Origin of the sequence: Bowmanella denitrificans (assembly GCF_039522935.1) — a bacterium.
In the GTDB taxonomy this organism is placed as follows: domain Bacteria; phylum Pseudomonadota; class Gammaproteobacteria; order Enterobacterales; family Alteromonadaceae; genus Bowmanella; species Bowmanella denitrificans.
Map to the genome: position 1 here is coordinate 173,015 of NZ_BAAAEI010000015.1, position 57,671 is coordinate 230,685.

At 50.7% G+C, this 57,671-nt stretch carries 50 protein-coding genes (2 of these 50 running past the window's edge); 24 read left to right on the forward strand and 26 right to left on the reverse strand.

All coding sequences use genetic code 11. The annotated features are described in order from the left end of the window. On the reverse strand, positions 1–1,122 hold the 5' portion of the coding sequence (gene pdxR, locus ABD028_RS14345; RefSeq protein WP_343845798.1) for a MocR-like pyridoxine biosynthesis transcription factor PdxR. 318 nt of this gene lie to the left of the window's left edge; only the first 1,122 of its 1,440 coding nucleotides appear in the window; the start codon lies at positions 1,120–1,122; the stop codon falls past the left edge of the window. Positions 1,123–1,210: 88 nt separating this feature from the next. Between pdxR and ABD028_RS14350 the strand changes: the two genes are divergently transcribed. The 5 genes from ABD028_RS14350 to ABD028_RS14370 all read left to right on the forward strand — a co-directional run bounded on the left by ABD028_RS14350 (position 1,211) and on the right by ABD028_RS14370 (position 5,242). Next, positions 1,211–1,858, forward strand: coding sequence for a pyridoxamine 5'-phosphate oxidase family protein (locus tag ABD028_RS14350; RefSeq protein WP_343845800.1), 648 nt, complete (start codon positions 1,211–1,213; stop codon positions 1,856–1,858). Between the two features lie 61 nt (positions 1,859–1,919). Next, positions 1,920–2,204: an antibiotic biosynthesis monooxygenase family protein gene (locus ABD028_RS14355; protein ID WP_343845801.1), complete on the forward strand. Its 285-nt coding sequence runs from the start codon at positions 1,920–1,922 to the stop codon at positions 2,202–2,204. Positions 2,205–2,502: 298 nt separating this feature from the next. Further along, a complete protein-coding gene (locus tag ABD028_RS14360; protein WP_343845803.1) occupies positions 2,503–4,089 on the forward strand; it encodes a S8 family serine peptidase in 1,587 nt (528 codons plus the stop codon). A gap of 104 nt (positions 4,090–4,193) precedes the next feature. Further along, positions 4,194–4,745, forward strand: coding sequence for a helix-turn-helix domain-containing protein (locus tag ABD028_RS14365; RefSeq protein WP_343845804.1), 552 nt, complete (start codon positions 4,194–4,196; stop codon positions 4,743–4,745). Then, entirely contained in the window at positions 4,742–5,242 is a 501-nt protein-coding gene (locus ABD028_RS14370; protein WP_343845805.1) for a GNAT family N-acetyltransferase, read from the forward strand. Before ABD028_RS14365 ends, ABD028_RS14370 begins: the two co-directional genes overlap by 4 nt. Before the next feature lie 50 nt (positions 5,243–5,292). Here ABD028_RS14370 and ABD028_RS14375 read toward each other — a convergent pair whose 3' ends face one another. From ABD028_RS14375 to ABD028_RS14385, 3 genes are read right to left on the reverse strand one after another with little or no spacing between them, the layout of a single operon-like run. Further along, on the reverse strand, positions 5,293–6,048 hold the full coding sequence (locus ABD028_RS14375) for a hypothetical protein (RefSeq protein WP_343845806.1): 756 nt from the start codon (positions 6,046–6,048) through the stop codon (positions 5,293–5,295). Between the two features lie 54 nt (positions 6,049–6,102). Further along, positions 6,103–7,038 (reverse strand): hypothetical protein, encoded by a 936-nt coding sequence (locus ABD028_RS14380; protein ID WP_343845807.1) that lies wholly within the window; start codon positions 7,036–7,038, stop codon positions 6,103–6,105. Beyond that, entirely contained in the window at positions 7,031–7,600 is a 570-nt protein-coding gene (locus ABD028_RS14385; protein ID WP_343845809.1) for a DUF6932 family protein, read from the reverse strand. The genes ABD028_RS14380 and ABD028_RS14385 overlap by 8 nt, the downstream gene beginning before the upstream one ends. A gap of 1,069 nt (positions 7,601–8,669) precedes the next feature. Between ABD028_RS14385 and ABD028_RS14390 the strand changes: the two genes are divergently transcribed. Genes ABD028_RS14390 through cydB form a run of 3 tightly spaced genes read left to right on the forward strand, consistent with a single transcriptional unit; the run spans position 8,670 to position 11,657 of the window. Next, positions 8,670–9,233 (forward strand): GbsR/MarR family transcriptional regulator, encoded by a 564-nt coding sequence (locus tag ABD028_RS14390; protein WP_102797129.1) that lies wholly within the window; start codon positions 8,670–8,672, stop codon positions 9,231–9,233. 58 nt (positions 9,234–9,291) lie between these two features. Further along, positions 9,292–10,659: a cytochrome ubiquinol oxidase subunit I gene (locus ABD028_RS14395; protein WP_343845811.1), complete on the forward strand. Its 1,368-nt coding sequence runs from the start codon at positions 9,292–9,294 to the stop codon at positions 10,657–10,659. Continuing rightward, positions 10,659–11,657, forward strand: coding sequence for a cytochrome d ubiquinol oxidase subunit II (cydB, locus tag ABD028_RS14400; protein ID WP_343845813.1), 999 nt, complete (start codon positions 10,659–10,661; stop codon positions 11,655–11,657). Before ABD028_RS14395 ends, cydB begins: the two co-directional genes overlap by 1 nt. 234 nt (positions 11,658–11,891) lie before the next feature. Here cydB and ABD028_RS14405 read toward each other — a convergent pair whose 3' ends face one another. Continuing rightward, entirely contained in the window at positions 11,892–12,374 is a 483-nt protein-coding gene (locus tag ABD028_RS14405; protein ID WP_343845815.1) for a DoxX family protein, read from the reverse strand. 105 nt (positions 12,375–12,479) lie between these two features. Here ABD028_RS14405 and ABD028_RS14410 point away from each other — a divergent pair, with 105 nt between their 5' ends. From ABD028_RS14410 to ABD028_RS14420, 3 genes are all read left to right on the forward strand, one after another. Further along, positions 12,480–13,412, forward strand: coding sequence for a LysR family transcriptional regulator (locus tag ABD028_RS14410; protein WP_343845817.1), 933 nt, complete (start codon positions 12,480–12,482; stop codon positions 13,410–13,412). Next, the gene (locus ABD028_RS14415; RefSeq protein ID WP_343845819.1) at positions 13,413–14,339 is read left to right on the forward strand and encodes an AraC family transcriptional regulator; all 927 of its coding nucleotides are present in this window, start codon (positions 13,413–13,415) and stop codon (positions 14,337–14,339) included. A 135-nt stretch (positions 14,340–14,474) separates the two neighbouring features. After that, positions 14,475–15,314 carry an NAD-dependent epimerase/dehydratase family protein gene (locus tag ABD028_RS14420; RefSeq protein WP_343845821.1) on the forward strand — a complete coding sequence of 280 codons (840 nt, stop codon included), beginning with the start codon at positions 14,475–14,477 and terminating at the stop codon, positions 15,312–15,314. Positions 15,315–15,688: 374 nt separating this feature from the next. Here ABD028_RS14420 and ABD028_RS14425 read toward each other — a convergent pair whose 3' ends face one another. The 6 genes from ABD028_RS14425 to ABD028_RS14450 all read right to left on the reverse strand — a co-directional run bounded on the left by ABD028_RS14425 (position 15,689) and on the right by ABD028_RS14450 (position 23,640). Then, entirely contained in the window at positions 15,689–16,540 is an 852-nt protein-coding gene (locus ABD028_RS14425; RefSeq protein ID WP_343845823.1) for a DUF4198 domain-containing protein, read from the reverse strand. 14 nt (positions 16,541–16,554) lie between these two features. Then, complete coding sequence (locus tag ABD028_RS14430; protein WP_343845824.1) at positions 16,555–17,046, reverse strand: DUF2271 domain-containing protein; 492 nt, start codon at positions 17,044–17,046, stop codon at positions 16,555–16,557. Positions 17,047–17,048: 2 nt separating this feature from the next. Beyond that, a complete protein-coding gene (locus tag ABD028_RS14435) occupies positions 17,049–17,666 on the reverse strand; it encodes a PepSY-associated TM helix domain-containing protein (protein WP_343845826.1) in 618 nt (205 codons plus the stop codon). A 108-nt stretch (positions 17,667–17,774) separates the two neighbouring features. Next, positions 17,775–19,055, reverse strand: a complete 1,281-nt coding sequence (locus ABD028_RS14440; protein ID WP_343845827.1) for an MFS transporter — start codon at positions 19,053–19,055, stop codon at positions 17,775–17,777. Positions 19,056–19,184: 129 nt separating this feature from the next. After that, complete coding sequence (locus ABD028_RS14445; protein ID WP_343845828.1) at positions 19,185–21,509, reverse strand: TonB-dependent receptor domain-containing protein; 2,325 nt, start codon at positions 21,507–21,509, stop codon at positions 19,185–19,187. Between the two features lie 253 nt (positions 21,510–21,762). Further along, positions 21,763–23,640 carry a putative bifunctional diguanylate cyclase/phosphodiesterase gene (locus ABD028_RS14450; protein ID WP_343845831.1) on the reverse strand — a complete coding sequence of 626 codons (1,878 nt, stop codon included), beginning with the start codon at positions 23,638–23,640 and terminating at the stop codon, positions 21,763–21,765. Between the two features lie 447 nt (positions 23,641–24,087). Between ABD028_RS14450 and ABD028_RS14455 the strand changes: the two genes are divergently transcribed. The 3 genes from ABD028_RS14455 to ABD028_RS14465 all read left to right on the forward strand — a co-directional run bounded on the left by ABD028_RS14455 (position 24,088) and on the right by ABD028_RS14465 (position 26,599). Further along, complete coding sequence (locus ABD028_RS14455) at positions 24,088–25,101, forward strand: LacI family DNA-binding transcriptional regulator (RefSeq protein ID WP_343845833.1); 1,014 nt, start codon at positions 24,088–24,090, stop codon at positions 25,099–25,101. A gap of 98 nt (positions 25,102–25,199) precedes the next feature. After that, the gene (locus tag ABD028_RS14460) at positions 25,200–25,559 is read left to right on the forward strand and encodes an SH3 domain-containing protein (RefSeq protein ID WP_343845835.1); all 360 of its coding nucleotides are present in this window, start codon (positions 25,200–25,202) and stop codon (positions 25,557–25,559) included. A gap of 143 nt (positions 25,560–25,702) precedes the next feature. Continuing rightward, positions 25,703–26,599: a hypothetical protein gene (locus tag ABD028_RS14465; RefSeq protein ID WP_343845837.1), complete on the forward strand. Its 897-nt coding sequence runs from the start codon at positions 25,703–25,705 to the stop codon at positions 26,597–26,599. 39 nt (positions 26,600–26,638) lie between these two features. Here ABD028_RS14465 and ABD028_RS14470 read toward each other — a convergent pair whose 3' ends face one another. Further along, positions 26,639–27,424, reverse strand: a complete 786-nt coding sequence (locus tag ABD028_RS14470; protein ID WP_102797145.1) for a hypothetical protein — start codon at positions 27,422–27,424, stop codon at positions 26,639–26,641. 180 nt (positions 27,425–27,604) lie between these two features. Next, the gene (locus ABD028_RS14475; protein WP_343845839.1) at positions 27,605–29,473 is read right to left on the reverse strand and encodes an FTR1 family protein; all 1,869 of its coding nucleotides are present in this window, start codon (positions 29,471–29,473) and stop codon (positions 27,605–27,607) included. 202 nt (positions 29,474–29,675) lie between these two features. Between ABD028_RS14475 and ABD028_RS14480 the strand changes: the two genes are divergently transcribed. Next, a complete protein-coding gene (locus ABD028_RS14480) occupies positions 29,676–30,854 on the forward strand; it encodes a DUF5009 domain-containing protein (RefSeq protein ID WP_343845840.1) in 1,179 nt (392 codons plus the stop codon). Positions 30,855–30,929: 75 nt separating this feature from the next. On the opposite strand, the gene ABD028_RS14485 is transcribed toward ABD028_RS14480, so the two are convergent. The 6 genes from ABD028_RS14485 to ABD028_RS14510 form a co-directional block, all read right to left on the reverse strand. Continuing rightward, complete coding sequence (locus ABD028_RS14485; protein ID WP_343845842.1) at positions 30,930–32,228, reverse strand: sensor histidine kinase; 1,299 nt, start codon at positions 32,226–32,228, stop codon at positions 30,930–30,932. Continuing rightward, positions 32,228–33,556, reverse strand: a complete 1,329-nt coding sequence (locus tag ABD028_RS14490; protein WP_343845844.1) for a sigma-54-dependent transcriptional regulator — start codon at positions 33,554–33,556, stop codon at positions 32,228–32,230. Before ABD028_RS14490 ends, ABD028_RS14485 begins: the two co-directional genes overlap by 1 nt. A 103-nt stretch (positions 33,557–33,659) precedes the next feature. Then, positions 33,660–34,865 carry an ABC transporter permease gene (locus ABD028_RS14495; protein WP_343845845.1) on the reverse strand — a complete coding sequence of 402 codons (1,206 nt, stop codon included), beginning with the start codon at positions 34,863–34,865 and terminating at the stop codon, positions 33,660–33,662. A 10-nt stretch (positions 34,866–34,875) separates the two neighbouring features. Continuing rightward, positions 34,876–36,189, reverse strand: coding sequence for an ABC transporter permease (locus ABD028_RS14500; RefSeq protein WP_343845846.1), 1,314 nt, complete (start codon positions 36,187–36,189; stop codon positions 34,876–34,878). Between the two features lies 1 nt (position 36,190). Continuing rightward, positions 36,191–36,904, reverse strand: coding sequence for an ABC transporter ATP-binding protein (locus ABD028_RS14505; protein ID WP_343845848.1), 714 nt, complete (start codon positions 36,902–36,904; stop codon positions 36,191–36,193). Between the two features lie 33 nt (positions 36,905–36,937). Further along, positions 36,938–38,191 (reverse strand): efflux RND transporter periplasmic adaptor subunit, encoded by a 1,254-nt coding sequence (locus ABD028_RS14510; protein ID WP_343845850.1) that lies wholly within the window; start codon positions 38,189–38,191, stop codon positions 36,938–36,940. A 360-nt stretch (positions 38,192–38,551) separates the two neighbouring features. Between ABD028_RS14510 and ABD028_RS14515 the strand changes: the two genes are divergently transcribed. Both ABD028_RS14515 and ABD028_RS14520 read left to right on the forward strand, forming a co-directional pair. Beyond that, the gene (locus ABD028_RS14515; RefSeq protein ID WP_343845852.1) at positions 38,552–38,917 is read left to right on the forward strand and encodes a DUF3718 domain-containing protein; all 366 of its coding nucleotides are present in this window, start codon (positions 38,552–38,554) and stop codon (positions 38,915–38,917) included. Between the two features lie 482 nt (positions 38,918–39,399). After that, on the forward strand, positions 39,400–40,533 hold the full coding sequence (locus ABD028_RS14520; RefSeq protein ID WP_343845853.1) for a putative manganese transporter: 1,134 nt from the start codon (positions 39,400–39,402) through the stop codon (positions 40,531–40,533). A gap of 32 nt (positions 40,534–40,565) precedes the next feature. Here the strand turns inward: ABD028_RS14520 and ABD028_RS14525 are convergent, their stop codons facing one another. Genes ABD028_RS14525 through ABD028_RS14535 form a run of 3 tightly spaced genes read right to left on the reverse strand, consistent with a single transcriptional unit; the run spans position 40,566 to position 42,753 of the window. Then, complete coding sequence (locus tag ABD028_RS14525; protein ID WP_343845855.1) at positions 40,566–40,973, reverse strand: DUF2753 family protein; 408 nt, start codon at positions 40,971–40,973, stop codon at positions 40,566–40,568. A gap of 14 nt (positions 40,974–40,987) precedes the next feature. Next, entirely contained in the window at positions 40,988–42,367 is a 1,380-nt protein-coding gene (locus ABD028_RS14530) for a class II fumarate hydratase (protein WP_343845856.1), read from the reverse strand. 26 nt (positions 42,368–42,393) lie between these two features. After that, on the reverse strand, positions 42,394–42,753 hold the full coding sequence (locus tag ABD028_RS14535) for a hypothetical protein (RefSeq protein ID WP_343845857.1): 360 nt from the start codon (positions 42,751–42,753) through the stop codon (positions 42,394–42,396). Between the two features lie 416 nt (positions 42,754–43,169). Here ABD028_RS14535 and ABD028_RS14540 point away from each other — a divergent pair, with 416 nt between their 5' ends. From ABD028_RS14540 to ABD028_RS14555, 4 genes are all read left to right on the forward strand, one after another. Beyond that, positions 43,170–44,000 carry a MipA/OmpV family protein gene (locus ABD028_RS14540; protein WP_172449380.1) on the forward strand — a complete coding sequence of 277 codons (831 nt, stop codon included), beginning with the start codon at positions 43,170–43,172 and terminating at the stop codon, positions 43,998–44,000. Next, positions 43,990–44,370, forward strand: coding sequence for a DUF3019 domain-containing protein (locus ABD028_RS14545; protein WP_172449381.1), 381 nt, complete (start codon positions 43,990–43,992; stop codon positions 44,368–44,370). Before ABD028_RS14540 ends, ABD028_RS14545 begins: the two co-directional genes overlap by 11 nt. A gap of 11 nt (positions 44,371–44,381) precedes the next feature. Further along, positions 44,382–45,080: a response regulator gene (locus ABD028_RS14550; protein WP_102797162.1), complete on the forward strand. Its 699-nt coding sequence runs from the start codon at positions 44,382–44,384 to the stop codon at positions 45,078–45,080. A gap of 161 nt (positions 45,081–45,241) precedes the next feature. Then, on the forward strand, positions 45,242–46,522 hold the full coding sequence (locus tag ABD028_RS14555) for a sensor histidine kinase (RefSeq protein WP_343845859.1): 1,281 nt from the start codon (positions 45,242–45,244) through the stop codon (positions 46,520–46,522). Between the two features lie 16 nt (positions 46,523–46,538). Here the strand turns inward: ABD028_RS14555 and ABD028_RS14560 are convergent, their stop codons facing one another. Then, positions 46,539–47,387 (reverse strand): peptidylprolyl isomerase, encoded by an 849-nt coding sequence (locus ABD028_RS14560; RefSeq protein WP_343845861.1) that lies wholly within the window; start codon positions 47,385–47,387, stop codon positions 46,539–46,541. An 80-nt stretch (positions 47,388–47,467) separates the two neighbouring features. Between ABD028_RS14560 and ABD028_RS14565 the strand changes: the two genes are divergently transcribed. Continuing rightward, positions 47,468–49,501 carry a TonB-dependent receptor gene (locus tag ABD028_RS14565; protein WP_343845862.1) on the forward strand — a complete coding sequence of 678 codons (2,034 nt, stop codon included), beginning with the start codon at positions 47,468–47,470 and terminating at the stop codon, positions 49,499–49,501. Here the strand turns inward: ABD028_RS14565 and ABD028_RS14570 are convergent. Together ABD028_RS14570 and ABD028_RS14575 are read right to left on the reverse strand one after the other, a co-directional pair. Further along, positions 49,468–50,469, reverse strand: coding sequence for a GGDEF domain-containing protein (locus ABD028_RS14570; protein WP_343845864.1), 1,002 nt, complete (start codon positions 50,467–50,469; stop codon positions 49,468–49,470). The two genes, ABD028_RS14565 and ABD028_RS14570, sit on opposite strands and share 34 nt — an antisense overlap. A gap of 64 nt (positions 50,470–50,533) precedes the next feature. Beyond that, the gene (locus tag ABD028_RS14575; RefSeq protein WP_102797166.1) at positions 50,534–51,706 is read right to left on the reverse strand and encodes a mechanosensitive ion channel protein MscS; all 1,173 of its coding nucleotides are present in this window, start codon (positions 51,704–51,706) and stop codon (positions 50,534–50,536) included. 91 nt (positions 51,707–51,797) lie between these two features. Between ABD028_RS14575 and ABD028_RS14580 the strand changes: the two genes are divergently transcribed. Beyond that, positions 51,798–52,697, forward strand: a complete 900-nt coding sequence (locus tag ABD028_RS14580; RefSeq protein ID WP_343845866.1) for an HAD family hydrolase — start codon at positions 51,798–51,800, stop codon at positions 52,695–52,697. On the opposite strand, the gene ABD028_RS14585 is transcribed toward ABD028_RS14580, so the two are convergent. Next, positions 52,694–55,009 (reverse strand): TonB-dependent receptor, encoded by a 2,316-nt coding sequence (locus ABD028_RS14585; protein ID WP_343845868.1) that lies wholly within the window; start codon positions 55,007–55,009, stop codon positions 52,694–52,696. The genes ABD028_RS14580 and ABD028_RS14585 overlap by 4 nt on opposite strands. A gap of 351 nt (positions 55,010–55,360) precedes the next feature. On the opposite strand from ABD028_RS14585, the gene ABD028_RS14590 reads away from it, so the two are divergent. Continuing rightward, on the forward strand, positions 55,361–57,671 hold the 5' portion of the coding sequence (locus tag ABD028_RS14590) for a response regulator (protein WP_343845870.1). 4,286 nt of this gene lie beyond the right edge of the window; only the first 2,311 of its 6,597 coding nucleotides appear in the window; it begins with the start codon at positions 55,361–55,363; its stop codon lies beyond the right edge, outside the window.

Consider the following 57,671-nt stretch of genomic DNA (forward strand, 5'->3'; position numbering starts at 1 on the left):
CCGCTGATTCAGATAAAAACGGCGCATTCGGCGTAAATGACTAGCAAACTCTCCGCCGAGCATAAAGTCAGCCAAAGCAGGTTGCATACCTAGTGCTGAAGAGGACCCCAGGAAGTACTGACTGTCTTTTAGCCTTTGCACTTGTGCAGGTGGTGCCAGAATAAAGCCCAATCGCAATCCCCGAAACAATACCTTGGAAAAACTACCGACAAAGAAAGTACTTTGCGACCCGTCCAGTTGCATCAGCGGTACATGAGCGCGCCCCTGGTAAATAAATTCACTGTCATAGTCATCCTCTATCAACCATAGTGGTTTGTTCCGCTTTGCCATCACTTGCTGCTGAGTCAGCCAATCCTGGCGCCTGGAAGGGCTCATCACCGTACCAAGTGGATATTGGCGATTTGGTGTGATCACCGCCATACCAAAGCATCCATCAGGCACTATGGCACCCTGTTCATCCAGCGCAATCGCTCTGGCGGGCTTGCCGAGCAAGGCGAACAGAGAAGCCATCTGCACATAACAGGGATTTTCCAGCCATATCGGGGTGTCATCTTTCAGTAAGGCCTGAACCAATATGGTCAGTGCATCACGATTACCCGCTGTGATTAACACCTGCTCAGCGCTGCAATCCAGCCCCCGCAGGTCGCGCAAATAGTCCGCCACCTGCTGTTTAAATGCAGGCCAGCCGCTGGGGTGCTGCCCCATCATTAAACCAGGATCAGGATTTAGCCAACTGCGGCGTAAACAAGCCGCCCATTGACGCGAAGGAAAATGCCTGACATCAGCCACCGAGTCAAACGCCAAAGTCAGTGGTGATAGGTTATCTGTTGGTCTGCTTGTTTCCCCACACAAATCTATCGTGGGCAGGTTATCCGAAACATAGATCCCACGCTTGGGCAGACTAAGCAAAAAGCCTTCGGCAATCAGGTTGTCATAGGCTTTTAGCGCGCTGGTGCGAGAGATCTCAAGTACCTGAGCCAACTCTCGGCTGGAAGGTAAACGTTCACCGGGGCGTAATCGCTGCGACTGAATAAGCTGGCGTAAGGCTGCTTGCAGCTGTTGGTAGAGCGCTGTCCTGGCCTGACTATTCAGACTGATAGATAAGACCGCTGTTGACTTCATCTGGTATCTATATTTTTTCAAAAACTGGATATTTTCATAATAACCAGAAGAGCTAGCATAAGGCGAAGTTATCCAACCGGAGCCCCATATGCAAGCCCCGAGCCGACGCACACAGGTCAAGCGCGGTCGCAAACGCGCCAGCTATGACCCATTGCTGGTAAAGCGAATCATCGATGAAAACCTGCTTTGTCATATTGCCCAGGTGGTAGAAGGCCAACCTCTTGTGACACCAACCTGTCATTGGCGCGACGGTGACAAGCTATACTGGCATGGTCATGTAAAAGCCAGAAATGTGTTTGCCAATGCCGGGCACCAGGTGTGCATTAATATTTGCCAGCTTAATGGTCTGGTGTTAGCCAGAAGCGCCTTTCATCACTCGGTAAACTATCAGTCGGTCACTCTGTTTGGAGAAGCACAATTACTGACCGACGAAAATGAGCGCTTGTACCAGTTGCAACGCTTTGTGGAACGGATCTCGCCTGGACGCTGGCAACAGTTAAGACCCATCAATCAGCAAGAACTGATGTTAACAGCCATTGCCTGGCTACCAATTAATGAAGCGTCGGTGAAATTACGTGATGCGCCCCCCGTTGATGATGAAGAGGATTACGACTGGCCAGTTTGGTCGGGGGTGATGCCAATTGTGCGTCACTGGGATGAATTGCAGCAAGACCCTCGCCAGCAAAGCCAACAACAATATCCGTTGCCGCAACCTCCTGCGCACAACGCCATATAAACGATACGTTACGCCGTGATTTACAAGCACTGAATGAAAATTAAGATTCAAAGGAAATAACATGTACGCTGTAATTTTTCGTGCCACGATGAACAAGGTTGACGCAGAATATGCAAATTTTGCCAGCCAGCTGCGCCAACTGGCGTTTGACAAGTATGGCTGTCTGGACTTTATTGCCGTTTGTGAAGGCAATCAGGAAGTGGCGATTTCTTACTGGCCCAACGAGCAGGCAATTCGCGCCTGGAAGGCTGACCCGATGCATATGCAAGCCCAACAAAAAGGCCGCGAACACTGGTACAGCGATTACCAGGTACAGGTAGTAAAAGTAACACGTCAGTATCCGTAACCGGGTTACTGACCACTCTGAGCCCGGATAAGCTGTAGCCATTTTCGGCCCACCACAGTAACAACATGTAACATCTTATTTACATTTTGATTCATTTTCCGTCAGCAACAAATCTTTGCTGACTTTCTCTCTGCCATGGCTTTTCTATACTGGGGGTGACCCGGCCCAAACGGTCAGGTTACCGCACTAAATCCCAGGAATGATTGACAAGGAACTGTCGACGCATCCACTGTTCCTTGCCCGCTTAATCCGTTGTTTTCCCAGGAATTCTTGATTTATTATCAAACAAGGAAAGACAATGTTCTCATCTAAATACAGCAAACTCAGCATAGGCCTGTTACTTGGCCTGTCCACACTTTATGCCCAGGCAGACAACAAAGGTCCACAACCCGCTAATCAGGTCAGCCCGCCTAAGCTTTCCGATCTGGTTAAGAAAGGTCGCTATATTGTGCGCTTTCAGGAAAGTGCCCCGTCAGTAGGGATTGGCAGTAAGGCCCGCGGCCCTGCCGTGATTGCCGGTGGCAAATTCAATACAGACAATGCCAGAGCTATGCTGGAAGGTATCGGTGCCGAAGTACTGGTCAGTTTGCCTGAGCACAAAATGATGGCCGTTAATTTGGATCTGCTGGGGCTTAAACGCCTGAGCGACAACCCCCAGGTGGCCAGCGTTGAAGAAGACCCGCGCCGTTATCTGATGGCGCAAACCACGCCCTATGGGATTCCCATGGTGCAGGCCAATCAACTAAGTCAGTTGGATACCTCAGCCAGAAAAGTCTGTGTTATCGACACAGGCTATAACCTCGGCCACCCTGACCTGCCAGACCAGAACGACGGCGTAACCGGGCAGGCCAATAACAGCCAGGTAGGTAACTGGTATAACGACGGTAATGGCCATGGCACCCATGTGGCCGGCACTGTCGCCGCCATTGACAATAGCCAGGGTGTTATCGGCGTCTATCCCGGAGTGAATTTGCACATTGTTAAAATTTTTAATGACAGCGGTAACTGGACCAATGCGTCAGACCTGATTGCCGGTATTCAGCAGTGCCAGAATGCCGGGGCCAATGTGGTTAATATGAGCCTGGGTGGCAGTGGCTCATCTTCATCTGAACAAACCGCCATGCAGAATTTTGTGAATAACGGCATTATGCTGGTGGCGGCAGCCGGCAACTCAGGTAACGGCAGCTTATCTTATCCGGCGTCCTATGATGCGGTGATATCGGTCGCTGCTGTCGATTCCAGTGAGAATCGTGCCTCCTACTCCCAATACAACAATCAGGTTGAACTGGCTGCGCCGGGTTCCTCTGTTTATTCAACCTACCCCACCAATACTTACGCAACCCTAAGCGGCACATCAATGGCATCCCCGCATACCGCCGGTGCGGCGGCGCTGGTATGGAGTTTCCATCCAACCTGCAGCAATGAAGAAATCCGTAACGCGCTGCAGGATACCGCCAAGGACAAAGGCAGTGCAGGCCGGGATAACTATTATGGCTATGGCCTGGTGCAAGCCAAAGATGCGGTGGACTACCTCAATACCTACGGCTGTGAGGGCGACGATGATGACGGTGGTGGTGATGTTGACCCGGTTAATGGCTCGGTAAACGTGGCCAACACCAGCACCGGTAACTGGGTGCGTTATACCTGGGATATTCCATCAGGTGTCACACAAATGCAGGTCAGCATTAGTGGTGGCAGCGGCGACGCCGATTTGTATATGCGTCACGGCTCATCTCCCACCCTGTACACCTTTGACTGCCGCCCTTATTTGTACGGCAATAACGAAACTTGTACTTTCCCAGCTCCGGCCAGCGGCACCTGGCATATTGGGGTGCGGGCCTATAGCAGCTTTAACAATGTAGTATTGAACTACCAGTACTACTGATTTATTGCTGGCGGCCGGTAACAACCGGCCGCATCTTTATGTTGACCTAAGGCCTTAGCGCAGATAAATTTCACTTATGATATTATTTTTCATATTTGAAAAACATGTTTGACAACCAACTGGCCGCGCGTTTGGTCCAACTACGAAAAGACCACCAACTGTCTTTGCAGCAGCTAGCCCAGCAAAGCGGCATCAGCACCGCTACGCTATCCAGAATAGAAAACGCCGCCACCAGCCCCACAGCCAGTCAGCTTAACAGTCTGTGCAACGCCTTTGGTATTACTTTGTCGCAATTGATGTATGCCGCCGAAGCCGGCGCAATTCGCTTACTACGCAGCGACAAGATGATGCACTGGACCGATCCCGATTCCGGTTACCAGCGTCGCTTGCTGTGTCCGCCGACACCGGGTTTTGTAATGGAGTTATTGGAGATCAGCCTGCCGCCCGGTGCCGACATCCAATATGACAAACCTCCAATAGCCGGGCTTGAACAACATATCGTGCTGCACCAGGGCAATCTGCACTTAACCATTGAACAGCAGACGTACCAGTTAAGTCGCGGCGATAGTCTTGGATTTAAACTCTATGGCAGTACCCGCTTTGTTAATCCGGGTGATAAAGATTGCATCTATATACTGGCGGTAGCGAAACCATGAGAAACATCATTCAGGCCGATTTTAACCATCCACAGGTGCTTGAGCTGCTTAGGCTGCATCTGCAAGGCATGCAGCAGAACTCTCCGGCGGGCCATGTATTTGCCCTGGATTTATCCGGCCTGCAACAGCCGGATATCAGCTTGTACTGCCTGTGGAATGGCGAGCAAGCCTGCGGCATTGGCGCATTAAAAGCACTGGATCAGCAAAGTGGCGAAATAAAGTCTATGCGTACCCACCCCAACTGGCTGAAGCAGGGAGTGGCCAGGCAATTACTGGAACATATTATCTATGAGGCCCGCCAGCGAGGCTATCAGCGGTTAATGCTGGAAACCGGCTCAGGCGAAGCGTTTGAGCCCGCGATCCGGCTCTATCAGCGTTATGGTTTTGTTAGCGGCCCGGCGTTTGCGGACTATGTCAAAAGCCCGTTTAATCAGTTTTTTCAGCTGGATCTGTTCAAGCTGGCTCCGGATTTGATTCATTCCACCACTACACTTTAAACAGAGTAAAGCCTAAGCACAGCAAGTTCACGCTCTCTTTTAACGGCTTGTTAGCATGATAGTGTGGTACGAGCTTTTCTAACTAGCTCTGAATGCATGTTATAGAGTTCTGTCGCCATATCATTAAGCTCGCATAACGTTTTATCCACTTCTGGTGGGTAATTAAAGTCTCCTACATAAGGATCTGGTACGCAACGATATCGCGAGCCTCCAATATCATAGGAATTGTTAGCCAGTTTCCATAAAAAAGATTTTGACTTGTCAAGGAAAGCCTTACGCAAAATTTCGAGTTCTTCATCATGAAACTCACGGTCAGTAGCATTCCAAGTTTGACAAAACCGATCTAGAACACGAGTGTCATCATCATGATACGTTCCCCCAAGATCAACATCTCTCAGGAAGCGGACCGTGCGAGAATCAGGACTTAAATCATTTTTAAATTTTGAAAAAAGCTCTCTATCAACTTGAATCAATCTATCTTTAGCTTCTTTAGAAGATAATCCATCCATGTAGATGAAGTAGCGATTGGCAATATTATGAGCCAACGATAAGAAGATAAGCCCAAATCCAACCCAATAGTCAGCAAAACCAATTTCTAACTCTGCAAAAGCAATAGGTACGCCTGCATTCAAGTTAACTGTTTCAACTAGCCAGTTGTACAGCAATTGCTCCAACGCTACCGGCGTAATCAATAACGTTGCGCCAGTTCCAGCAACGAGCCAAGTTAACTTGTTTGTGAAATCAGGGAAAAGCCACTTCTTACCGTATTTGATAACAAACTGTTTTACTTCGCTTACATTGACCACCTCTACTCCCTGGCTAGAAATGCTAGCGTCCTAATTGACGCGTTTGTTATGTACTTACTCTCCAAAACGTAGAAACTCCAATAATCGAATGATTTCTCTTGGAGGGCGATTTAGAGGGGCTACCGTTTTTATTATTACTCTAATTAAACAGTGCTTACCTATAACGGTAGCAGTAGCTTTTACAAATTGATCAACGGCCTCTTTTGTTGCTGACCCGTAATAAAGCTGCCCGTTCTTGTCTTGTAGCTCAAATTTTCTATGTTCAGGCAAGAATCCTACAAGTATTCCCTCAATATCACTTGTATTCTCTTCGATAGAAGTGGCCTCCGTTCGAATCTTTGCGCGATGTATTGCAGGGCCATCAAGAATAAAATCTAGATCTTTCTCGACAACTCTTATGGTTGCTTTACTTGAATCTAGATTCGAGAAGAAGTCTTTGAGTGCTATCAAAGTTCTTGGCTCTAACTCTTCTAGAAGAGCCTCAAACACAGCTTCGTCTTGCGCCGCTGTGTCTCTAAGTAAAAACGATGCTTTATCTATTATTTGCGACAGCTGTGATGATTCAAGCTGCATTTGATCACTCATTTCATCGAGAACAAAGCCAAACGAGCCTCGCGCAAGCCCCGTAACCATCAATTCTGAATTAGCTTTGAAAGGGACTTTTCCTCTTTCACCTAAAGCACCAATTTCACTGCTAGCAAAAACTTTTGCTATTAAATTTTGAAACTGCTCAAGAGCCAAACCTGCAAATTCAACTGCTATACCTTTTGATCCTAAAACTGGCTGCCCACCAAAGAAGAGTGCAACACTAGCGCTATTATCAGCGATAGTATCGCTTTTCAGCGATTCAACTTTCCGAGATAGCTCTTTAAGCCGATGCTCCAGTTGCATTTCACCGACTATATCTCCGGATTGTTGCGCACTACTTAAAAGATCCTTCACTGTGGTGATTTCAGAAGACAGGCTATCTATATTAAGCTTTTTAGGCATTGCCAATCCCCCTGTCTAACATCTCCAAAGCTTCTTCGTCTGCACACACAATAGGAACTTCAACCATTCCTTTCCAAAGATACGATTCCCTTTGATGAGAAAACAAACCGAACCAATATCTTGTATTACTTACGACATGTATTGGATGAGTATTTAAATCTACAAAGTACGCATCACACTTAAAATGTTCCTTAGATTCGTTTGGTAGAAATAGTTCTTTGTTGTCATTAACTATACCTTTCCATATCTCTAAGTCCAATGTCGGTCTCATCGCAAAAGTGACTAAATCAACATCCGCTGGAGGCCGCCCGAGATTCAATTCTACATTTTCTACAAAGCTGCCATCCAACCATTGAAAACCATGAGTAATACCAATCGCTCTCAATTTCTGACGATACTCTAATAACCCCCTAAGTATAGTTATTCTTTCGGGTGACTGGGCGTATCGGCTTACAAATTCTGTGATTGTTGATCGATAAGGAGCCATACCAGCTGGGTTTGTTGGGCCTTGTTCTGGGATAAATGGAGGTAAAACTCCAGATTGATTCAATTCAGGTATCACTCTTTAATCTTCCTCTGATCTTTAAAGGTGCGCAGGCACATAACTATATTAATAGACGGCGAAGCGCCGTGTTTAAACACGGCGCTTCGCCGTACTTTTACATAGTCATTTTTTAACATGCTTATAACCCTTTGCCTAGCAAGAGTTTTTTGGCTGCCCCAAGATGGTGCCGGGCAATGGCGGACGTGTTCCGCGCCATTGCTGTTATGCGGCTCAGCATCTGGAACTTTATCAACACACCTCTTTAAGTCGTTATCACAAGGTGCCATATGCGCCAAAATCCTCGCACTTACGATAGTCAAAAGTTGGTTTGTCGTTGGTGGACCAATTGCTAGTTAAATAAATCTATGATGCCCTTAAGCGGCCCAAGCCGCTTTGGCCCCGCTTAAAAATTCCCGGTCGGTTCAGGGCGCTGCTAAAAGGCGGGTAATTTGCCTGGAGCAAATTGAGTGGAAGACGCGTCGGGAACGTCGTTTTCACGACCGCCTTTTAGTAGTGCCCTGGACTGACGTTGTTGGGAATCCAGCGGGCGTGTTTCTTTTGGTTACTTTTCTTTGCACGAGCAAAGAAAAGTGACTGGCGCTCCATGGATGGAGTGTCATATCCAGCAGGGAAAGCCAAGTCAGAAACTCGCTTAACCCAGCCATTCACAAAGTGGCACTAGTTTCGAAATTCTCACACTTGCGATAGTCAAAAATTGATTTGTCGTTGCTGAACCAGTTACTTGTTAAATAGACCTATGCCCCCCTAAGCGGCCCAAGCCGCTTTGCCCCCGCATTTCACAAATAATTATTTCTCCACCACGAAGATCAGAAGAACACGAAGAGTAGAAAATCGGATTTGCCCTTCGTGCACTTCGTGTTCTTCGTGATGAAACAGTTTTTTTACCTGTAGTGGTGTCAGGAAACAGATTGAACAGCGTTAGCTGGAAATCCCCTTACGCCTTGACATCCGTTACGCATGTTCAAAGCCTTACCATCGAGAGATCACAAAAAAATCATCTAAAAACCTTGCGCCAGATCAACAAACATTTATAATTTTCAGAAATTACTGAAACTTCAAAAACAACATGAATCTTACCCCAAACCTAACCAGTTTTGTGATGCACTTCGGTGAAATGGGCAGCCGCTGGGGCTTTAACCGCACAGTGGGGCAGATGTATGCCCTGTTGGTGATCAGCGCCGAACCGCTGACGGCCAATGAGCTGGCCGAAACCCTGAATATTTCCCGCGGCAATGTCAGCATGGGCCTGAAGGAACTGCAGTCCTGGCAGTTAGTGCAGGTGTCCCATCTGCCGGGGGATCGCAAGGACTATTTCCGCGCCATCGGCAGTATCTGGGATATGGCCAAACGGGTCATTGAAGAGCGCCGTAAACGCGAAATCGACCCGACGTTGTCACTGCTCAGGGACATGCTGCTGGACAAGCCGGCCAGTGCCCAGGAAAAACATGCCCAGCAGCGCCTGCAAGAAATCCATGACTTGTTGGAGTCGGTTACCAATTGGACCAATGAGTTACAACGCCTTAGTCCGGATAACCTCAGCACCCTGCTTAAACTCAGCTCCGGGGTAGGTAAGGTACTGGATATGAAAGACAAGTTTATTGGTAAAGAGGAGCGTAAGAAAAACCGCTAGCCTCTTTACTGTTAAGGCCCCCGGGCCGGTTGCTTCAATCACCAATGGGAGTTTTCTGATGGAAGATGTACTGATGCTTTCCCGGCTGCAATTTGCCGCCAATATCAGTTTCCATATTCTGTTTCCCACCATCACCATCGCGCTGTGCTGGTTGCTGTGTTTTTTCAAAATTCGCTTTGACCTGACTCGGGATCCAGTGTGGATGCGCGCCTACCGCTTCTGGGTCAAGGTGTTTGCCCTGAGTTTTGCGCTGGGCGTGGTGTCCGGGATTACCATGTCATTCCAGTTTGGCACTAACTGGCCGGGCTTTATGGAAAAGGTCGGCAATATTGCCGGGCCGTTGCTGGGATATGAGGTATTAACCGCGTTTTTCCTGGAAGCCACCTTCCTCGGTGTGATGCTGTTTGGTCAGGGTCGGGTGCCTAACTGGGTGCATACGCTGGCCACCTGCATGGTGGCGGTGGGCACATCGATTTCCGCTTTCTGGATCCTGGCGCTGAATTCCTGGATGCAAACCCCGCAAGGCTTTGAGATGCGTGACGGCGTGGCCCATGTGCTGGACTGGTGGGCGGTGATCTTTAATCCGTCATTCCCCTACCGCCTGGCGCATATGCTGCTGGCATCCAGCCTGACCGCCAGTTTCTTAATGGCTGGCTTATCGGCCTACCGGATTTATCGCGGCGACGCCAAACGGGCACCACGGCTGGCTCTGAAAACCGCCATGACCTTTGCCGCCATTTTAATGCCACTGCAAATTCTGGTGGGCGATCTGCATGGTCTGAATACCTTTAAGCATCAGCCGCAAAAAGTCGCCGCCATGGAAGGAATATGGGAAACAGAACAAGGTGCGCCCCTGCTGGTGTTTGCCATTCCTGATGAGAAGCAGCGTACCAACCATCTGGCCATCGGTATCCCCAATATGGCAAGTCTGATCCTGACCCATAAAGTGGACGGTGAAATTCGCGGTCTGAACGAGTTTATTGGCGAGCATCCGCCGGTCAAACCGGTGTTCTACGGCTTTCGGATTATGGTCGGCATTGGCATGCTGATGTTGCTGGTGGCCTGGATAGGCAGCTATCAGCTATGGCGTCACAATAAGCTGTCGCCCTGGTTGCTGAAAACCACCATGGCTATGACCTTTTCCGGCTGGGTAGCCACCCTGGCGGGCTGGTATGTAACCGAAATTGGCCGCCAGCCTTATTTAGTCAGCGGTGTGCTGCGTACCGCCGAGGCGGTAACAGATATTGCCCCGGGCAATGTGCTGCTGACCTTTATCCTGTATATCAGCCTGTATGCCTTCTTGCTGGTCGCCTATATCCGTACTTTGCTGCTAATGGCACGCAAAGCAGTGGAGATTGAAGAAATCCAGCCCCATGAACATCCAAACCATCGGGACAACGCCCCACTGGCACAAGGAGCTCTCTGATGATACTTGACGCACATTTGCCTTATATATTTGTCGGCCTGATGGGCTTAGCGGTGCTGGTTTACGCCATTCTGGATGGCTACGACCTGGGAGTGGGCATATTGCTGCCCCTGAAACACGAAGATAAAAGCGATCAGATGATTGCCTCTATTGGCCCGTTCTGGGACGCCAATGAAACCTGGCTGGTGCTGGCCATCGGCATCTTATTTATTGCCTTTCCCAGTGCTCATAGTCTGGTGCTTAAAGAGCTGTATTTGCCTGCGACCTTTATGCTGTTTGGTCTGATTTTACGGGGGGTGGCGTTTGACTTTCGCGCCAAGGTTAAACAAACCCGCAAAGCCAACTGGGACAAAGCGTTTAAGTTTGGCTCGTTATTAGCGTCCTTTATGCAAGGCTATATGTTGGGCATGTATATTATGGGCTTTGAGCACAGTCTGCAGGCCGAAGTGTTCGCCCTGCTCAGCGGCTTGGGTGTCACAGCCGCCTATTGCTTTATTGGTGCCTGCTGGTTGATTATGAAAACCGAAGGTGAACTGCAGCAAAAAGCCATTCACTGGGCACGTAAAACCGGTTGGATTTGTTTTGTTGGGGTACTGGCGGTTTGCCTGGTCAATCCCCTGATTAACTCATCAGTACTGGAACGTTGGACCAGCCTGCCCTTCGCTCTGTTTATCTGGCCGATCCCCTTTGTCAGTCTGTGCCTGTTTGTGTTGTGCCACCAGGTACTAAAACGTTTGCCACTGCAAAATGATGCAGGTTGCTGGGTACCTTTTATGATTGCCTTGTTTATCTTCCTGTTTTGCTTCCAGGGCCTGGCCGTCAGTTTCTTTCCGGATATTGTGCCGGGTCGCCTGGATATCTTCGAAGCAGCCAGCGCGCCATCTTCCCTGCGTTTTATCCTGGTCGGCGCATTGATCGTGGTGCCCTGTATCCTGGCTTACACCGCCTGGTCTTACCGGGTCTTCTGGGGCAAAGTACGGGAGCTGCGCTACTACTAGTTTCGCGATCATAATTCACCGCAGAGGCGCAGAGATTTCAATAGCTTATGATCTTAGCTATTGTGTCTCTTTGTGCCTCAGTGGTGACTATCTATTTGCGCAGAAAGATTAAAAACCACAGAGGCACAGAGAACACGGAGTTTTTACTAGCCTGAAAGCGCTTGTCTCTCTCCGTGATCTCCGCGGCTCTGCGGTGAACAGGCTTTAAAGCGCACTCAGCGTCACCGCGAGAGACTAAAATGTACTGGCCGGGGCTTTTAAACCAAATCGGCCATGGTCGCGTAGGCAGAAATACCAGGCCCAGTATAAAAGCAACAACTGCAGCGGAACGCGCATCAGCAGATAAACCGGCCCCCACTGATGTCCACCAAGCCCGGTGTGATGCAATGCCGCATAAATATTGGCCGGGAAAAACAGTATCAGGGTAGCCAGCGCCGCCATAGCAGCCCTTTTTCGCCAAGGTGGCAGCAATAATCCCAGCGCAATCAACCCTTCCAGCACACCGGTCAGATAAACCAGCCACTCGGCAAAGGGTATCCAGGGCGGCAACATCTGCACCATACCGGCCGTTTTGATAAAGTGGCCCAGGCAAAAAAACAGATAGGCTAAGGCCAGCCCGTGCACGCCGCCCAGTCTCTGCCAATCCTGTAGCCTAAATAACCGATAAATCCCCAACGGCAGGGTCAGTAAAAAAAGTACGATAAGGGGGGTTATCACGGTAATTCCTCAGTATTTGTGCGGCTTGAAACTGGCAGACAGCATAGCTATTCTTGGCAACACTCGAATAATGCATTTAAAGCATACTGTTAATCCGGTTTTTGCATGAACCTGAATCGCGCCAGACAATTAGACCTGCAGCTATTGCTGGCCTTTCGCCACTTGTATCAGCTACGCGGCCTGACCCGCGCAGCCAGTCAGATGAATCTGTCACAACCGGCCATGAGCCGGGTGCTGGCCAAACTCCGGGATATCTTCGCTGATCCGCTGTTTCTGCGCTCCCACCAGGGCCTGCAACCTACGCCCCGGGCAACACAGCTATTACCGCAAGTGCAGAGCGCTATTGAACAGATGCAGGCTTTAATTGAGGAAACCCGTTACCACCCGGCCGAGGACCAGGGTCGGCTGATTCTTTGTTGTAATGACTTTGCCGCCAACCAATTGCTGCCAGCTATCTGCACCCAACTGAAACAGCAGGCCCCAGGATTAACTGTGGATATCCGCCCCTGGACACCGGGCCTGCTGATGACGTTGGCCAGCACCAGCATTGATATGGCACTGTGCCTGAATGAGCCCCACGGCGCAGATGTGACACTGGAGACGTTGTACAGCGACCCATATGTGGTGGTCATGTGTGCCAATCATCCATTGGCAAACGGCCCTGTGAGTCAGCAAAGTTATCTGGCCGCCGAGCATATATTGATCCCGATGGGGACCAAACAGCAGGGCATTATTGAGGCCATGCTTGCCTCGCAAGGCATTGTGCGTCGTATCGCCCTGCGGGTTCCCTATCTGCTGGCGGCCCTGGCCATGCTACCGGGTAATCCTTATCTGCTGACCGTGCCAAGCTGGGTGGCTAGTTGTTATAAAGCACAGTTTAATCTTGCTTGTCAGCCGCTGCCCTTTGCTACGCCTGACGCCCAATATTGTCTGGCCTGGCCCAGCAGGCTGCAAAATGAGCCACGTCAACGCTGGGCACGTGAGCAGGCCAGTTTAGCCATGCATCGCAGCTTCACCGGTGGCCAGCAGGAGGTATGAGTGCAGCTTATTGATCCATTAAGCCAACTGATTGAATCTCTGGCCCCTACCACGGAGGTTTTTGCCAGAGTCACGGCACATGCCCCTTGGGGGGTGAGTGAACCCAGGCAGGATGTCTGCGCGTTCACTTATGTATTAGATGGCCCCTGTTTTTTGCGGGTAGACGACCATCTGCAACAGCAGTTAACACCAGGTCAACTATTGCTTTTACCCAGAGGGGCTGCACACAGCGTCGCCAGCGGCCCTGACGCAGAATGCCAGGATGTGGATGCTCTGTTTGGCGGCAAATCCAGAGCGGAAGTTGAGCAAATGGTGCTTGGCGGTGATGGTGAACAAAGTCATATTTTGTGTGGCTATATTCGTTTTATGCCGCTGCACAGGCATTTGCCTAATTTGCTGACCGACAGTCTGCCTGAAGTGTTGATTCTGGACGCTCCTGCAACTTGTCGCCTGGGGCAATTACTGCAGTGGATTTACGCTGAAAACGCCGACTACCGGGCCGGACAATCGCTGATGCTGGAAAAGATGCTGCAAATGCTGTTGCTTGAGATCATCAGAACCCTGGATACGCTGCCATTAAATCCAGGGGTACTGAATGCCGTGAACGATCGACATTTGGCGCCAGCGATGCAGGCAATTATGAAAGATCTCTGCCGGCCCTGGCATCTTGACCAGTTGGCCGGTATTGCCGCGCTGTCCCGCTCTGCCTTTACCAGTCGATTTAAGAAGCTGACCGGCCTGTCCTGTCAGGCATTTATCCGCCATTGGCGCTGCCAGCAGGCAGCCCAACTGCTAAAACTCTCCGACCAACCGGTCGCCAGTATTGGATTAAAATGCGGGTTTCAATCCAGTGATGTGTTTATCCGCAACTTTCGCAGCTTCTGCGGTATGACCCCCAATCAGTTCCGCTACGCAGCCAACACCTGATGCTTGCTGCAGCCTTCTTAGCGACCCTTTGGCTAACAATATCGACGTTAAGGCCAGCAATGCTAAGCCCATCTTTTTTTCAATTTCCCTGCATTTAAGATAGATAGCAGATACATAACACTTAGGATAATTAGAATGCATAAACGCGTGTTGGTAACCGGTGGAACCGGCAGTATTGGCTCAGCCATTGTGGCAGAACTGCTGGCTAACCATTATCAGGTGGATGTGCTGTGTCGCAGCCAGCAAAGTGCTGAAAAAGTGCCGGCGCCAGCCAAGGTTGTCACGGGTGATATCAGTGCGCCGCAGCAATGGGCTGAGCATATTCAGCAAATTGATGTACTGATTCACACCGCTTGTGGTTTTGCTGAGGACATGGGCAGCATAGACCGCCAATTTTTGCAGGCGGTTGCTGCACAGGCAGCCCTACGCAGCGAACCTTTACTGATGTTGTATACCACCGGCTGCTGGACCTTTGGCAGCCAGCCCGGCCTTATCAACGAGCAAAGCCAGCCACAGTCTATTGGTGACTTTCAATGGATGCTGAATAACAGCCAGTGGCTGGCCACACAGCCGCAAATTCGATTGCGCAGGGTCAGTCCGGCCAATGTTGTGAGTCAGGAGCAGCAATTTGCCATGCCAATTTTGCACTGGGAACTTGAGCGCCATGGTCAGCCCACCATTCCTGATATTGCTAATCTTGCCTGGCCCTTAGTGGAACGGCGGGATTTGGCACGGTTGTACCGCCTGGTATTGGAGCAAGGTGAAGATGGCGAAGAGTACATTGGCTGCGCATCGCATATACCGGCAGTAACGCTCGCCGGGCGACTTGCCGACAACGCGGTAAAACGGGTTGCCATCAGCGACTGGTTTGCTACCTACGGCACCTGGACGGAAGGTTATGGACTACATCAAAAGCTGTGTAGTGAAAAAGCCAGAACGAATCTTGGCTGGCAACCAGAATTTTCAGGCGCATAAAAAAAGACCGTACCAAAATGGTACGGCCAAAACACCTTCAGGGAATGGTATTCAATTAAGGGCGAATACCGGCCCGTTTGGAGCCCGATAGCCAAGAGAGTGGTCCCGACTATCGAGTTAATTGGTTATATCAATATCCGGGCCAACTTTTATTTCACCTAATTATCAATAACTTAACACATTTCCTTTGCCTACTCCTTCTAATATTGTCGCTTGTTGCCGACAGTGCGCTGCTGAATAACCCAACAACCACGTCCTTAGCGCCAGTGTTGCAGCTCATGGTTAGTGTCTCCTATCAGAGACAGCGCACTGTCGGGTGGCTGCAAACAAAAAGGGCTGCAAATGCAGCCCCTTAACAGCAGTACTTCAGCTTACTAGGCAGGATTGACTTCAAAAGTCAGAAACAAGGAGGCTCTTTCGGTATCGATGCCGTCGGTGGTGGATGGGGTGTTGACCCCGGCTTCCAGCAGATACATACCAGCTTCGTCGAAATTGACTTCAATAAAGCCATTGGCATCGGCTTTAACATGAATTTCACCGCGCTGATTGCGATAGCGGGTTTCACCACGGATCAACATCACTTCGGTGCCTTCGGCCACAGGTTTGCCGTCCTGCAGTAGTTGCCAGCGCACCGTTTCGCCGGTAAACAGATCATTAGGATGGGTGCCATTGGCCACTTCCAGGCCCAGACCTGTGGTTTTTAATTCTGTGGTTTGGTTACGACTGACGTAAGTTTCCACCCTGGCATGCATACGCGTGGTAGCCAAATCTGTCGCACCAGCAGGAATCTCTTTACTGTCTTTGCCGCCAAATACCCGGCCACGTTCGCCCTGGGCGTCTTTATAGAAGGTAAAGACAGTAGCAGGTTGTTCCAGGCCAATACGGTAGGTGCCGGACTGCGCCAGTGTTACACCAGCGGCGCTTTTACGCAGCAAGTCAAAATAGGCAATAGGTGCACTGCGGCTGCCATCCGGCGCCACGGCAATCAACTGCGGCCTGGCACGACCGCCCCGACCTTTATCCTCAGAACTGCCGTAGCTTCTGTCGGCATGAAAAATGTCATTGGAAATACTGAAATCCAGGGCAATGGCATGTGCCTCCTGCCCGGACAAATTAGTATGGCTGGGTACCAGCCAGCGGGCGTGCGCCAGAGCGGACTGGCTGCATAACATCAAACCGGCCAGACTAAATGCTTTAACCCAGGGAGACATAGCGTACTTGCGCATGATGGTTTTCCTTCTTATTTAACTTTGATTTGAATCGGGCCCAACTCCACTTTGGCTGGCAGCGAAATGTCGCCCTGCTTGCCCAAAGTAATAGCGACCCGGTGATAATCACGACCGCCCTCTTCCCGCGATGCTTCGATATTTAACAGGTATTCGCCTGCCGGCAGCGGCTTACCCAGATTGTCTTTGCCGTCCCATTGCAACTGATGGTCGCCGGGGCGACGCGTGGCACCGGTTACGCCATCAATCTCGTTTCCGGCACTGCGGCCAATCTTGCGCCAGAACTGGCGTAAATCCTTAAGCCACTTGTCGCCTTCTTCCATTTGCTTCCACAGTGCAATAGTGGCCACCGGATTACGCTGAGCGTCTTCCACCCACACCGCTATGTAGGGCCGGTGATAGGGCTGAACATCCAGTTGTGGCTGATTCAGGGTAATATCCAGTTGCGCAGCACCTGCCACACTTGTTACTAATGCCGCACCCAGCAGCAACGATGCAAACTTCATCCTCAGACTCCAGTTAGTGTTGGGACAAACAAAAAATAAATCAGCACAGGCGTTAAAGCGCCAAGTACCGCGGCCAGCATTCCCGAACGGCGTTTACCGCGGTTTTGCCACAAGATAATCAATCCCGTCAGGGCAAACAGCAGCATCAATACCGCAGAGATATCGATCACCCAGGACCAGGCCAGACCACTATGCCGGCCTTTGTGTAAGTCGCTCCAAACGCCCAGCCAACTGCCCTTATGGTATTCCAGCAATAACACCTCGCCCTGCAAATCCAGGGTCGCCAGTGCGTAACCCGCCGGCAGGGCATAATCCAGTACCAGCTCAGCGTCGTCAGCAGACCATTCCACCGCCCTGGGATGTTCAAGATTATGTTGCTGGCACAGATAATCCCCGACTGCAGCAATTAATTGCGGGGGCGACTGCGCCAATGCCTGCCATTGCGGCGGCACACTGATATCCAGTTCCCCCTCTTTACCGCCACCATCCAGCCAACCGACATGGTTCAGCACCACACCGGTAACACAGAAAAACACCAGCAAGCCAAACAATGCGGTAGACAGATAGATATGCAGCCAGCGGCTGCCGTTATAGAAGGAACGAAGCGCACCTCTGGACATACTTAAAACTCATTCATGCCGTGTCAGATCACAGCGGCAAACTTTATCCAGATTGAAGCATTTATGCAAACCATTACTATTTGCATAACTATAACTTTTTAGAGTAACTCAGGGACGCTGGTAATATTCCTGGGCCTGGTCGTGAGGCATCTGCGGGAGCGCATCCGCGCGGGGATCCAGCTCGGCCATGATTGGGGTATTGGGGGTACTGGTAGAAAACGCCACATGTTCCTCTATGGGCACAGGCGCTCTGACCAAACGCCGCCAGGTCAGAAATAGCAGGCTGAGTACCGACATACTGGCAAAATACACAAACATGCCATCCGGGCCTAATGCCTGTATAAATAATGGAGCCAATAAGGGGCCAGACATGGCGCCAAGACTGTAGCAAAGCAGTAAGCCCTGATTGGCGGCAATCACTTGTGAAGGATTGAGTTCATCACATGCCTGGCTGAGGCTGATTGGGTAAACCGCAAAAATAACCCCACCGAACATTAAGGTTAATATTGAGGTCAGGGCGCTGCCCGCTTCGGAGTCGAATAATATAAACGCCACACTCACGGCCAGTACCGCAGCGAACAAACACATCAGTACCAGCCGTCGATCATACCTGTCAGACAACCTGCCTAAAGGGTATTGCAAGCACATACCGCCCAGGATCAGATAGGCCATCATATCGGCGATTTGGCTAAGCTCAAGCCCCACCTTGGCGTAGAAAAAAGGCAACAGACCATAAGCCACACTGAGGATCAAACCAGAGATAAAACAACTGAACACCGCTGTTGGTGTGAGCCGTACCAAGCTCCAAAACGGCAGTTTCTCATGTCGCTCCAGATGCTGAATATTGACCTTGGCCAGGGCCAGCGGCAACACAGATAAAGAACAGGCCAGTGCCGCAACTGCGAAGGGCAGCAACGACATAATATCCAAACGCTTAAGTAGCAGTTGACCGAGGATCATGGCCGCATAAAACAGCACCATATACAATGCCATCACCCGCCCGCGTATAGAAACGGGGCTACTAACCATAATCCAGGATTCGATCACCACCAATAATCCGCCAGTGGCAAAGCCACCCAACAAACGCAGCAGCATCCAGGACTCGGGCGCGACAAACATGCCAAATAACAAAGCCAGGCTACACAGCATGGAAGCATAGGCGGCATAAGCGCGAATATGCCCTACCCTTAAGATCAGCTTACTGTTGACAAACGACCCCACCATTAAGCCGGTAAAATACGCGGTGGAGATCATCCCAATCAGGGTGGCAGATACCTGCTCCTCTGTCATTCGCAGGGTCAGCAGGGTGGTTAACAAACCGTGACCAACAGAATAAATCAGCAGGCTTAACAGCGGAGAAGCCAGGGATGTCAGGGTAGCTCTGGGCATGAATAAGGGTCTTTATGGCTAAGCAAACAGCATGGCTATTGGATAGCAATAAATTGCCCAAAAAGACAATGAAATTTAAAAATCCCCGCCAGGCGGGGATTTTATCAGGGGCGGAACAACTATCCGAAATCAGAAAGTGTAGTTGGCTGACAGCCAGAAACTGCGTGCTTTCTCTGTGGTGTTATAGTCGGATGAACATTCATAACCCAGTTGATCTGCAGACAACAGGCAACTGCGGCTGGATAAATCTTCATCCAGCAGATTGTTAATCCGGCCATTAATCGTCAGTTGGGCATTCACCTGATAGCGAGCCGCCAGATGCAACAGTTCATAAGACTTGTAGTACAGCTCTACCGTTTGCGGCCCTTGTGGTCCCTGAATGTCGGCTGTACCGCGGAAGCGCTTGCTGCGCACCTCACCAATCAATGCCAGGCTTAAGTCATCCAGTACCTGCCAGTTGAAAGTGGTATTCAGCATATTTTTGGGTGTGCTGACCAGGGGTAAACCTTCATCACGGCCGCTTTTCACTTCACTGTCGGTATAAGTGTAGTTTGCGGTGAGTGACAAACTATCAGTGAAGTTAACCTTACCGGCCAGTTCCACTCCCCGGGTTTCGGCCTTATCTACGTTATCAGCCTGACTGAAGCTGCTATAACCCAAGTCCGCCCAGCCGGGACCAATGTCCACACAGGCCTGGCCATTTGCCGCCACTTCACAGTTGGGCAGATTATCCTGATTAATAATCTTGTCTTTAAAATCGTTGTAGAACAGAGTGATATTACCACTGACCCGGTCACTGCCCTGATAATAAGCAGCCACCTCATAGTTCACACTGGTCTCCGGCTGCAGATCCGGGGTACCGACAAAAGGACTGACACCCTGACCACCAAAGCCGACGATGCCGGGGAACAGCTGATTAGGCTTAGGGGTTTTATAGCCGGTGCTGATGCCACCTTTAATGGTCCAGTCGCTGTTAGGGCGCACATTCAGGTAAGCACGCGGGCTGAACTGCCCACCGAATATATTGTGGTCATCATATCGGCCGCCAAACACAGCGGTAACCGACTCATTCAGATCCCAGCTGTCTTCGGCAAACACCGCCCACTGCCGGTGTTTCTGGCTGGTGCCGTCACGGAAACCGTCACCATACATACCAAATACACCGTCTTCCATATCCGCACTAAAGTATTGGCCACCCAATACAAAGTAGTGATTCTGCCACTGCGACTCCAGTTTGGTGTCCAGGATCAGATTGTCAATCTTCAGTGTGCGCAAGGGTCTGGGTAAAAACTGCTGTTCCAGTTGGCTGTATAAGGCTTCGGTCAGCTCCGGGCTGTTACTCCCCTGATCGCTCACAGCCTGATCCCAGATAGCTTGCAAATCGCTGCGCTCCTGCACGGTCAGCGGCAATGAACGGCCGAAGTTTTCGCTACGGCTGCGGGTCAGACTGCTGGTCAGCGTGCCGATTTCCCAGCGGCCAATGTGTGACAGTACAAATTGCTCGCGTTCCACACGCTGATATGGGGTATAACCAACCCTTGGCTGGATGATCCCCCCGCGGCTACGCCACAGACTGACAGGACTGTCCAGGGTGCCGGTCTGCCCTTCGGTGTTGTCATAACGTTGCTTGGCGATATCGTATTCAAAGGCCAGCTCCTGAGTATCACTCAGCGCGTAGTTTAAAGTGAAACCCGCATTCCAGTTTTTGGCGGCGACAATTTTCTTATCACCAAAACTCCCTTCGTCGGTCCAGGTACTTCCATCCGGAAGTGGCAGACTGTCGGCATAGGTCGGTTCGCTTTGTTCACGGTCATACACACTGGCACGCAGGGCATATACCAGATTATCGATGCCGCTGGGGCCGGTCAGATAGAAATCGACCTTCTTATCATCACCATACTGGTCATCTTGCTGAAAGGTGGAGCCCAGACTCAGACTACCAATGGTTTTGTCCATTTGTTTGCGGGTAATAATGTTGATGACACCGCCAATGGCATCGGCGCCATACAATGTGGACATAGGGCCACGCACTACCTCGATGCGCTCAACCGCTTCCAGTGGCGGCATATACATAAACTGGCTGTTACCGAAGTTATTCGGCCCAATATCCCCAATATCTGACTGACGGCGACCGTTGATCAGTACCAATGTGTAGTCAGAAGGCAGCCCACGCATGGTAATGCTGATATTGCCGTTTTTGTCCTGGCCACTGCCCACATCTATGCCTTCAATGTCACGCAGTGCATCGGCCAGGCTGGTAAATGGCTTAGCTTGCAGTTCCTGGCGGCTGACTACCGAGATACTGGCCGGTGCATCCACCAGCTTCTGTTCAAATCCCGACGCCGTCACCACAATGGTTTCCACATTCTGCTCTGCGACTTGATTGGCCATTACCGGCAGTGGCAAGCCGATTGCAATGGCCATAGCTATTTGATGGGGACGAAATCCAGACATGTGCAGCTCCGTTAGCAATAAGTGGGCGACTATCATCCGCCCTGGAATTTGGCGCGAATAATAATAACTCTCATTGCCTGAAGCAATAATTTTAGCGTTTTTTACCAGCTTAAAATCAACCGCTTGGCGTTAAAGTTATATTTATCAGTAGGTTAGTACTATGTGTTGACGCCTGGATAGTGCCGACCAACAGGTCGAAGCGTGACGCAAAGGTATGTAGGCTGGCGAGATGAATGATTTCAGCAACTGCAACTCAAATTGCAGTTGCTTTCAAGAGAGGGGTATCAGCGAGCAAAAAACCGGGCATTTGTGCCGCTTCCAAAGGCCTGGACCAATGGTAGCCCTGACCTTTGTCGCAACCTAGCTGGCCAAGGAAATCGGCGGTTTGTTTATCTTCAATACCTTCAGCGATGGTAGTTAAGCCCAGACTACGTGCCATTTGCACTATGGCGGTCACAATGGCCTGATTTTCCACACTGTCCATCAGGTTAGTGACAAAGGAGCGGTCAATTTTCAGTTGTGAAACCTGAAACTTCTTCAAATAGGCCAGGTTGGAATAACCGGTGCCGAAGTCGTCAATGGCCAGTCGCACGCCCAGTCCCTGGATCACAGACAAGCTCTGACGCAGCTCCTGTCCGGCTTCCAAAAACACCGATTCGGTCAGTTCAAGCAACAGAAACTGCCCAGCCAAGTTGTATTGTTCCAACAACCGCGCCAGGGTTTGCGCAAAGCGGCCGCGAATCAATTGCGCCGGTGACACGTTAACCGCAATAGACAACTCAGGTAAACCAGCCTTGTGCCACTCAACACATTGTCTGATGGCATTTTCCAGTACCCAGTCCCCCAGCATGCCTATCTGCCCACTGCGTTCAGCCAGGGGAATAAACACCTCGGGGCTGATCTCCCCTATTTGTGGGTGTTCCCAGCGAAGTAGCGCCTCCACTGATTCAATCATGCCACTTTGCAGACACACTTTGGGCTGGTATTGAATAGATAACTGCTGTAACTCGATGGCGTTGCGTAAACCACGCTCCATACACAGTTGCTGGGATAACTGTTCGCTCATGCCACTTTGGAAGTAGCGATACTGGTTACGACCGCTTTCCTTGGCTTTGTACATAGCCAGATCGGCCTGCTGGCAAATACTGTCAAAATCCATTCCATCCTGCGGCACCATTGAGATCCCCATAGAACAGGTCAGGGTCAGCTCATGACCATCAATTTCCAGGGCGGTAGCGGTACATTGCAGGATGCGCATGGCCAGCGCATCTACCTGCTTGCTATGGGTTAGATTGGTGCTGATGATCACAAACTCATCACCGCCAAAACGGCACAGACTGTCAGATTCCCGCAAGGTGGCCGACAAGGTTTTAGCAACCTGCTGTAAATACCTGTCACCTAATTTATGTCCAAGTGAGTCATTAATAGATTTAAAGTTATCCAAATCCAGAAAGGTCAGCGCCACCATGGTCTGATTACTGCTGCAACGCACTACCGCAGCATCAAACATCTCCCGGGCTTTCAGCCGGTTGGGCAGGCCCGTGAGTGGATCATGATGGATAAGCTGCTCAACCTGCAACTGTGACTGACGGTAACGGGCATTCTCCAGTTTCAGTTCATCGAGGATAGTGCGAAGTTGTGACACCACAGCCCAGATACCATAGGCCGTCATAGCCAATAGCAAAAACATCAAAAACGCGCTGTTCAGGTCCTGCATTGGGACTTCACGCGTCCACTGGCCACTTTGCCCCATCCAGCCGAGAATCAGTAAATTCACCGAGCTGATAGCAAAACTCCACAACATCAGGCGAATACCGCTTAGCATGGCGGCAAAAAACATCACTGCTGGCAGCAGCATAATGGCTTCATCACGTAAGCCGTAGAAACTCCACATAAACAGCAAGGCGCTGAAATTGATAATACCCAGGAATAAAGCGCTGCCCAGCTCAATCCGACCCGTAGCGGCAACGCGGTAACTGGCATAAAGCAAGGCTGACACAGGGGGCACATAGCAAGTGACAAACCACTCACCAAGCCAGGTCCAGTGCACAAATATAATGGCCAGGCACAACTGCGTAAGAAACTGTAGTTCCTTAAGTCGTTTCAGCCTGAAGGTGTTATTGGGCTGCATTTTCCATTTTTTATTTTTAACCTGCAGCCTTACACCAATGTTGATGCTGACCTTTTATTTGCAGATTGTTGATTATGCAAACAATTTGAACGGATATATAAGCTGAATACAAGACACAAAAAGTAAAAAAACAAAGATATTTTGTGTATTTCAGGTTAGTAACCACTTTTTTATCAATTTGTTTGCATAAAAGTATGCCACTTTCGCTAAACCTGTTGCCAATTTGCCAGGATTAATCACCGGAGCATAATGGTTCAAAACTGAGCTTTGACGCCAGGCGGTCGCTGTGATGCGTCCTTACCCCAGTTTGTTACAGCCAGCATGTGCATAATCATAGGTTACAGATTCACACGCGGAACGTTCCAAAATTGTTAATGAGTGTAAATAAGCATATCGTATCGTCAAGGCATTTGGATCGGTGCCGGACTAAACAACAGAACAGTGACAATGACAGCCAATAACGTGAATAAAAACATAACCGTATTTGATGTGGCCAGACAGGCCGGTGTGTCCAAATCCACCGTGTCTTTGGTTCTGACCGAAAGTGATAAAGTCAGTGAGAAATCGAAGGAAAAAGTACTTAAAGCCATTGATGAACTGGGCTATGTGTATAACCGTGATGCGGCAGCGTTGCGCAGCCGCCGTTCTAATCTTGTCGGCATTGTCATCAATGACCTGACCAATCCGTATTCTGCCCAGCTGGCGGTGGGTCTTGAGCGGCATATTCGCAGCCTGGGCTATATGTCTGTACTGGTCAACAGTGGCGAGGACCTCACCACTCAGAAACAATTAGTTCAGCAGCTTAAAGAATATCGGCTGGCGGCCCTGGTCATCTGTCCAACTCCAGGTACTGATGCACAATGGCTTAATCAGCAAATCGATGCCGGCATTCCGGTTATCCAGATTATGCGCGAGGTTGTTGGCGCGCGCGCACCCTTGGTGATCCCGGATAATGTTAAAGGAACCAGCCTGGTAACCCAACACCTGCTCGACCAGGGCTACCGTCATTTGGCCTTTATTGGCGGTAATGAGAGCATTTCGGACTTTCATGAACGACTGGCCGGATTTGATAGAACCTTACTAAAAGCACAACTGACAAACCTGCAGATTACCCGAATTCAGGCTCCCACCAATCGCCACGGCGGACGCCAGGCCATTCAGCAAGCCCTGCAATCCGATCCCAATCTGCAGGCAATAGTGTGTTTTAACGACGTTATCGCTTACGGCGCCATTGAACAATTGCACGCATTAGGCCGAATCCCTGGTAAAGACATTGCAGTAGCAGGCTTTGATGATCTTGAAGACTCGTGCCGTATGTCCCCGGCTCTGACTACAGTGCATATTGATGCCGATAAAATTGGCCAGGCAGTATGTCGTTTGCTGGGCAATAAGAAAGAGGCGGTCGCCTCTGAAGGACGTATTCTGGTGGATGTGGAGTTTATCCCGCGTAGTTCAGGCTAATGTTATAGCCGGTATGTTCGACTCGGGACCACAAGATGCTGTACATAAATACAGTTATTTGCCATAGTCTGGCACCTAACGCAAAACAGGAAGTATTTATGCTTAGGTATATTGTTGTCACCGCTCACCAGAGTGAATATCCAGCCCCTATCGAGTTTACAAAAGGCACAGTGTTAACCATAGGAGAAAAATATGCAGGGCCTGAAGATTGGCAGGATTGGTATTTTTGCTCAACTAACAGGCATCCAGGGGGCTGGGTTCCGGCTCAGGTTTTCCACCTAACAAGTGAAGACCAGGGACTGGCATTAGAGGACTACAGCGCCAAAGAACTAAATGTAGCGGCAGGTGAATACCTCATTGGCGGACGCATGCTGAACGGTTGGGTATGGGCAACGAGGCAGGATAGCACCGACCAGGGTTGGGTACCCATGGACAATTTAAAGCCGTTAAATTTTTAGTTGTGCGGATCTGCTCTTCAAACCCAGCTTGATCAATGCTGATTCATCACGTTGTCATATATTAACGCTGAAATAGCTGGCCTTACGCAAGTTAAGGCCACGCACCATTGAAAAGATCGCAATCCATATTAAGCAGTTTGTTATTGCTACAGTCAGTCTTAGTGGCACAGGCAGGGCAAGCTGAGGGCCTGCAAAGCAAAGTGGCTAGTCAGATAAGGCTGGATGATCGCTCAGGCAAGGACCTGCGCTACCAATATCGCCTGCGAATTTATCCGTCCTTCAATGTTAATGATGCCTGGAGCTTGCATGCTTTTGTCGCTACCGGTAACGCCTTTGCATCCAGCCATAACACGTTGGACGAAGGGAAGGCCGACCATCTTTACATGCGTCGCTTTTTTATTCGCCATCAAGATAGCCAAGGTAAAACCGAACTTGGCGTTATTCCCACTTACAAGGGCGATGTAGCCTCCACCGGGCTGTCAAAGGATGGCTGGATAAGCGGTATTCGGCATGTACAACAAGTCAGCCCAGACAGTCAGTTGGAGCTGGTGGCGGGCGAACTGGCCCATATTGACGATGCCAATGCCTGGCAAAAACTGCATAGTCTGAACTATCTGGAGCTTGAATTTACCAGCCAAATAAACTCATCCATAGGCTACGAGCTAAGCCTGGAGCATATGTTGGGAGACAATTTCTTCAGGGGCGAACTTCGTTATCAGAATACTCGCGCTCAATACTTCGCCATTGAGCTTATCGACAGGCTCGACAGTAGCAGAATTAAAATGGTATTGAGTATGGGCATGCCACTGGCCTGGCTCGGTGCCGAGTTTTTCACTCACTACAGCTATGTGGATAAAGGCTTTGGCCAACGTGCCGAACTTACCGAAGACTTTCTCGAATATGGCCATGCCCTGGCCTTTGAATTGGACGGCAAACTGAACAGCAGTGGCTTAGGTTGGTTCGCCAAAGCAGAGCATTATGCTGATACTGACACCAGCCGCATACAGATTGGTCTCAGCTACACATTTGCCAGCCAGTAAAAAAGCAGCCGAAGCTGCTTTTTATTTAGCTAAAGGGAACTATCTGTATGAGATGTTCTCGCTATCCAGAGGAATGCTATCTGGCTGAGTCAAATCCCAAACCTTACTGTATACAGTGGTACCACCGGCATTGCGGCAGGTGATTTCCTGATACAGGTTAGGCAGCTCATTACGATGAATTTTCTGGCCAGTGAAGACATCTGTATCAAAGCCATACTTGCTGTTTTCGCCGTTAAACACTTCAAGCGAACGACCATGGTCCTGACTGATATAGCATACGCCATCAGTTGCATAGTTGGTCACAGACAGAATACCGCTGTACTCAAACTGGTCCTGATATGGGTAACCAGGCTCCCAGGGCTTAGTCGGACGCTCATGGTAGTAGCCGTTGGGCGTCAGTGTGGCGTCCCAGGTCATTTTGGGGGCGCGCGGGATATTATGACGGATGGCAAACTGCTGACCATCCAGATCTGTGCATTGTACCTGCAGGTATTTATGCACTGTGGCAAATCTTTCATCGAAACCGGTCTCAACCTGGTCCACCAAAGGAGTTCCAAACGGACCGATGCGGCCAGGGTTAATCAGGGTACCATCTTCGGCATTATACAGACCAGCTTCGGTGCAGGACGCATTGCCGCCATGACGGACATAAGCTTTAACCGTGCCGTAGTTTACCTCGGCAGTGGAAATAGTCGTCACCGGCCCTTGGTTATAGGCAGAATCACGTTTAAAACCGTCATTGTCGTAAACAACTTGCGGGGCAGCCACAGCATTGACAGAAACACAGGCAATACCTATCGCTAAAACGAGCTTATTCAATTTCATTCCGTTAATTCCTTTCAAAAATAAATAAGTAGCATGAAAGACAGATCCATCTTGTTTTGAGCTCGTTAAGGATACTAAACCACCAATGACAACGCTGTCATGTGATCAAATGCCACCAAATGCAAATAAATGTAACCAAGGCAAAGACAAAAAAACGGCGCCTTAGCGCCGCTTTTTGCATTAGATCCTGGCTTTTCGCTGATAGACGGTCATTAACGCTATCAGGGCAATCAGCACAGCCTGCGACATCAGGGTCACACCATCTGCGTAAATACCCAGCCAGGTTGCTTCCGGCAGATTCAGTGGGATACTGACAATACTGCCGGTTTCCTGCAATGCAGCGATACCGCGACCGGCAAAAATAACCGCCAGCGCAAACATAATGGCGGCATTCACCTTAAAGAACATGCCCACCGGCACCCGCATTGCCAGTTTGAAGATAACCACACTAAGTACCACCAACAAAACAGCCGCCGCCAGCATGCCGAAAATCACAGCCTGTTGCCCTTCGGGGCCAGCCTGTAACCACAACGCTTGATAAAACAGGATAATTTCGAAGATTTCCCGGTATACCGCCACAAAGGCCAGGACCGCAAAACCGATATTCTGCCCTGAAGACAAACTGGCACTCAGCTTGTCTTTAATATACTGCTGCCAATTGCTGGCATGAGCCTTGGAATGCATCCAGATCCCCACCCACAGCAAAATAGCTGTAGCAAGCAATGCTGTCATACCTTCGGTGAGCTCCCGGCTGGCACCGGATATATTAAACAGATAGCTGGCCACCGCCCAGGTCGCCAGACCACAGACCAATGCGGCAATCCAACCGCTGTGTACATATTTCAAACTGGAGGTAGCACCAGAGCGCTTTAAAAATGCAAAGATTGCCGCCAGTACCAATATGGCTTCAAGGCCTTCACGTAACAAAATGATTAAAGAGGCGATAAAGCTCAGCAGCGGTGATAACCCACCTTCATCCAACAAAATCTGCGCCTGATCCAAAGCGGATTGGGCCCGGTTATAGCGGCCTTGCAACTCGTCCAAGCTTAATCTGTCACGCAGGCCGTCACGGTAGGCAAACATAGCCAGCTCAATATCCTTACGCAGGGCCTTATCCAGGTTATCCAGACTGGCTTCCACCAATTCAAAGCCTTCCAGATATGCACCGATGGAAAGCTGATATGCCTGCTCGAAATCCCCTGCTTCAACGGCCTGCCAGGACTGAGCCAGCGTTTGTTTGGCAAATACCAGCGGTGCCGGTTTGTCAGACTCGATGACATCCGGATGGGCACGTAACTGTACAAACTGCTCGACATTCTGTCCTTGCGCTTGAACTTGCACCGGGGTCAGGGTAGCCAGTTGGTCCAGGTTAAAGGGTGATGTCACTTTGCCCTGTGGCCGTTCGGTTACGTATCCGGCCACAAAAGCCGCCAATGACCAGCGCTGACTTTCAGACAGGTTGGCATAACTTGCCATTCCCGTTCCCTCAACGCCCAGGGTAATAGTGTTGTATAAACCAAACAGGGTCAGTTCGTTCATACGTTCGGTATCGTGAAAATTCGCCGGTGCAGGTTCCATACCGGCTCCGGCAATACCGTCGCCTAACCCCGTTGCACCATGGCAGGCAGAACACATCTGCTGATACAGATTGGCTACCGACAGAGGTTCAGGTGTGCCTCTGGGGGCAAGTTTAATGTCATAGGCCTTAGTCACGGCTTCGCTCAGCTTAGCGGTCATGGCCTTGATTTCCTGACCTGGACGCCTTTCATCAATCAGGCGCTTCAGGGTGCGGCTGTCTTCTAACAGCTGTGGGCTTTGCACCGTGGCCGGTAAATTTTGCAGGATCTGCTCCACCGCTTCGGCAAACTCAACCTGCTCCACATATTCGCCTTGATCCACTATCTGACCATCGGCCACTGTCATGGGATAGTCCACACCGACATAGGAAAGCAAATGCAGGATCCGCTCGGGACCAGGCCCTGACGCTTGTGCCAGGTGGGCCGTCAGACCAAAAAACAGCAGGGTCAGGGCCCAGTTAAACCTCTTCATTTATTGCACCATCTACTAATAACTATTCTTGTTTATTATTTCATCCCGCCTGCTTGAGAACAACTCTCGATTGCATATGAAACTCTGTTGTTGGTCGCATTGCAAGGTTACCAACTAACAAACAAGCAGGTAATGCATGTTAATTTGTTGCACAGAGGTTAAGAATTCAGTAGTTTCTGGGCATCGAATCTTACAGGGATCTATGATGTCCACCTTAGCTTCAGGAAGAATTCTTTCCATCGACCTGTTCCGCGGCCTGACCATTCTGGTCATGGTATTTGTGAATGAGCTGGCAGGTATTAGCGATATACCCGGCTGGATGAAACATGTGGCGGCCGATGCCGATACCATGACCTTTGTCGATCTGGTGTTTCCGGCCTTTTTGTTTATCGTCGGTATGTCTATTCCTTTTGCGGTACAGGCCAGACTCAATAAAGGCGACAACGCATGGGGGGTATTCCGTCATGGCTTGGTACGTGCTTTCGGCCTGATTGTGATTGGTTTTTATATGGTCAACAGTATTGGTGGTTATGACGAATCCGCCATGCCAATTAGTATTCATTTGTGGACCTTTTGCATGTACCTGTCGGTATTGCTGGTCTGGTGCAGCCTGCCCAAGGGTTGGAGTCACAGTCAACAGTGGCTGGTGAGGGCCGTCGGAATCGCCGGTCTGATAGCGCTATGGTGGCTGTTTCAAGGCCCCCAAAATAGTGGAATGACGCCACAATGGTGGGGAATACTAGGGTTAATCGGCTGGGCATATTTGTTTGCGCTGATAGCGTATTTGTTAGTCGGACAGCGACCGTTGCTGCTTAGCTTGATAGCCCTTGGCTTTATCGCGCTGTTCGCCCTGTTTCAGCCATTTGAGGGGCAGTCAGGCTTGCTGGGCTGGTTCGCTCAGGAAAACCGTAACCACACCCATACTGCCATGGTGCTGGCCGGTACACTGATGTCATTACTGTGCTTCCATGCCGACTATCCTAAACGCCAAATGAATCTGGGTATTTATATTGTGGTCAGCGCCGCGCTGGCCTATATCAGTTGCCAGCTTTGGCCAATTTCAAAGATCTGGGCCACCCCAAGCTGGGCACTACTGAGTGTATTTTTCTGTAGTCTGCTGTTTGCGCTGTTTTATCAGTTGATTGAGGTAAAGAGGCACACCGCCATGGTCAAAGCATTTGAACCTGCGGCCAATAACCCACTGCTGATTTATATTCTGCCTTATATTATTGCCGCCGGCCTTGGCAGCCTGGGGTTAACCCTGCGCCCGGAATTTCTGTCATCCGGCATACCAGGAATGTTGTGGAGTCTGCTGTTTGCCCTGGCGATGATGGTATTGGTGACCCTGCTTAACCGTATCGGCATTCGCTTAAAACTTTAGGGTCGGTGACCAGATATCGACAAATACTCTCGCAGAGGCCCGCGCTAAACGCTGCGGCTCACTCTGCGAGAACTCTTACATGGGTAAGTAAAGACTGACTTTCAGGCCACCTTCCACGCGATTGGCCAGGCTGATACGGCCATCATGGGCCTCAATAATTTCCCGGCACAAGGCCAGACCCAGCCCGGTACCCTCACTCTTGGTGGAATAAAAAGGTAGCAGCGCCTGCGTTAACACCGTGTCACTCATACCACTGCCGCCATCACTGACTTCAATCACCAGACTATTTTCCAACTGGCGTATGCTCAGGCTGATATCGGCAGGCGAGGAACCGGATTCAGTGGCGTTCTTCAGCAGATTAATCAGTACCTGTTGCAACTGTGCCGGGTCAAAATAGCCCGGCTCCTGTGGCAAATCGCCCACTAATCGGAAGGGCCACTGGCTGGCCAGCGCCTGAATAAAAGTCGGCCATTCCACCCGCACTCGATTCGGTTGCGGCAATTTGGCAAATTTGGCATAGCCAAGAATAAAGCTGGTTAGATGGCTGGCACGTTCGCCGATAGTGTCAAATACCATGGCCAGGCGAGCTTCCTGATGCTGTTCGGCCAACAACTTGCCCGAATGTACCATGGACGAAATTGGTGCCAGGGAGTTATTCAGCTCATGACTGATAACCCGAATGACCTTTTTCCAAATCTGCACTTCCTGACGGCTTAATTCGCGGGTAAGTTGCTTGAACAGCAATAGCTTATGCTGGTTGCCATTCATCAAAAAGTTGCCATGAGACAAATGCCAGGTTTGCTGGCTGCTGTCATCCTCACTGTCTCCCAGGCTAAACAGCCCGTCCCGACCAGAATCCACCGCATCTTGCATGGCTTGTGGCTGGTTTTTGAGCAAATCTCCCAGACTCATGCCTTCAATCCGGTTGCCAGCCGTGAGCAATTCTCTGGCACTGGCATTGGCGAAAATAACTCTGTCGCTGTTATCCAGTAACAACACCGCCAACGGCGAGCTTTGCAGAACTTTGTCGAGCATCAGCTCACGCTGATAAATCCACTGTTTTTCCTGTCTGAGCCGGTTTGATGTCTCATTGTACAAGCTTGCCAGCTGGCTGATTTCATCTTTGCCCTCCACTGCCAGGCTGACACCAAACTCATTATCGCGGAAATTCAACAGGCCGGTTTCCAGCGCGGTCAGGCGCCTTGCCACCCCATCGAACAGATAATGACAAAGACAGATGGCCAGCAGCAGGGCAAACAATGTGACCAATATCAACTTACTCAGGGGCACTTCCAGCGTTACCGCATAAACACCAGCACTGGCCAGAATCGCCACCAGCGCACTTAAAATAAGTTGGAACTTCAGTTTGAACATTAAATCAGCCCGTACTTTTCCAGGCGCCGGTATAACGCCTGGCGACTCATGCCAAGTTCACGCGCCACTTTAGCAACCACGCCCTGATGTTTATCCATGGCCTGTTGAATTTCTTCCGGTCCCGGTTCGGCGCTGGTTTGCGGCGCGGGTTGCGACCCACGATCCTGCAAAGCAAAATGTTCCGCTTCCAGTATGCCCTCGGGAAACAGCACGCTGACTCTTTTGCAGGCGTTCTCCAGTTCCCGCACATTGCCTGGCCAGGAATAGGCTAATAAAGCACGCTCAGCAGACAGTGACCACTCACGACCAGGTAAAAAGTGTTGAATCAGGGGCAGAATATCATCCCTACGCTGCCCTAAGGGTGGCAGGCTAAGCTCCACCACATTCAGGCGATAATACAAGTCTTCGCGAAAGCGCCCGGCCTGGATATCTTGCTGCAAATCGGCATTGGTAGCAGATATGACCCGCACCTTTACTTTTTGGGTGGCGGTGGATCCCAGTCGCTCAAACTCACCGGTTTGTAAAACCCTAAGCAGTTTGATTTGGCCGGATAACGGCAGGTTGCCTATTTCATCCAAAAACAAGGTGCCACCGTCAGCAGCTTCAAAGCGCCCAACCCGTCTGGCATTATTACCTGTGTAAGCACCCGCTTCGGCGCCAAACAGCTCGGCTTCTATCAGCTCTTTGGGTAATGCACCGGCATTAACCTTAATAAAGGCTTTGTCTTTTAGCGGTGAATTGGCCTGAATAATACCGGCAATGCGGTCCTTTCCTGCGCCATTAGGGCCGGTAATCAATACCGATACATCCGATTTTGCCAGCTGCAGCGCCATATCCACCAGCCGCTGCATAGCATGGCTGCCATACACCAGACCACATAAATTATTCTTGTTCAGCTCTGCCTGCTGCTGACGCTGAATCTGCCGAAATCGCTGGTTTTCCTCCAGGGCACTACCTAGCTGCAGTAAATTGGCAATACTGGTTAGCAGCTTAGCGTCATCCCAGGGCTTGGCCAGATAATCGGCTGCACCATCCTTCACCAGCGACACCGCTGCTTCGAGCTCTGTCCAGGCTGTGATCAGAATTATCGGCAGGTTAGGATTGATCTCTCTAAGCTGGTAAAAAAGCGCTTTGCCCTCCTCGCCTGAGGTGGTATCAGCTGTGAAATTCATATCCTGGATCACCAGGGCGATGCGCTGGTACATCACTGCTTTTACCGCTTCAGCCGGGCCTGATGCCAGCACGGGTTGGTAACCATGAATCTCCAGCAACAAGCTCAGGGCATTCAATACCGCCTGGTTGTCATCCACTATCAGGATTTTTTCCATCTATTATCGTCTTTTTGTGTGGGTCGGGCTTTAGCCCGACACCATTTACTTCAGTAAAATGTGGTTAATAAGCCTGTTGCTTATTAACACCAAGCACGATGTCTCATACATTACGGGTGGCAATACTGGGCGCAATCTGTGCTGCGCGCAGGGCTGGCCAGTAAACAGCTAACATGCCCATCAGGTAGATACCGCACAAGCTGTACAAAATAAACCAGTTGTCCAGACGCGGCAGCGAGTAGTGGCGCATCAACACATCACTCATGGCCAGTGCCAGAATACTGCCTAGTATCATACCGCTAATGCTGACCAGACTGTTTTCCAGCAGAAAGTAGCGCAAGATGTCAGATTTCTTTGCTCCCAGGGCACGGCGGGTACCGATCTGACGAGTACGACGCCCCACATTAAACAAGGCTAGGCCACTAATCCCAAGGGCTGTCACCAACAACAGCACACAAATCAGCACCAACAACATATTGCTCATCAATTTATCCTGACTGTTATAGGTCGCCAGTAGTTCGTCCACCCCCTTTATATTACTGACCACCCGCTCAGACTCTGAAGCTAATAGCACAGGCGCGACCTGTTGCATCACTTCGTCACGGCGTCCGGCTTCGGTTCTAACCAGCACGCGCTTAAACGCCACCCCTTCAACCTGCGGAATCAGCACCACATTGTCGGGTTTTTCATCCTTTAGCCACGGGCCTTTCATGGGAGCGACTATGCCAATGATTTTCAAAGGGATATCACCTAGATACATGGTTTGCCCCAGGCCATCCCCGGCAGGAAATAAACCATCGATAAACTGACGGGTGACCAGAGCCACAGCGGCATTTTTATCATAATACTGGGAATACACGACATCGGCCGCAGTAAAATTCCGTCCTTCTTCCAGTTTTACCCCCAGAGTATTGAGCAAATGCTCATCGGCCATAAAAAACGCCGCACGCTCGCTTTGACTTTGCTGAGGTGAGGGCTTTAAGTTAAAGCTGGTAGAATCACCACTACCAGACAAGGGCACCTGGTTTATTACCACCGCGTCCGCCACCCCGGGAATGTTACGTAGCAGGGTTTCGTCCACTTCCTGTTGCTGGCGAATATCCACTTGTTTGCCGAAAGTGTAGAGATTGAACCTGAACAGGTTCTGGTCCTGTAAACCGGTTTCCTGATGCAGATAAGTCAGCCTGTCATTGATAATAAATGCGGCATTACTGACGATAGCCAGGGTGACGGCCACTTGCATAATCAATAGCAGTGCACCGGTTTTACCACGCATCAGTGCGTTGAAGATGGGTCTTAATTCAGACATGGGCTAACTCCTATTGGGTTTTCAGGTACAGGGCTGGCGTGGTACGACAGACCTTCCAGGCCGGATAACAACCGGCCAGCAAGCAGGCCAGGATGGAAATAGTGGGAGCAGCCAGCCACATGGTCAGATCCATCTGTGCTACCTCCTCATAGCGGCTGAAGCCACTACGCAGCAAATGCAGCCCCAACTGGGCGATGGCCAGGCCCAGCACACCGCCGGCCAGCCCCAACATGCCGACTTCCACCAAGTGCTGCATAAACACCTGGGTTTTGCTGGCCCCCAATGCGCGGCGTACGCCAATTTCCGGGGCACGTTTGAGGAATTTGGCCAACAGCAAACTCAGGATATTAGCCAGGCATACCGCCAGAAACATAAAACTCAACCCGACTAAAACCTTGTTGTCATCGCTGACCACTTCGCGATAATCCAGCCACTGACTGATGTATTTAATGTCTCCTTGTGCATCGTCACGGTTAAAACGCCCCAGTTGTTGCTGTTGTTTGATATAACCAGCCAGATAGTCACGATAATCCTGCTGCATCTGCTTATCGGTCAGTTCCACCCGGTACTGCAACCACACCACTTCTGAATTCAACTTATCCTGGTAGGTTTTCTGCTCTTCATATTTCCAGCCGTTGTTGTTACCCCAGCTCTTTAGCTCCTCGGTGGGCAGCAGGGAAAAGGGAATAAACAACTGTTCATTATTACCCCAGGCACCATTATTCAGGTCATATATCTGTGGTGCCAGTTTCCAGTCAGCCAGAATGCCGACAACACGGTAGGCAACAGAATCCAGCACAATGTCTTTCCCCACGTTATTGCCGCCACCAAACAATTTGCGATTCATTTCGGCACCAATCACGGCCACTGTCTGGCCTTGCAGATCAATACTTTTGTCCCAGGGGCCGCCGTGCGCAAAAGGCACTTCAAACATGGCAAAAAAATCGCTGTCTGCGGCACGCGCCACCTCCATAAAGGGGGCAATATTGGCGTTGTCGGGTTTTACCCCAAAACCGGTTTTCAGCATGGCAGTCTGGCGAAACGGCACCGGGCTTTGGCGCAGGTTCATGGCATCCTGATAGGTTAATTGGTGCGGCAGGTTATCGACTGTCCACCAGCTGGCGTCCTGATCCATAGTGCGAAGCTGTACAGCAAAAATCTGCTCATCTTTGTGCTGCATAGGGTTGGCCGACATCATGTGATAAACAGACAAACTGGTCATGGTAATACCGATACCGATGGCAATGGCCAGCAGCATCAGCAAACTGACGATGGGTGTGCGCTTTAAGCTGCGCCAGGCAAGATCAATATAATGAATAAACATCTCAGGCTCCTGCCGTGGCGCGTTGTTGTTCAGCCCCACCCTGATAAAGCTTGAAGTCGCAGATCTGACCGTCCACCACCTGAATATTACGCTGAGCACGGCGGGCCAGCTCCGGATCGTGGGTGACCATTATGATGGTGGCACCGTCTTTATTGATGCTTTCCAGCAGCTCCATCACCTGGCGGGCCATCAGACTGTCCAGATTACCGGTAGGTTCATCCGCCAGCAGAAAACGAGGCTCACCGGCCAGCGCCCGGGCAATGGCCACCCGTTGCTGCTGTCCACCAGAAAGCTGCGCCGGTACATGCTTGGCACGGGCACCCAAACCAACCTGCTCCAGGCAGCGCTCAATGCGGCGCTTACGCTCAGCCGCTTTAATGCCGCGATAACGCAGCGGTACTTCCACGTTTTCGTACAGATTCAGATCAGGGATCAGGTTAAAGCCCTGAAAGATAAAACCGATTTTCTGGTTTCTCAGTTCAGCGCGGCCGTTATCCGATAGTTTGCCGACATTGATACCGTCTAGCTCATAAGTGCCACCAGTGTAGGTTTCCAGCATACCGGCAATATTTAAAAAAGTGGTTTTGCCTGAGCCAGACGGACCGGTGACGGCAATAAATTCGCCTTCATTCACCTGCAGATTAAAATCCCTAAGTGCATGAGTTTGTACCATTTCACTGCGATACACTTTGCTGATATTGGTCATGTTAAGCATGTTCTTTTCCTTTTCGTTATTCTGGGATGCCGCTTAGCGCAACATCACTTTTTCTTGATTTTCAAATGTATCCAGGCTCGAGATAATCAGGGTATCGCCCTCCTTCACACCACTGAGTAATTCCACATGGCTGATACTGCTGGCTCCGGTGCGAATGGCGGTACGATAGGCGGTTTCGCCTTCAACCTTGTAACCCAGGCTGCCACCGCTTTGTAAGAAGGCGCCACGTTTTACCATTAAGGTATCCGGGCGATTTTCCAGCAGGATACGTGCTGACAGGCGCTGGTTTTGACGCAGTCCCTGAGGCTGATCCAGTAATCTGACACGGGTAGTCACCTGGCGATCCCGCACTTCCGGCGAAATAGCCTTAAGCTGTCCGCTCAGGGTGGTACCGGCCAGTTGCAATTCCACATCCATACCCAGTCCCAGCTCGTCGGCGTAACTTTCTGGTACCTGTAATTCCGCTTCAAAGGCGCTTAAGTCCACCAGGGTAATCAATGGTTGGCTTTGACTGACCGCGGCCATCTGCTCCACCAGATGGTTACCGACAATGCCTTTAACCGGCGCACGTATGGTCAGACTGTCAACCTGTCGTTCCAACTCTTCCACCACTAGTTGCTGGCGCGCTATGGCAATACCAGCGCTTTTTAATTCAAAAGCCAGGGTATCTTTGGCTATCTGTACTTCCTGCGCGGCTAATCTGTGATTAAGTTCGGCCCTGGCCAGGTCGTCAATGGCCTGGTCGAAATCACGTTGACTGATTAACTGGCGTTGCATGGACTGCTGGGCACGGCGTTCTTCACGCACAGCCGCATCCAAATCCACTTTGGCCAGCTCCAGGGTACGGGTCAGTGCCAGTTCCTGCGCCCTGGCATCCAGGCGTCGACCTTCCAGCTCACCTTGCAGTGACGCCAATACGGATTGTTGCTGCTTCAAATTGTTGGCAAGTTCAGGGCTGTTTACCTCGGCCACAATCTGATTTACCGCAACTTCATCGCCGGGCTCGGCCAGCAGCCGTACATGGCCTGGTTGCGGGCTGTACAGCACCGGGGCATTGGCCGCCACAATATGGCCTGTTGCAGCGACATCCCGTACCAGGGTACCGCGCTCTACTTTGGCTGTTAACAGCCCGGCGCCATTCACTGACTGACTCGACTCAGCCCCACTTAACCAGGCCAGTGTCCCCACAGACGCCAGCACTATGGCGGCCACTGCCGCACGCTTGCGCCAGACTTGCCCGGGGGTGCTTTGTACCAGCATATCCTGGCCACTGGTATCACGGATCATTTCACTCTCCCGTTGCTGAATTCGGTGCATAGTTCAATCACAGGTGCCAGAGCACAAAGCATCAAAGGAACAGTTAGATAAATCATCAGTAATTGCATGGGACACTCCGGTTTTAATTTGCTTCCTGCAGACATTAAAGCCAGCCCTATGCCACTTTTTAAAAAACACATAAGCTATTGTATTTAAATATTTTTTCAACTTCCCCTTGATTTTAGAAGCTGTCCGCGGACAGAAAAAGTGTCCGCTGCGGACACTTTTGTACGCTTGCTTACAATTGCACATAGGTGGTTTACAGCATTTTTCTACGGATTAGCGAAACTTGGATGCGGGCATTGGGCCCCTCCAATAAAGGAACTGATTATGCACCCCCTGAATAAACTGCTGTGTGCCACTTTACTGCTTGGTCCGACGGTGGTGTCCGCCAAGACTATTTATGTCGCTGCGGATGACAGTCTGACGAGCAAGCTGTGTGTCAGCGCTGCCACGGATGCGCCGGTGAATTTTCACCTGCAACAAAAACAATCTGGCTTAAAACTTCGTGTTATTTCGGAGAAAGTCAGCTGTAACGGCAGTGCCATAGGCGATTTTGCCTATCAGGCCGGCAATCTAAGGGTAGCCCGACAGCTCAATCGGCTTAACCCACAGGCAACCTATACGGAAATTAAAGATATCGCCGAAGTACCACGAGACAATAGAGTCAGGATTATCCAGGTAAGCGGCGAATAAGCGACTACCCGTTTCAGGGGACGGGCATCGTTATCCGGCCAAACCAGCTATTCAGGCCTTCACTACCTGGCTGGTTTGGCTACTTTCCATCAGGCGGGCGAAGCCTTGCTTAACAACAGGCAAAAAGTCATCCGATAATGATACCTGCCCCGGTAAATGGGCTGTAGAGATGCGTCAGCAAGCCTGCTACTCCCGGCCAGTGATAATCAGCAATTGCGGGTGATCCAAATCCCATTCCCGCCAATCCGAAGAAAATCTTGAGGTCTGAAAACACGGCTGGGCCGAAACACAGGTATCCGGCTCTACCCCGTTGGCAAGTTGGCTAAATCAGAACAAAAACAAAAACACCCAAAGCAATTGACAATCATTCTCATTTAAAGAAATATATCCAAGGTCTCCCATGTTTACTGGTCTACCTTGGGTTGATGCCCTATTTGGTATTTACGGCGAGTTATCTCGCCGTTTTTTTAGGTGACGACAGTTTGCTTAGACAAGGTGCTAAACAATTTAGTCAACTCACCCAGCTAGCGCCATTCTGGCAAGCAAGAGGCTGGCGTATACTGCTGCTGGTCGCATTGATTATCAACCTGTTGCTGCCGGGGCCACTGGCGGAATTGATCCGTCAGAGTCTGGTGGATGCTTATCTGGGTGTGTCGGTGTTTGTACTGGCAACCCTGTTACTGTTTTACACCATTGAGCAGGGCCTTAACGTGGATCTGGCAGACTTGCTCAGACAAAATCCCTTATGGCAGGTGCCTATTGCCACCTTACTGGGTGTACTACCAGGATGTGGCGGTGCAGTCATGGTCGCCACGGCCTACTCGGCAGGTAAAATATCCATGGGCGCTCTGGTCGCCACACTGACTGCCACCATGGGCGATGCAGCATTTTTGCTGTTGTTTAATCAGCCTGTTACGGCCCTAAAGGTATTTGCACTGGCCGCAGCAGCTGCCATTATCAGCGGCTACCTGGTGGACGTGCTGAACCTATATGTGCCGGCCCGCACCAGACACAGTGACGTGCAAGTTATTGCACCCAGAAAAGCCACGCCCTTCGACTATCTGTATCTGCTGCTCGGCATACCGGGATTGTGCTTTGCTATTGCAGGACTGTTGCAATGGCAACCTTCTGTTTTGCTGGCGCAGATTCAGGACAGCATAGCTTTAACGGCGCTGTTTTTGGGCATGGTAATTTGGTGTCTCTCCCCTGCCACTATCCATTACAACAACAAGCAATCAGCTTTACTGAAGGCCCAGGACGAGACCTTATTTGTCAGTTCCTGGGTGATAGGTGCTTTTGTTCTGTATGCGATTCTTGACCACTTCGGCGGCTTGAATCTGGCAGCGGTTACTGGTGCTGGCGCTGTATGGATGCCTATGCTAGGCCTGCTTGTCGGTCTTTTGCCGGGCTGTGGTCCACAAATTCTGCTAACCACTTTGTATCTGCATGGTCAGGTACCTTTTTCAGCCTTACTGGCAAACGCGATCGGCAACGACGGCGATGCGCTATTCCCCACCCTGGCCATCAATGGTAAAGCGGCACTTTGGGCTACTTTGTATAGCGCCGTCCCGGCCCTGCTTTTTGGCTATGGCTGGTACTGGCTGGTAGAAGCCTGACAGGAGCGCAGAAAAAGCGCGGAAAGCGCGCTTTAATGCAAAGACTGAGATGATGTGGGAAATGGCACCAGACAATCCTGACCATCCCCATACTGGCGGTAATGCTCCACCAGGGCCTGATATGTCTTGGTAAACGCCCAATTCAGCGCCTGTGCCATGGCCTGGTTATTACCGTTGTGGCGCATGGCAGACAAAACAAATTCATGCACCTTGCGCAACTGGCCTTCCGCCAGCTTCGGCTCTGCTTCACGGCTATATAGATCGGCCAGATTATGGTAACTGACCACCAGCGCCGTCACAGCCGCCTTAGCGTCACATTCCTCATCCAGCAACTGTTCCGCTTCGGCAATGGCACGCTGGTAATGGGCAATGGCCGCCCATAACTGGCGATCCGCCAGGCAATCATTACCTGCCATGATATGGCTCTGCCACCTTTCCATGCAGGCCACCATGATCAGATTCCTCCGTCTGTCAGTTTGACCGGGTCTAACAAGCGCAGTAACTCTTCGCGGGACAAATCGGTCTGCTCCTCGGCCACATCAACTATGGGTCGTTGCTGCTGGTATGCCTGTTTGGCAATGTCAGCGGCTTTCAGGTAGCCGATAACCGGATTAAGCGCCGTGACCAGAATAGGATTGCGATGCAGTGCCTGTTCCAGACGCTCGCCGTTGACGGTAAAACCGGCGATGGCTTTATCAGCCAGATGCGTGGCACTGCTGCTAAGCAAGGCCAGGCTATCCAGCAAGTTGGCTGCAATCATTGGCAGCATGACATTTAACTCAAAATTACCGGACTGCCCGCCAATCCCTATGGCCACATCATTGCCCATGACCTGCGCTGCGGCCATAGCGACGGCTTCAGGGATCACCGGGTTAACCTTACCGGGCATGATGGACGAACCTGGCTGCAGAGCGGGCAGACTAATCTCGCCCAGCCCGGCCAATGGACCGGAGTTCATCCAGCGAAGATCATTGGCAATCTTCATCAGACTCACCGCTGTGGTTTTAGCCGCCCCCGAGAGTGCGACAGCGGTATCCTGGGTAGCAATCAGGGCAAACAGGTTATCGCCTGGTTTAAACAGCAGCCCGGATGTCTGACTAAGGTGTTCACAGAACAGCCGGGCAAAGTTTACATGGGCGTTAACCCCGGTTCCTACTGCTGTGCCTCCCTGGGCCACCTGCAAAAGCTCAGGCAGGAGCCCTTGCAACTGACGGATATTTTGTTGGATTTGCGCCTGCCAGCCGCCCAGGGTTTGATCCAGCCGAACCGGCATGGCGTCCATTAAATGGGTGCGCCCCGTCTTGCAGTAGCCTTTGACCTGTCCGGCTTTTTCCTCCAGCACCCTGCTGAGATGTTGCAGAGCTGGCAGCAACTCGCCATGTACCGCCAGAGCGGCACTGATGTGAATAGTAGTGGGAATGACATCATTGCTGCTTTGGCTGCAATTAACATGATCATTGGCGCTGATAGTTTCGCCCAGCTTGTCAGACGCCAGTTTGGCAATCACCTCGTTGGCATTCATATTGGTACTGGTACCTGAGCCGGTTTGAAACACATCTACGGGGAAGTGTTGCATCAAATCACGGTCTTGCTGCAAGCTGTCACAGACTTCGCAGATGGTATCGGCAATCCTGGCGGGCAGGGTGTCCAGCGCTTTATTGGCTTTGGCGGCAGCGGCTTTCACCTGCAGCAACGCGCGAATAAAGGCAGGCGGCATGGTGCGCTGGCTGATACTGAAGTTGTTCACCGCGCGCTGGGTTTGCGCGCCGTACAAGGCGTCTGCAGGAACCTGCAGTTCGCCCATACTGTCTTTTTCCATGCGGGTTTGTTTCATCATGACTCCCTGGTTAGTTATCCGGGTCAGGTCCCGGACAAAAAATAATGGCTGAGAAGACGTAATTCACAGAGTAGATGACTATCCTGGCGGCGCTCATGATCTGAGCGCGCCAATTTCTGCAACGCCAGCAGCGGTTGATGTATCTGATCAAGGCACAAATGCCGCCAGTGCAGGTCGATACAGTTGTCACACAAAGTATCAAGCAATAAACGCACCGCCTGGCGGTGTAAACGACGCTTCATTCGCCGGCAGGCATGACTGTCGGCCAACATGCGATTGTGCTGCAGATAATTAAAGAGTAGCGCCGGATTATCCGGTTGCAGGGCATATCTGACATTCGCCCGTTGACTGAAATCATCCAGTCTGTCTAACAGTGTCCTCATACTCACACATGATAACCATTCTCATTTGCATTATTTACTTATTGATCACTACTGTCAAGGCAAGGTGTAATGCGGCTATGTACACTATAAGTGTGCTACTGGACGGGGGCAGAAAATCTAACTGAATAAATGGCAAGCAACACGATGATGCTAAAAAACACTAAAATTCAAGTATTTGACATTTTTTTAATTTTTATTATTGCGAATCATTATCATTTTGTGCAAACTACAAATGCACTACACACCCAAGTCTACTGGTCTTTCTTGGGATTCTTACCGGGCGGGTTCTCCATGGCCCGCCCGGGTTTTTCTTTTACAATTTCCCTACAAATTTGACTGAACTCTCTCTCCCTATCCAATCCAGCTTTGATACAATCCGCAGCGATAATTACCTAGGCAACACGGGAACCACAGCATTGATAAGGAAAACCGCCGCAGCATTATTGCTGGCTTGCCTTGCCTTGCCCGTGCTGGCCGATGACAAGTCTGAAAGTGAAAGCAACTGGAACTGGCAAGTCTCCCTGGGCTTATCTGCCTGGCAGGAAAAATCGCTGCTTAAAGACGCGCCGGGTAACAGTGCCCTGCCCGTATTACCCACATTGCAGTTTGACGTCAGCTATAAAAATTTTTTCCTGGAAACCCCCAGTCGTCGAATTAGTAGCTTAAGCAGCTATGCCTTGTGGGGTTACCATATTTATCAGGATGAAGTCTGGCAGGTGGATGCCATCTGGGGCTCCTATATGCCGTTTCTGGATGAATCCGGCTATACGCAGCACGGCTTTGACGTTAATGAAGCGCTGCGCGGTATCAGTGAACGCCAATCTGACGGCAGTATTGGCGTTCGTTTACAGCGCTTCGAAGACAATCAGCACTTCTCGGTAGAGTTAGTCAGAGACTTAGACAACGCCTACCGGGATTTCCTGCTGCAAACCTATTACAACTATATTATTCAGGCACGTAACTGGGATATCCAGTTAACCCTGGGGTTGAATCTCTACAGCAGTGCGCTGGTGGATTACTATTTTGGGATTCGCCCTCATGAAGTTACCCCGGACAGACCGCTCTATAAAGGAAAAGCGGCATACCGACTGCACTTGGGGGTATCCACCCTCTATCCCATTAATGAAGACTGGTTGCTGGAACTCGGTTTTGGCATGAATCATTACAGTAAAGGCGTGTCCGACAGCCCTATTGTTGAGAGCAGTCTGGAAGCCCTTGGCATGGTGAATGTTCGCTATGTTTTTTAAGGGAATTGCACTTTTACTGTTGTTGCTAGGCCTGCCAGCAGCGGCTCAGGAAGGACCATCGGACAGGCAGTTTTTGATATCACCGGATACCTGTGTAGCCATTAACAAAGGGCGAACCTGCTATACCCAAGTGAGCATAGAATGGCAACTTCCGGAACATGGCGATTATTGTTTGTTCTTAGAAGGCCAAGGTACGCCCCTGGCTTGCTGGAAAAATCGTCGCAGTGGCCAATGGCAGTTTGAGTTCGCGTCAGCCACCAGTATTCAGGTGCTGTTAAAACGTCAGGATACCATCATGCTAAGCAAGGAAATTCAGGTTAACTGGGTTTATGAATCACAGCGACGCAAACGTAATTGGCGTCTGTTTTAGGAGCGACAAGTATGCAGTTATACGGAAAAATCCTGCTGGTGGAAGACGACGCATCACTGGCCCAATGGGTTCAGGAATACCTGCAGGGGCAAGGCTTTGAAGTTTGCCATGAAGCCCGTGGCGACCAGGCTGTCGCTGTCGCCAAGCAATCTCAGCCAGACCTGATTCTGCTGGATCTGATGCTACCGGGTCTGGACGGTATTTCCGTGTGCAAAGAAATCCGACGCACTAGTCAGGTTCCCATTATTATGCTCACCGCTCAGGGCGAAGAGCTGGATGAAGTGATTGGTCTGGAAGTGGGTGCCAACGACTATCTGGTAAAACCCATCAGACCAAGAGCTTTGCTGGCGCGAATTAAAGGTCAGTTGCAACGCACCGAGACCACCAGCAAGGCTGATAACCTGATGGAATTTGGCCGCTTGCATCTGAATCTGGATGCCAACCGCGCCGTACTGGATAATCAGGAAATAGACCTTTCCAGCAATGAGTTTGCTATGCTCTGGTACCTGGCGCAAAACGCCGGGCGCATTATCAACCGGGATGAAGCCTTTCGTCAGTTGAAAGGTCGTGAATACGATGGCCTGGATCGCTGGTTTGATGTGATGATTTCGGTGCTACGCAAAAAATTAGGGGACGATACCGCCTCCCCAAAACGGATAAAAACAGCCTGGGGCAAAGGCTATCTGTTTGTCGCAGATGCCTGGGAATAAAATCCACCCCAAGGTGCACAACTGCCAGTATTTAACTGGTAGGCTATTGCTCCTACAACCGTCCAGACAAGTTCACGCAATTCTTTACAACTTGTCGCCCTGACACAAGGTAATATCAGCAAAATGCATTGCTTTTACCGGGAAAGCCGTCTGGCCCAATCATGAGTCGTATATATATCAGCCTGTTGCTGACCGCCCTGCTAACTTTGTTTTTATTGGGTTGGGGCATCGACAAATGGGTAGAACAGCACAGGGAAAGCCAGCAACCTCAGGATTATCCGCATTTAAGTCAGTTGTTTGCCGATCTAACCAGCAAAGTAGACCAGGGCAATGAGCCAGCCAGTCTGGTTGAGCGTATGAATCAGATTATGCCTCTGCCATTGGCACTGGAGTCCTCATCTAATCTTGCCTTGCCTGCAGATCTGATGGACGAATTGCGGCATCCCGGCGGACTGCTGCTGGAGTCGTCTCAGGGACCTTACTTACTGGCGTCATTACCTTCACATCCGGACTATTTGCTACGTATGACCTTGCCGCCGATGGAACGCATGGATCTGGACCGCGACCTGGCCCTCACCATCGCGCTGTATGGGGGACTGGCCATGATGATGGGCATCTGGTTATTGCCACTTACCCGCCGTTTGTCACTGCTGACCCGCATGGCCCACAGATTTGGTCAGGGAGATTTGCAGGCCAGAGTGCCACGCAGCCGCTTTTCCTACATTCAGGATTTGGAATCCAGCTTTAACCAAATGGCACAGCGTATTGAACAGCTGATTGCGGAAAATCGCTTGCTGGCCAGCAGTCTTTCCCATGATTTGCGTACGCCTATGGCCTGCTTTCGTTTTGGACTGGATGCGGCCCTGGACAGTCAGGACTGCCAGGAGAAAGATCGCTATCTGCAAAGGTTGGAGGGCGATCTGGAACGTATGGAAAACATGGTCTCTGCATTTTTGGATTTTGCCAGCCTGGAGCGTCAAGCCGCCCGCATACAGCCAAAAGCCTTAAACCTCACTCAGCTACTTTGCCGTGCGACAGAAGACAACCGACCACTGGTGGTCAAGCGCGGGTTAACCCTGGAACATCAGACACCGCAGGAAGACTTTTGGATTATGGGCGACGCCATGTGGCTGGGCCGGGCCATCAGCAACATTGTTGCTAACGCCACTCGCTATGCACGCAGTCAGATTTTACTCAGATTGATTGCCAGTAGGGACATACTGGAAATCCATATTGAAGACGACGGTCCGGGTATCGATGAGGAAAAACTAAAAGATGTATTTAAACCCTTTGTCAGCCTGGAACTCAATCGTCAGCGTGGGACTTATGGTTTAGGTCTGGCTATTGCAGAACGTGTGGCCAGTTGGCATGGGGGCAGCATCAGTGCCGATCGCAGCCCCCTGCGCGGTGCCCGGTTTATTATTCGCTTACCCCGCCAATAAACCGAAGAGCTATTCGCTAACCCTTAGTTGCCAGTCGCACTTTGGTTGGGTAATAGCAGATATCCAGCTTGCCATTGCCCTTAAAATGAAAAAAGGCATTGTCCATCTTTCTGCCTCTGTCGAGACGCTCGGCCATTGCAGCAGAGTCCTGCTCCTGAACCTGCAATGGCAAATGTTTCTCGACCGGAATATCCGCAGCCACCTGCATAGACAGAATCTTACCTTTCGGCTGGTCAGCGGCAATCACGCCCATATCCACATCCGGATTTCCTCTGGGCAGCGCCTGAAGATGTGGCATGCCCCATAGTACCCGGCCAAAAACGCTCATATTACGGTCCAGATGACGGGGGGCCTGGCCAATCACAATATAGAAATCCGCACTGCCGCTGTTGGCTTCAGTGCTGCGTGCCATGGCCAGGACACCAGGACAATGCACCAACCATTCCTGGCCGTCCGTCACATCGCGGGCGGCAGCAAAACCTTGCAAATAACCAGTCTGGTCTGCAAAAAAGTCCGGCTCTTGTACCAAAGTAAAATTTGCATCCGGTTTAATCGCCCGGCTGAACTCTGCCTGAAGATTCTGTTTATGTTCAGATAAGCGTGTTTCACTAACATCGCCGCCCTGCGCCACAAAACCGTCCACGACCCGATAGAAATCCAGACCGTCATAGTAACCTTCTCGCACCAGACGTTTAAATTGCCTGACATGTTCCGGGGCCATAAAGGGAGCCAATTCCATAACAACCTGCCCCTGCTCCAATTGCAAATAGATGAGGTTCTGCGGATCTGGTGTGCGCCAGCCCTGTTCGGCCTGCACGGCGCAGGTGGCAAGCGCAACTATCAGCGAGACTATCCAGCCTTTCATTTTTATTCTCCTTTAACAGTCGAGCGGTTATCGTGCTGAGTTATGGGGCAGGTTGCAAGCCAGCCATCCCGGATTCGGTTATGATCATGCAACCCTGTTCACAGAATATCTTAGCCTGTATGCGTAGCGCACTGATTTTCATTACATTTCTCCCATTTTATGGTTTCACCAATGAAGTGGAGCGAATTAGTGTTACGGCGCAAGCGCAAGACGACCTAGCCGTTAGCCACAATAGTGTCAAGCAACAGACGCTGCAATTGCTGCGCCCGGTCCATATCAGTGAAGCCCTGGCGTCACAACCGGGTGTATGGATTAGTCGTGGTAACGGTCAGGAGCATCTGACCGCTATCCGCTCCCCCGTCCTGACTGGTGCCGGTGCCTGCGGTGCCTTTTTGGTCAGCGAAGACGGTATTCCCATCCGCGCCAGTGGTTTTTGTAATGCCAACCAATTGTTTGAACTCAACAGCGAACAAGCCCAGGCCATCGAGGTGTTTAAAGGCCCGGGCAGCAGTTGGTTTGGCGCCAATGCCCAGCACGGCATTATTAACCTGGTTTCCCGCCCTATTCCGCAAAGCTTTGAAGCACAAACGAGCCTTGAAACCGGTCCAAATCAATATCGACGCGGCAGCTTTGCTCTTGGCAATGAACATGCCATTGCCTATGGCAATGTGGCTGATGATGGCGGATACCAGCAAAGTTCAGGTTATAGCCAATATAAATTAAATCTGGCCTCACAAGGCCAGTTAGGTAACTGGCAATGGCTAGGCCGCCTGGCCATGACCAAGCTGGACCAGCAAACGGCCGGGTACGTCAGCGGACTGGATGCCTACCGGGATGAGACACTGCGCAGACAAAACCCTAACCCGGAAGCGTATCGAAACGCCGAAGCAATACGCATGTCAAGCCGCTTTACCCTGGCCCTGGATGAAGATCGGCAATGGCAAATAACGCCCTACTTGCGCTGGCAGCAAATGGATTTTTTACAACACTATGTACCCTGGCAGGCACAGGAGCAAAATGGCCAGCGCAGCCTTGGTCTGCAAGCCCAATATAGCCATGCTGCCGGTGCATTAAACTGGCTGGCAGGCGTTGATCTGGAACTGACCGATGGCGATTTGCAGGAATATCAGGCGCAGCCTTTTAGCCCAGCTATTCCTGCAGGCCTTCATTATGATTACCATGTTATTGCCACCACGTTGTCACCTTTTATCAACATTAACTGGCACCTGGCGAAAAACTGGCGACTCATTGCCGGGCTCAGGTACGACAAGCAGCAATACGATTATCGCAATCATCTGCCTGACGGCGATGCCTGCGCCGAAGACATCGCAAACTGTCGTTTTGTACGTCCAACCAGCCAGACCGTCAGTTACCCGCAGTGGTCACCTTCCGTTGCCCTGCAATATCAATGGGCGCCAGGGCATCAATGGTATACCCGAGCCAGCCGCGGCTATCGGGCACCTCAGGCTACCGAGCTATTCAGATTGCAAAATGGTCAGCGACTGGCGGAGTTAGACTCAGAACAGTTGAGCAGCCTGGAAAGCGGCGTCAAAGGCAACTGGCAGGGTATCAGTTACAACCTGGATCTTTACTGGATGGACAAACGTCAGGTGATCTTCCAGGATACTGAACGTCAAAATGTCAGTAACGGCCATACCCGGCATCGCGGTCTGGAGCTAACGTTACAGGGCGAAATCGGCCAGTCCTGGTACTGGCAGGGTAGCGCCAGCCTGGCTCGCCACACCTATCACAATCAGTTAAAACTGGCGAAGGACAATATTCGTGGTAACCACATGGACACGGCCCCCAGTCAGCAATTCAGCGCCATACTCGGCTGGCAGACTGATTCAGGCAACAAATTGGAACTGCAATGGCAGCATATGGGAAGCTATTATCTTGACCCGCAGAATAGCGCCAGCTATCCGGGACATAGCTTGCTGCACTTGCGCGCTCAGTACGCCCTGAATCAACGCTGGCAGTTGGGAATGCGTCTGCAGAATCTGACTAACCGCGATTATGCAGAACGTGCCGACATTGGATTTGGCCAGTATCGCTATTTTATCGGCTTACCTCGCTCGCTTTATCTGTCCGTGAGCGCCAATTGGTCGTCCTGACCTGCGCAGATACACAGATGGTTCCGACCGCTGTCTTTCGCCCGGTACATCGCCTGATCGGCGCGGCCCAGCCATTGATAACCGGTTTCTCCCGGGTGATATTGCGCAATACCAAGAGAAATCGTCACCTGGCGCTCACTAATATTCGCCTGGGCAATATCCTTACGTAACTCTTCAGCCAGCAAGCCCGCTTCCCTAAGCCCGGTATTGTCGGTAATAACAACAAACTCCTCGCCACCAAAGCGGTACAGGTGATCGCTACGACGAATACGCTTTTCTATCAGTTTGCACACCATCACTAAAATTCTGTCGCCTTCTTCATGACCATAGTTGTCGTTAAACTGCTTAAAATTATCCAAATCCAGCAGAATCAGTGACATAGGCAGAGGCACACGTTGGAAATGGTAAACCGCCTCCAGCAGTTTTTCTTCAAGCGCGCGCCGGTTACCGGCACCGGTCAGCGGATCCAGTGTCGCCAGGCTCAGCAGTTTTTGCTGCTGCGCTTTGGTACGCCAGGCAAAAATTCCGGCAAACCCCATGGTAGCCAGCCCAGATAGAATAAATGCGGCCAGATGCAAAACAGCCACTTGCTGCCACAGCAACAGAAAGAGCGCCAGTAGCGCTGTGCCAACCAGGCCGACGGCCAGTTGTGGAGTTAACAGGAAAAACACCGCCAATGCGGCCGGGTAAAACCAGAATAGCTGCTCCGCCCCCCTGAGCATCACGGTCATCACCAGTACCAATTGGCATAAAAAGGCAAATACATGACTCATCAACCACACCCGACCGCTGACATAGACATGCACAAAAACCACCAGCATGGCCACCACAGCAAAACTATCCAGCGCGGCTATCAGCCAGTCACCATTGAATAACCTTAATAGCGCAAAGGGCAAAATAGCCAGCGCCCCCAGCAAGCTGATGCTGAGTAGGATCCATTCTTCAGTGGTTCGCTGCACCTTCGGCATAGATGATCCAATATGGAAAAGTGTCATGGGCGGCGGGTGCAGCAACACCGCCCGGTCCTGCCCTCTATTTCAGGGCAACTTGTACGTCTTCATCCAGTACATCCACATTGTCCAGACGAATATCGGTATTAAAACCAAACAGCTTACCGCTCCAGATAAATACCTGCCAAACCAGCACACCAAAAGGTATGTAACCAAAATACCCCATCAATGGCATTTCCGAGAACAGATGAATGACGTCTACATAAGGAATATTGTAAACCCAAAAGTTTGGATTGGTCGTGCTGGTATGAAAGGCATGACTGCCATGGTTCCAAAATTCCCAGAACAGGCCATTACAGAGTGACGCCACCCCAATTAAAACCCCTGCACTCCAGTCACCTTTGGCAATATCGGTAAAAGGGTTCCAGATGTTCATGCGCATCAGAATACCCGTCATTACGGCAAAGGGGCCTATCCATACCACCCAGAAAAACGGATAAGGCCAGACCACCATTAAGCCAATCAGCACCGTACCGATTAAAATCATTAAATTGCCATTTAACGGCATTTTAGGGCCATTTTTATAGCGGGCCGGCAGCGCAGGAAAGGTGTGGAACAGGTTATACCATTGGAATAACACCGGCGTTACCGTGCTGTAGGTAACCAGAAACTCCAATGCCAACACCGGATAGGGCCAGGGCGCCTGGTCAGCGTCGGGGTAATACCAGTTACCCAACACAAAATAATCATAATATTCAAAATAGGCCCAACCGCCGATGGACACCAGTGCGGCAATAAATAGCGTGGTGGGCCGACTGGCAAACAACGACCTGCCATTATTGCGATGATAAACAATACCATCCAATACCAGAATAAAGCCCCACCATAAGGGCGTAAAAGACCAGTAAACCAGATCACCAAAAGCCGTGGAGTGTGACCACATCAGCCACCAGAAAAACAGGTTTAATACCAGACCAAACCAAAACCACCAGGGCAACGGCTGCTTGCCGGGCTGCGGCTTGGGTGTGGCTCCCTTAAAACCATATAGCTTGGGAAACAGGATTAAACCGCAGATATACACTGCGCCCGCTCCAACAGCCAGAAAAGCCCATAAATTGAAGCCGGGTGCCTGCTCAATAAATTGTGGCGGAAATACCCCAAAGCCCGGCGGCAAATGGTCAGGATAAATAAACCAGGCTACCGCCAGCGGCACCAGCAGAGTCAGCAATACCGGCCAGATAAGTTGAAATCGCATCAGTTGGCTCCTGCAACATCCTTTTAACATTGCAATCCAGTCTGCCACAGGTATTCTTTTTTCGTCAAAGTCTTCAGGAATAAATTGTTCGATGGACACGCAAAATCATCTGCCTTCCTGGCAACCTGGGTTGGCACGCAGCCACATATTGGCATTTCTGGAACGGGTAACCACAGCGGATTCACCCGAATTTGTGCCACCACAACAACGCATTGCCACCTTTGATAACGACGGCACCCTGTGGCTGGAAAAGCCCAATATTACCGAATTGGTTTTTCTTAAGGATCTGATGCGCTTTGATGAAAAACGTACCTTACCTGTGGGTGCCGGGTTGCGTCAGCGGGTCAAGCACTGGCTGCATCATATTCATGACGAGTTAATTGAAGATGCCAGCCTGTTGTTTAAGGAGTTTCGAGAAGGTATCAGTACCGATGAATACCATAGCTGGGTGGCAGACTGGCTGGATAAAGCCAGGCACCCCAGGTTTGACAAACCTTATACCGAGCTGACTTATCTACCCATGCGTGAAGTCCTGCAACTGTTTGCCGCCCATGGCTTTAAAAATTATCTGGTCTCCGGAGGCAGTTGTTATTTTATTCGCCCCTGGTGCGAAGCGGCCTATGGTATTCCTCCCGAGCAGGTCATCGGCAGCAAACTGATTACCCGCCTGAGTGACAAGTCGGGTGGACTGGAAGTGGAAATGGCACCGGTGCCCTGGTTCTTTGATAATGGGCCCGGTAAGGTGCTGGCGATTGAAAGCCAGATTGCCCGACGCCCTATTGCCGCGTTTGGTAACAGCAGTGGTGACATCCAGATGTTGCGCTGGGCTGGCACATCACCAACATCCCTGTGCGTGTTGATTGAACACACCGATGATGAAAGGGAATATCGCTATTCCCCGGGTGATGACACGCTGGCGGCAGCCAAAAGCCACGGCTGGACCAAAGTGGATATGCAAAGAGACTGGCGGCAGATCTTCCAACCAGGCTAAAAGTGATAACTCAGCTCCACCCCCAACTGACGGGCTTCACCGCGAAGCTCGGTCACGGCAGAAAGTGCAGCAATAGAGTCAAACTTCAGCTCGTGGTACTGGCGGTTAAACAGATTCTTCGCCCATAGTGCTACTTCCCATTGTGCATTCGGCTGATAAGCTATCCTGCCATGCCACACACTGTAGCCCTGCTGCTGAAGGTAAGGATTTTCATTTTGATCAAAATAAAAATCGGATTGGTAATCAAAACCTAGTTGGCTCAGCAGGCGGCCACCGGCCAGATTGATTTCATATTGGACCAATGCACTGATATTCCACTCAGAAGTAAAAGGCAACTGGGTGCCCGCCACATATAAATCTTCTTCCTGATATTCCCCCAGCTCAGCCTTGGGTAAGTAGCCAATATTCAGGTCCAGCATCAATTGGCTGACAGGTGTATAGGCCAGGCTCAATTCCAGCCCCTGAATACGGGAATCACCGCCATTTTTAAGGACATGATAAGGTGCCAGGCCGGTGGTACGATTGATAAATACCTGCTGGTCCTGATAACGATACCAGAAGGCTGCCAGGTCAATATTCATATCCCATTGCGGTAGCTGTAGTCTGGCTCCCACTTCCCAGGCATTGAGGCGCTCCGGCGCATATTCAGAATCGACAGCCTGAGCTTCACTACTGGCAAAACCGCCATTGTAACCGCCGCTTTTGTAGCCGCGTGAATAGCTGTAGTACAGACTGGTGCGCGAAGAGAGTTTTTGTACCAGAGCCAGTTTGCCCGACCACTCGCGGTCATCCACCTCGCCGCGCAGATCCCAAACGCCTGGAATATAAGCTCCCACCACATCCATATCAGCAAAGGCATGGTATTCAGTGCTGTCATCGGTAAATCGCAAACCCGCAGTGACAATCCAATCTGGTGACAGGTTATAGTCCAGTTGGCTAAAGACAGAGAATGACTGATTTTCCAGCGTGTTGTGGTAGAAAAACTGCACGGCACCACCTGCCGTTGCAGGATTAGCGCGAAAATCCCTGAATAGATCCAGGTCGTTTTGCTGCTTCAGCTCTTCCTGTAAATAGAACAGACCAGCCATCCAGTGACTGTTTTCACCCTGTCGGCTGACGCTTATTTCCTGGCTGAAAAACTGGTTATCCGAGCCCAGACTCCCCTCAATAAAATTGCCCGGACCATCAGAGTCAAACGAATGAAAGCGCTCAAGATCTTTATGGGCGGTGATGGATTTCAAACTCCACCGCTGATTAACCTGCCATTGCCATTGAATACTGGCTCCCCAACTGTCCGTATCATGCCGCTTGTCGGCAGTGTCCGCCTCGGTTTGCCAGAAATCATCGGTAGCCGGCGCAAAACCAAAGCTATCCACGCAGCTACGGCTACCGACCTCATCAGGCAGACAGCGCGCGCCCGTTCCTGAGGCTTTCAGTATCCCCGCGCTATATATGGGTTTGGGCGCGCCCTGCCAATCTTCCGAATATAATTTAAACAGCAGGGATGCATTTTCCCATTCGCTGGCCACCAGCAGGCGCACACTGTTTTGTCGCATACCACCGTCCTGGCCGTTGGCATCCAGATTTTGGATGGAATAATCGTAATCCACATGATTAAACGCCAACCGTGCTGCGGTGTTGTCGGCTAAAGGTACGTTGACCGCCCCCTGCAAAGCCCGGTAATCCTGCTCCGCTACAGACGCTCTGGCGTAGCCACTAAACTCGGCCTGTGGCAATACTGATGTGAGTAAAATGGCACCGCCGGTAGTATTGCGGCCGAACAATGTACCCTGTGGCCCACGCAGTACCTCCACCCGTTGGATGTCATATAAAGTAGAATCAAGGAAGTTGGCACCACCACTGACCACCTCGTCTGCATAGATAGCAATGGGTGACACCGTAGATGTGTTGTAATCAAACATCCCAATACCGCGGATATTGAAGGACGGAGCCGTACCTTCCCCGGCCACTTTGGAGGATTTCATATTGGGCGCCAGTGCCGCCAGTTGCGTGGTATCTTTTATATGCTGACGGGCAATCTGCTCACCATCAATTAATGTCACTGCCACAGCAACGTCTCGAATATCCTGTTGACGTTTCTGGGCATTGACGACTATCACTTCTATGTCGTCTTGTGTCTGTGATGTGGAAGATTGCGCAACCGCTAACTGACTATAGATCAGGGCAATAGGGATAACTAAGGGCCTTGTTATAAACATAGGGATCCAACCAACGAAAACCTGGATTATCGCATTCATGCGGCGCAGTCCTGCCGCAATGCGTTCTTTCGCTTCCGTATGGGTCAGTGGCATTCCAGCCGCTCACCAATCCTTGCTTTTTCCTTGCTAACGAGCCGTTTAGCGCACGTGCATGTATCAAAAAACAGCCTCTGCACACAACAGGCATTGGCACATGCCAGCGAGTTGTGCGATGCAACAGCAAGGTTATTGCAGACTGTACTCAGATTTTGTACAAACGCCTGAAACAGGAAAAAGATATGTGCAGCAAAGCGTAGCAGAAAACCATGACACTTTGTTATAAGCACTGGATTTAATTGGTGAAACTATGACCAACTGACGGTTCAGCCGCTATTATCTATTCTTAACAATCATCGCACTCTCATTTAAGCTTGGTTTTCTGAAAAGGTCCGCATTGGTATGGGCATGGACAAACTTGATAATTACAATCGCCTGACGGAACTCCCGGCTTTAAGCACGAACATCAGGCTTTTCAAGGCGCTGTCGGTACAGGGTGAAGCCTTGTTTATCAAGCAACGCGATATCGGCAAAGATGCGGATACCTCTGCCACAGAGCTGCCCGACATGGACTGTCTGGCAGTAACATTAAGCGCATTCAGTGAAGCCGGTCAGTATGTTGAAGTACTGGCCATAAACGAACATGAGCTGGATCTGTGGCAATTGGTTTCCCGTCTACCCAAACAGGACCTGAATTTACGCTTGCAAGCGATGCTGCAATTGGCCCAGGCTGTAGCAGAGATTCATGCACAAAAACTTATTTGTGGTTACCTTAATCCCAGAGCACTTTACTGGAATAACGACGCCAGTAGTCTGAGTATTTTGGATTTAGGCCACCCAAGCGTGGTCAGTCAGGTAAACCGGCACAGCCTTCAGGGTCAGCTTGACCCGGTATTATTGAAAGTCATGGCACCGGAGGTCACAGGGCGGGTTAATTGCCCGATGGATAATCGTTCTGACCTGTATTCCTTGGGAACCTTGTGTTATTTCCTGGCAACTGACAGGTTCCCGTTTGAAGCAGACGATGGCATGGAACTTATTCACGCCCAAATTGCCTCCACCGCGCCGCCACCAAAAGAACTAAACCCTGGTCTGCCCACACAAGTCAGCAAAATAATCGAGCGGTTGCTCAACAAAAACCCCAATGACAGATATGGAGATATCCAGGGGGTACTGCAAGATTTACAACAATGTCAGCAGCAATGGCAAAAGTCAGCCAGCATCAGCGCTTTTCCGATGTCGGTGTCATTAGGCAGCCAGCGACTGCATTTTTCCAACCAACTATATGGCCGGGATACACAAGTTCGTCAGTTACAAGGTTTATTTGAACGCACTCTGGTGGAAAAGCAAAGCCACTTACTTTGTATCAAGGGTTATTCAGGGATCGGAAAAACCGCCATAGTTGAGCAGCTTGCCCAGCCGGGCCTGACCAACAAAGCCAATTTCATTCGCGGTAAATGCGAACAGTTTCAGCTTGATGGCCTGTTTGGTGCCATCCTCGAAGCATTGGGTGAGCTGGCGGAGCAGCTATTGCAGGAAAATGCCGCGCAATTGGCGCATTGGCAACAATGCCTGCAGCAAGCGGCGGGCGATGACGCATACTTGCTAGCAGCCTTTATGCCGCAATGGCTGCCAATAACCGGCCCCGCCCAGAACAGTGACGCTGCAGATTATCAGGATACCAGATTCAGTAAGCTGCTAATCCGGCTGTTTAAAGTGTTCGCCCAACAGCAGCGCCCTGTGGTGCTATTTCTGGATGATATGCAATGGGCCGATACCGCCAGTTTAAATCTGTTGGAAGAGCTGCTGACCGATAAGCAAATAGATAATTTGTTGGTTTTACTGGCATACCGTGACAATGAAGTCAGCGATACCCACCCTTTGCTGTATTGTCTGACCCGCATCGGCAAATCAGGTGTCAGGGTTGAACAGATGCAGGTTGATGCGTTAGCAGATTCAGCGGTACAGGAACTACTGGCAGACACCCTGGGCAAACCTAAAGGCGAGCTGACAGCATTAACCGCTTTGCTGATGCAAAAAACCAATGGTAACCCCTATTTTGTGCGCCAGTTCTTACTGACATTGCATGATCAGGGCTTGTTACAACGCGACACTCAGGGACACTGGTATTGGGATGTAACAGAAATTGCCCAACAGAAAATTACCGACAACCTGGTTGAGCTTACCACCTTGCGATTTGAACGCTTGTCGGCCCATAGCCGCCGCCTGCTGAGTATCGCGGCCCTGATAGGCAATAGCAGCCAATGCCAGATATTGGCTGAGCTGTTGGGGCTAACACGCCAGCAGTTGGAAATGCACATCGCCGAGATTGTTCAGGAAGGCATTATGACGGCCTTTACCGATACCAAAGGTGCCCGGATTGAGTCGCTACGCTTTAACCATGACAAATTGCAGCAGGCCGCATACAAACTGTGCAGTGAGCAAACCCAGATGCAACTGCATCTGGCCATAGGTGAGTATTATCTGGAAAATTACCCGGCTGCACAGCTCAATGATGTAGTACTTGAATTTGTCAACCATCTGAACGCAGCCAGCAGGCTGTTTGTGGCCAACCATAACAGGTTGTCACTGGCCAACTTTAACCTGCAGGCGGGTGAAAAAGCCCTGGCTGCCAACGCTCACAGTGCTGCCAGAGATTACCTGAGTATTGCCGCAGGCTTGCTGGAAGAAAGCGACTGGCATGAACACCACGATGTGT

What these genes read in the sequence shown, in the direction of transcription:
- ABD028_RS14565 (WP_343845862.1), top strand. Translation starts at nt 47,468, where the DNA reads ATGATCATGCAACCCTGTTCACAGAATATCTTAGCCTGTATGCGTAGC.
- ABD028_RS14585 (WP_343845868.1), bottom strand. Translation starts at nt 55,009, where the DNA reads ATGCCACTGACCCATACGGAAGCGAAAGAACGCATTGCGGCAGGACTG.
- ABD028_RS14420 (WP_343845821.1), top strand. Translation starts at nt 14,475, where the DNA reads ATGCATAAACGCGTGTTGGTAACCGGTGGAACCGGCAGTATTGGCTCA.
- ABD028_RS14450 (WP_343845831.1), bottom strand. Translation starts at nt 23,640, where the DNA reads ATGCAGCCCAATAACACCTTCAGGCTGAAACGACTTAAGGAACTACAG.
- ABD028_RS14545 (WP_172449381.1), top strand. Translation starts at nt 43,990, where the DNA reads ATGTTTTTTAAGGGAATTGCACTTTTACTGTTGTTGCTAGGCCTGCCA.
- ABD028_RS14475 (WP_343845839.1), bottom strand. Translation starts at nt 29,473, where the DNA reads ATGAAGAGGTTTAACTGGGCCCTGACCCTGCTGTTTTTTGGTCTGACG.
- ABD028_RS14500 (WP_343845846.1), bottom strand. Translation starts at nt 36,189, where the DNA reads ATGTTTATTCATTATATTGATCTTGCCTGGCGCAGCTTAAAGCGCACA.
- ABD028_RS14510 (WP_343845850.1), bottom strand. Translation starts at nt 38,191, where the DNA reads ATGATCCGTGATACCAGTGGCCAGGATATGCTGGTACAAAGCACCCCC.
- ABD028_RS14440 (WP_343845827.1), bottom strand. Translation starts at nt 19,055, where the DNA reads ATGCCCAGAGCTACCCTGACATCCCTGGCTTCTCCGCTGTTAAGCCTG.
- ABD028_RS14380 (WP_343845807.1), bottom strand. Translation starts at nt 7,038, where the DNA reads ATGCCTAAAAAGCTTAATATAGATAGCCTGTCTTCTGAAATCACCACA.
- ABD028_RS14390 (WP_102797129.1), top strand. Translation starts at nt 8,670, where the DNA reads ATGAATCTTACCCCAAACCTAACCAGTTTTGTGATGCACTTCGGTGAA.
- ABD028_RS14445 (WP_343845828.1), bottom strand. Translation starts at nt 21,509, where the DNA reads ATGTCTGGATTTCGTCCCCATCAAATAGCTATGGCCATTGCAATCGGC.
- ABD028_RS14360 (WP_343845803.1), top strand. Translation starts at nt 2,503, where the DNA reads ATGTTCTCATCTAAATACAGCAAACTCAGCATAGGCCTGTTACTTGGC.
- ABD028_RS14470 (WP_102797145.1), bottom strand. Translation starts at nt 27,424, where the DNA reads ATGAAATTGAATAAGCTCGTTTTAGCGATAGGTATTGCCTGTGTTTCT.
- ABD028_RS14495 (WP_343845845.1), bottom strand. Translation starts at nt 34,865, where the DNA reads ATGTCTGAATTAAGACCCATCTTCAACGCACTGATGCGTGGTAAAACC.
- ABD028_RS14455 (WP_343845833.1), top strand. Translation starts at nt 24,088, where the DNA reads ATGACAGCCAATAACGTGAATAAAAACATAACCGTATTTGATGTGGCC.
- ABD028_RS14505 (WP_343845848.1), bottom strand. Translation starts at nt 36,904, where the DNA reads ATGCTTAACATGACCAATATCAGCAAAGTGTATCGCAGTGAAATGGTA.
- ABD028_RS14480 (WP_343845840.1), top strand. Translation starts at nt 29,676, where the DNA reads ATGATGTCCACCTTAGCTTCAGGAAGAATTCTTTCCATCGACCTGTTC.
- ABD028_RS14410 (WP_343845817.1), top strand. Translation starts at nt 12,480, where the DNA reads ATGAACCTGAATCGCGCCAGACAATTAGACCTGCAGCTATTGCTGGCC.
- ABD028_RS14395 (WP_343845811.1), top strand. Translation starts at nt 9,292, where the DNA reads ATGGAAGATGTACTGATGCTTTCCCGGCTGCAATTTGCCGCCAATATC.
- ABD028_RS14560 (WP_343845861.1), bottom strand. Translation starts at nt 47,387, where the DNA reads ATGAAAGGCTGGATAGTCTCGCTGATAGTTGCGCTTGCCACCTGCGCC.
- ABD028_RS14355 (WP_343845801.1), top strand. Translation starts at nt 1,920, where the DNA reads ATGTACGCTGTAATTTTTCGTGCCACGATGAACAAGGTTGACGCAGAA.
- ABD028_RS14430 (WP_343845824.1), bottom strand. Translation starts at nt 17,046, where the DNA reads ATGAAGTTTGCATCGTTGCTGCTGGGTGCGGCATTAGTAACAAGTGTG.
- ABD028_RS14580 (WP_343845866.1), top strand. Translation starts at nt 51,798, where the DNA reads ATGGACACGCAAAATCATCTGCCTTCCTGGCAACCTGGGTTGGCACGC.
- ABD028_RS14490 (WP_343845844.1), bottom strand. Translation starts at nt 33,556, where the DNA reads ATGGAAAAAATCCTGATAGTGGATGACAACCAGGCGGTATTGAATGCC.
- ABD028_RS14370 (WP_343845805.1), top strand. Translation starts at nt 4,742, where the DNA reads ATGAGAAACATCATTCAGGCCGATTTTAACCATCCACAGGTGCTTGAG.
- ABD028_RS14575 (WP_102797166.1), bottom strand. Translation starts at nt 51,706, where the DNA reads ATGCGATTTCAACTTATCTGGCCGGTATTGCTGACTCTGCTGGTGCCG.
- ABD028_RS14460 (WP_343845835.1), top strand. Translation starts at nt 25,200, where the DNA reads ATGCTTAGGTATATTGTTGTCACCGCTCACCAGAGTGAATATCCAGCC.
- ABD028_RS14535 (WP_343845857.1), bottom strand. Translation starts at nt 42,753, where the DNA reads ATGAGGACACTGTTAGACAGACTGGATGATTTCAGTCAACGGGCGAAT.
- ABD028_RS14530 (WP_343845856.1), bottom strand. Translation starts at nt 42,367, where the DNA reads ATGAAACAAACCCGCATGGAAAAAGACAGTATGGGCGAACTGCAGGTT.
- ABD028_RS14435 (WP_343845826.1), bottom strand. Translation starts at nt 17,666, where the DNA reads ATGTCCAGAGGTGCGCTTCGTTCCTTCTATAACGGCAGCCGCTGGCTG.
- ABD028_RS14350 (WP_343845800.1), top strand. Translation starts at nt 1,211, where the DNA reads ATGCAAGCCCCGAGCCGACGCACACAGGTCAAGCGCGGTCGCAAACGC.
- cydB (WP_343845813.1), top strand. Translation starts at nt 10,659, where the DNA reads ATGATACTTGACGCACATTTGCCTTATATATTTGTCGGCCTGATGGGC.
- ABD028_RS14555 (WP_343845859.1), top strand. Translation starts at nt 45,242, where the DNA reads ATGAGTCGTATATATATCAGCCTGTTGCTGACCGCCCTGCTAACTTTG.
- ABD028_RS14485 (WP_343845842.1), bottom strand. Translation starts at nt 32,228, where the DNA reads ATGTTCAAACTGAAGTTCCAACTTATTTTAAGTGCGCTGGTGGCGATT.
- ABD028_RS14365 (WP_343845804.1), top strand. Translation starts at nt 4,194, where the DNA reads ATGTTTGACAACCAACTGGCCGCGCGTTTGGTCCAACTACGAAAAGAC.
- ABD028_RS14550 (WP_102797162.1), top strand. Translation starts at nt 44,382, where the DNA reads ATGCAGTTATACGGAAAAATCCTGCTGGTGGAAGACGACGCATCACTG.
- ABD028_RS14425 (WP_343845823.1), bottom strand. Translation starts at nt 16,540, where the DNA reads ATGCGCAAGTACGCTATGTCTCCCTGGGTTAAAGCATTTAGTCTGGCC.
- ABD028_RS14570 (WP_343845864.1), bottom strand. Translation starts at nt 50,469, where the DNA reads ATGCCGAAGGTGCAGCGAACCACTGAAGAATGGATCCTACTCAGCATC.
- ABD028_RS14525 (WP_343845855.1), bottom strand. Translation starts at nt 40,973, where the DNA reads ATGGAAAGGTGGCAGAGCCATATCATGGCAGGTAATGATTGCCTGGCG.
- ABD028_RS14515 (WP_343845852.1), top strand. Translation starts at nt 38,552, where the DNA reads ATGCACCCCCTGAATAAACTGCTGTGTGCCACTTTACTGCTTGGTCCG.